Consider the following 57,671-nt stretch of genomic DNA (forward strand, 5'->3'; position numbering starts at 1 on the left):
CACGACTCGACCTGCTCGACCGTCAGCTCATCAGCACACAGTCACAACAACGACGAACAGCGCCACCCGTCACCCCAGATGCGGTTGCAGTACTAGGTGTTCTGTCCCGGGAGGTTGTGGACGGTGATGCAGGTCTCGGCTGAGGGATCTTGAACGGGTGAGGGCCTTCGACGAATGGGCCTACACACGCCCCTACAGCTCAGAAGCCGAACGACGCGACGCCTTCCCGCAATGGCTGCACACCTACCATCACCACCGCGGACACACCGCACTGAAAGGCACACCACCCGCCAGCCGCGTCCCCAACCTCAGGGGGGCCACTGGCTGACTCCACCGAGCAGTTCACCGAGCCACTCGCCTCGGCCACCGAGACGGGGCTGATCCCCGACCCGGATGCCGTCCGCGCCATCTGGGAAGACGCAACCGCCGCACCCGACTGGGCGGGCCCGGCACTGTGGCTCCACGGCGACCTGCATTCGGCCAACATCCTCACCGCGGACGGCTCCTTCTGCGGCGTGATCGACTTCGGCGACCTCTGCGCGGGCGATCCGGCCTGGGACCTTGCCGCCGCCTGGAGCCTGCTGCCGGACGGTGCCGCCGACCGCTTCTATGACGCCTACCAGCCGACCCCGGACGCCGTGACCCTGCGCCGCGCCCGCGGCGTTGCGGTGCAGCGTGCCCTTGTGGGCATCCACATCGGAGAGGCCGGTGTCCATGGCCGCCCCGGCGGCAAGGCAACCTGGGGCCCACCCGCTCACGCCGCACTGCGACGCCTCATCGCAACGGCCGGTGATCGAGAGGCCCGAGCAGACCGCCGGAGCAATACGGGCACCCATGGCCTTCACCGGGCAGCGGCGACCGGCGAAGGCCGGTGCATCGACATTCACGCCCGAGAGATCCTCCGGGGGCTTGCCATAGCGGCGGTAGCGGTTCACTCATTTCGATGTGGTGGTGCGAGAGCCCAGCTCCGCGGCAACATCCGCGACGGGGCGGGTACGGCAGTGCACAAGGCTCCTCGCGACAACCGACGGTTTGGATGCCTGAAACACAACAGCCACGCTGGAGCGTCATTCCACAACCGATCCTTGGCGAGTCACAACGGTTGGTTGGGCGCGCCTAAGGTGAAGCAGTGGACACCGAGGCATTGCGATCGTTCGTCCGGGCAGCCGAGTTCGGACAATTCCAGCATGCGGCCGATGAGCTGGGCGTGACACAGCAGGCAGTCTCCAAGCGGATTGCTTCGCTGGAGCGCGAGCTGGAAGTCCGTCTGTTCGCACGTACCGCCCGAGGGGTTGAGCTGACGCTCGATGGTCAGGCGTTTCTTCCTCACGCGCGGAGCATCGTCGCGGGTGTCGACCGTGCCGTCACCGCAGTGAGGCCGGGCTCCCGGGCCCTGCGGATCGACGTTCTCGGACTGCGAAGCGCGCAGGCCGTTGTTCTGCACGACTATTGGCGGTCGCATCCCGAAACCGATCTCGACGTGGTGACCCTCAGGGTCGACGACCCACGCGTGGCGGTCGCCGCCGTCGAAGCGGGCGATATCGACGCCTCGTTCCGTACCGTCACCGACCCGGCCGCACTGCCGCCCGACGTGCAGATGATCCACGCTTTCGACTCCCCGCTGGAACTTCTCGTCGGCCCGAGACATCCGCTCGCCTCCGCACGAAGACTGACGCCACCGCAGCTGCGCAAGCACCGGATCTGGGTGCCGGGTATCGCCCCCCGAAGCGAATGGGCGGACTTCTACGATCAGCTCGCCGCCGACTTCGACCTGCGCATCGACGCGGCAGGCCCGCACTTCGGGGACGAAGTGCTCCTGGACACCCTCGCGGACTCGTCGGACGTGGCCACCCTCGTCGGCGCACGCGACCGGTACATCTGGCCGACGAACCACGACCTGCGCCGCATCCCTGTCGTGAATCCGACCCTCGCATACCCGCTCTCGCTCATCCTCCCCAGAACGAATCCGCATCCGGAACTCCGTCGGATCATCGCCCACCTCGGAACCCTGCCGAGGCTTGCCGAGGCGGTCTGGCTCCCGTCCTGGGCGACGACGCCACAGCGCGTCGACAGCGAGATCGCGAATTCTCACGGGGTCCAGCCCCGACAGGGGTGACTCGACCGGCTGCCGACGGCAGCCTCCACCAACACCTTGTGAGTCCTGTCCAGTCACGGGTACAGCGAGCAAAGGGGCGTGGCATGTCCAGCGACCGTCTCATGCGCATTCACAGCGCCGAGTTCCAGGCCATGGCCGAGAGGGCGGCGGCTGTACCTCACGGGCGCGCCCATCGACGTGGCGGAGAACGTGTGGATCGGCGCCGGTGCCACGATCCTGCCCGGTGTCGGCATCGGCCGTGATGCCGTGGTCGCCGCCGGTGCGGTCGTGGCCGATGACGTTCCGCCGGCAAGCCTGGTGACCGGCACCAAGGCAACCGTGCACCGACGGTGGTGACGACCTCTCCGGGGACGCACCGCACCCAAGGTCTTCGGCCGAGCCGCCTACCGACCGGCCGACCGGCCCCGGCTCGGGTTCCGGCCGGCCTGCTCATCCCAGCAGTCGGTGGAAACGACCTCCTGGAGGCTTCACCGACTGGATGGTGTGCGGATTCAGGCTGCTTCGGCGGGATGGGCGGCGTTGGTCGGGACGACGTGCGAGAGCCCATGGGAAGCGAGCGGTTTCCGGAACGGCTTCCAGATCGCCGGGTCGGCCAGGTTCGTGAACAGCCCCTGGCAGGTGTTCGTTTCCCCGGTCACCAGTCCGTACACGACAGCCTTGTCGGAGCCGGATGCGTTCGGATCGAACAGCGGCCCGCCGCTGTCGCCGGGCGCGACCCGCGTTGCCGCCGTGCCCGCGCAGATGAACTGCTTGTCCCAAATGCCTCCTTCGGTGTCGAACTCGGTGACGGGAAGCCTCGCTTCGCGCAGGCGTGACGGCTTTTCCGGATCGGCGAGGTCGGTACGCCCCCAGCCGGCGGCGTGCACGAGGCGACCCGGCTGCAGCTTCGTTCGCAAGGGGGCAAGGGCCGCACTCGCCTGGTCGGCGGGCTTGTCGAGCACGATGAGGCCCAGGTCCGTGTTGGTCAGTGTCGAGAATTCGGGGTGGCTGTAGACGGAGAAGTGAGCATCGGTCACCACCGTTCCCCCGGGCGTACTCGAATCGGCCCGCCCCATGACGAGCCGGATCTTGACCTTGCCCTGCACGACGACCTTCGCGCAGTGCGCCGCCGTGGCGACGACCCGGCTGTCGATGAGAGCTCCACCGCAGAAGTGCGACCACGCCCCGTCGTCATCCTGTTGTTCGATCTGCACGACGAAGGGCCGCTTGCCGTCCGCGACCGGATCTCCGCCTACGATCGCCGAGGCGGATGGCGCGGCGGTACCCACGATTCCGAACGCACAGGCGCCCGCGAGGGCAGTGACCGCCTGTCGGCTCATTGACTTGCGCAAGAAGACCCCCACTTTCGTATGCCACCGGGCACCGCCCCGGCGGGCTCGTACGGGACCGGCACCCGGCCGTCCCTTCCGGTCCCGATCCTGGGCCGGAAGCCCTTCCGACGGGTCTCGACACCGTGTCAGACACATCAGGGCATTCACTCAGCTGTGTAACAGCCATGGGCCGCCGGCTCCGGGGCAGGCCCGATGGCGGCGTGTCCCGGCACGCGCACGGGGTCGACAGGCCAGACCGGAATTGTCGTGATCCACACTTGTGACGACTTCCAAGCAGCTCCTGGTCCGGACCGCCGCCCGCAACAAGGCCGAGTGGTGCGCGGCGATGAGCCGGTCGCACGGCGTGGTGGGCGAGTTCGGAGCACAGGCATGGGCGTCCTGTACGACGGGTGACCGCGGTCCCGTACGCCGGGAGGAGCGACGGGGCCCGGAAAGAAACATCAGGGTGCCCGGCGTACGGCGGCGCGCACGCCGGGCACCTCGTTCAGGCTCGTGACCTACGTGCGGGACCCCTGCTCGTCCCACAGCCACTTCATGTCGCCGTCGAAGTGCGGACTGTCGTTGTTGTTGCTGGTGCCGTTGTGGATGTAGCTGGTCACCCCGTTGATGTTCCCCAGGCCGGTCACGGGGTCGTACTTCCGCAGCCAGGGGCCCCCGCTGCCCCCTTCGTTGAATCCGGCCGCCTCCATCATGATCACGGCTGAGTCGACGGTGGAGGTCGTCGTGCGGCCGGCGAACTGGTCCTGGGTGTAACCGGCGCCGTGGTTCAGCGGGTAGCCCACCATGAGGAGGTCCTCGTAGAACGTGTAGTTCCAGGACAGGCCGTTGCCGCCGACCGCGTCGACCACTCGCTGGCCCTGCTGGTTGAGGTTCACGGTGACCAGCGCGAAGTCGTAGGGGCGACCGCCGCCGTCGAGCCAGTAGTCGAAGGCGCGGAAGTACTTGGCGGTGAACTTGCCGTAGGGGGCCTCCTGGCCGCCGGTGTTGTAGGCGGGCATGAAGACCCAGTTCTTCATCCACACCCGGTCCGACGGGTCGCCGCCGTGGCCGCTGCCCCCGATGGCGACGCAGTGGCCCGCGGTCGCCACCATCATCTTCGACGGGCTGTTGATGGAGGCGCCCGAGCACTGGTACGTCTTCTTGGGGTCGAGGGGGTTGGTGTACTCGACCTTGCCCACGGTACGGATCAGCGGGAGGTCGGCCGCCAGCTCCTTCCCGAACTCCTTCTCGACCTCCTTCACCATGGCCTTCGGCAGGCCCTTCGCCCACCCACGCGCCGACGCGGCGGGTGCGGCGGGCGGGACGGAGCCGGGCGGGCCCGTGGGTGCCTGGGCCCGGCTGTGCGCCGACGCGGCCGGATCGGGCCTCGGCAGCCACTTGGCCTGGTCGGCGGCGGTGGCCTTCGGTAACCGGGACATGGCGTGGAATCGCTCCACCTTCCGGGCCTCGTCCGGGGTGTCCACACCGGTCGCGTGCTCGGTCGACGCGAGCCTCGTGCCCGCGCCGGTGCTCGTGCTGGTGTCCGTCCGCGCCGCGCCGTCGAGGGCCTGGGCGGAGGCCGGGACGGCCGTCAGGCCGCCGATCGCCAGGGACGCCGCCGCCAGAACTCCCAGCAGCAGCTTGCTTCTCCTACGCGAAACCGTCCGTGACCTCGTGCGTGTTGTCATGTATCCCCCCTTTGTCGGAAACGGGGGTACGATTCGTCGCCCCCGCTTCGTTGATCGTCGCCGGGCACCCGGGGCGGCGGAAGAGCGCCCGAAGAGATCACGCCGCCGTGCCCGGGGCGGCGGAAGCATGCGGGGGCGCGGGGAGCCGCCCGTGAGCAGCACGGATCACCTGTCAGGCGAAACAGCCGGATGTCTCGTACAGAGGCGGAAAATGGCACGATAAGGCCGTACGTACGGTACGGGCCGGTGTCGAACCGGATGCGGCAAACGCGTCGGGCCGGGGGATTCGGGACCGTCGTCGGCCTGGCCCGGACCACCTGGCGACCTTCCTTCGGTCGGTCGCCTTTGGGCCGCCGTCCTTGGTTGGTTGGACCGGCGGGTCCCCCAGGACCGGCTGCGCGTCCTGCTCGGCGAGGTCCGCCCCACCTATGCGCGCGACCCCTAAGTTCTTCGGAGCGGACATCGACGGGGTACCGCTGTGCGCCGACGACCTGGACTGGTTCTTCGGGCAGGACGAGCCCGTGTGCGGGACCGCCCGGAAGCCGGGTACGTACCCCGTGGCCGACCAGGGCCGTTCGGTATCGGGGGCCGTGCCGCCCGGCGACGCGGAGACCGCGGCTCAGCAGTTGAGTCCGCCCGGGCCACCGAAGAAGAGGTAACTGCCCCACGACGAACCGGAGTGGTTCGTCACTTCGAGGCCGTAGCAGTTCTCGGAGGTGGGCTCAGGCGCCAGGTCGGCCGACTCCGCTCCCGTGGGCAGGGCGGTGATGACGTCGTGCTGGTAGGCGGCGTGGCCGTAGCCCGCGGGCGGCTTCTCCCCCGAGCCCATCGAGGGGAACGCCGTCCCGACCCCGCCCACCTCGCCGCCGAAACCGGCACTGGCCGCCTTGTTCGCCAGCATGCCGGAGCCGAACAGAGTGGCCGGGTAGTAGCCGATCCAGTCGCCGCCGATGCTGAACCACCACGCGCCGCCGGTCAGGAAGAAGCCCATGCGGTACTGCACGGGCGCACCGGGCTGGGAAGCCATGAGCGCCGTACCGAGGACGTGCGAGGCGCCCGTTCGGTACACCCACGTTCCGGGATGCCAGTCGTTGTAGCAGACGGAGGTGTAGCTGTCCGGTGTGTAGAACACGAACAGCCGCGGTTTGTTGTCGAAGGGCGGCCCCAGCCGGTAGCCGCACTCCACGGACTGGAAGGGGCTTGAGCTGGCGCCCGACGTGTACCACTGCTGCGATGCCGAGGACTCGACGCCGAACACCAGCGGAGCCCACACGTTGATCCCGCTGGAGCCGCCCTGGTTGTCGCGTCTGTCATACGCGTTGCCCCAGATCTTCCCGAACGGGTGTGCCGCACCCTCCTCGTCGCGCCGTACTTGCAGGCCGCCGCGCAGGAAGTCGTCCAGTGTGGGGAACCTGACGAGCCGTTCAAGGGTGAGCCGCAGTACGGGGACGGTGCCCTCCGGGCACAGCATCTGATTGCCGTAGCGGTCCCGACGGCCGGGCCTCAACTGCGGTGGCGGCGACTGCGGCGGTTCGGTGACGAAAGCCGGGGGATCCGCGTACTTCTGGGGTTCGGGTGGCGCATCGGGCGTCGGCAGCGGCTTGCCCCCGGTTCTGGCCAAGCCCGGCTGCCGCTCGGCCGGTACGCAGTCGACGATGTCGCCGTCGGATTCCGCGAAGGAGTGCACCGCGTCCAGTCCGGCGTTCCGCTCGATCAGATAGCGGCGCGCTTCTTCGAATGCCTCGGCGTCCCGCATCGCGGTGTCAGGACGGGATCGGTACGTTTCGAATTCGGCGGTGTACAGCGAATCGACGAAGTCGGAGAAAACGGGGAGAGCTGTACGAACAGTCATGGTGGCACGTCCTGTTCGGCGTATCGGCCCGCGCCTCGTGCGGTGCCCATTCCTGCGCCCCGCGCCTGCCGGTTCACCCGTTCGCTGGGCGCACAGTGCCTGTGCGCCCAGCGTACTGCGCGGCCCGATGCCGGGCATCTCGGCGGACCGCCGGGAGGGCCGGGGTGCGTGACACTCGCCGTGTCACCCCGACGTTCGGGGGAACCGCCCTACTGTGCTTCGCGACGAGGCCACCGTTCGTCATCGTCTGATCCCAGCACGTGGCGGACGTCCCGGCGTGTGGCGGACGCCGTCCCGCATCGCGAGCGGACCGATTTGAGGCGTGTCGCTACGTGTATGAGGATGGAACCAGACAGACCCATTCGGAACGGAATCGCCCGACACGTCCGAATAGTTGTCCGGTCACGGGCCCCTGCGGCCGGCACGAAGACCGTTCTCTTCCTTCCCTGTGAGCCGGGCCCGTCCGTCGGCCGATCCCGTGGCCGGGTGACGAGCGCCCGAAAAGCGCAGGGCCGAACCGGGCCCTCAGCCCCGGGAGGCGGAAATGACGAGCGAAACGGTGCAATTGACCTGCCCGACCTGTGGAGAGGTCACGACGCATGTGCTGGAAACGGATGGTGAGGTGCCATCGGCCGGCCTGCGCATGCACATGAATCTGTCCGGTATGAGGCGGCCCAGTGTGGGCTACAAGAACAGTCCACATCGTTCCGGGGGGAGTCCGATGGTCCCCCAGGGCATTGTCGTCCACTACACCGCCGGCAGTTACGACGGAGCCGTCAGCTGGTTCCAGGACCCGGTGTCCCGGGTCTCGGCGCACTTCGTCGTCGCCAGGGACGGGCGCCGGGTCCAGATGGTTCCGCTGCCCGACCCCGACACCGCCGGCCCACGGGACGGCAATTACCAGGCCTGGCACTGCAAGGCCGGGAACGGCGTCTACTTCGGCATCGAGCATGAGTACGGCTACCCCGGCGCCACCGGTCCGGCCGACTGGACCGAGGAGATGCTGGACTCCTCGGCGGAGCTGTCCGCGTATCTGTGCAACGTCTACGACATTCCGATCGAGGTGCCGCTCGCCCCGGGCACCCGCGGCTGGTTCAAGGGGCTCGGCGGTCACTACAACGTGCCGGGGAACAACCACACCGACCCGGGCCCGTACTTCCCGTGGGACCACTACATCAATCGCGTGCGGGACCATTCCCGCCGCCTGCTGGAGGCCCCGCCCTCATTCGCCTTCGCTCCGTCCGGAACACAGGCGACGGGAGCGTCGGCACCCGCGTCGCCTGCGTACCAGACGCTGTAGCGACCGCGTCGGCACGAGGTGACGCCCATGCGAAACGCCACCGTGACGGCACTCGCCGCCTGCTCCCCCGCACCGGGCCGACTCGACGTCTTCGTCGGCGACGACGACGGCGGCGTGTGGCACAAGACCTTCGACGGAGAGTGGGGCGCGTGGCACTCGCTCGGCCGCCCCTGGACGTTCCCCGGTACGCCGACGGGCTCCGGCTGGCTGACCGCGACGCGGTCCGGACCGGGCCGGATCGAGCTCCTCGCCCTCGGCGGCGGGCGCGAGGTGCGGCACAGGAGCCTCGCGGAGGACGGCTGGACGCCGTGGACATCGCGCGGCCCGCTGACGTCGAACTCCGCGGCGTCCGGGTACGCGGTGGCGGCGGCCGGACCCGACGACCTGCACGTGCTCTTCCACGACGGTGACCGGGAGATCACGCACTGGCGGCTGAACGGCGCAAGGACCGTGCTCCGCGCCGGTCCGTACGCCTCCGGCCCGCTCCAGGCCGTCTGCGTCGCGCCCGGTCGGTTCGACCTGCTCGTGGCGGACGCGCAGCGGCGAATCATCATGCGGCGGCGTTTCTCCGACGGCTGGTCGGCCGACTGGGACGAGTTCGCCCTCTTCCCCGAGGACGGGCCGGTGCCGCTCCGCTTCGCCGGGACCGACCACGGCCTCTTCGCGGCCGGCGCCACGGGGCTGTGGCACAGCACGTGGACGGAGCCGTCGGACTGGGAGGACCTGGGCGGGGACCTGTCGACCGGCGCCGACGGTGCCACGCACCTGGCCGCGGTCTCCGAAGAGGCCGGGCGGACCGACGTGTTCGCCGTGTGGGCCGGCACTGCGCTGGTGCACCGTCGGTTCGACCGCGCCTGGTCGGCGTGGGAGCTGATCGACATCTGGGCCGACCCGCAGGGCTACCACGCGCTGCGCCCCCAGGACCTCGTCGCGCTGACCGTCCGGGGCACCGGGCTGCGGGAACGGGCCCGCTCCGACGGTGTGGTGGAGGTCTCCGCCGAACACGCGGGCGCCCGGCTGATCGTGGAGCTCCCGCCGCAGCACATCACCGAGACGGTGGCGGACTCCGGATCGGACAGCCAGGCACGCATCGCGGGGCCGTCATGTCTCGCGTTCGCCCTCGGGCAGGAGGTCGTGCCGCTCACCGTCGACGGCGTACTGAGCGCGATGGCGCGCCTGCCCCTGGACACCGCGCCGGAGACCGCAGGGCAGGAAGGCACCCGGCTCGAACTGCCCTGGCGTCTGCTGCTCGGGCTGCCGAACGGCGCCCGATGCGCACACCACGCCCTGCCCGTCGTCGGCGAGGACGGCACCACCGAACTGTGGCACAGCCGCGTACGGGTCCCCGACAGCGCCGAGCCCCTGCAGGTGAAGCCCGTCAAGGCCCTCGCGGACGAGCCGGGCCTGGCGACCCCGCTGGGACACCACGTGGCGACGATCGCCGCGCTCGGGGTCCAGTACCCGGATCAGTACGTGGCGGTCGACCGGCTGATCCTGAGCGCCTACGGCGCCTGGTTCTCCGCCTCGGCCTCGTGGCCGACGCTGGACTGGGCCCACCAGTCCGCCATGGGACGGGACTACTACGTCCGGGTTCTCACCCGCGGTGCTCTCTTCCCCTTCGGGCACCGCGCCGCGTACGTCGAGATGACGGAGCGACGGTTCGAGTCGTCGCCGTCCGTCGTGGCGGCGCTGCGCAAGAAGCGCGCCCTGATCGTGACCGAGCCGACGCGCCGCTATGGCATCGGCCGGGGCGGCCCGCACGAGCGGGCGTTCCCGTTCCAGGAGATCTCCGTCGAGCCACGGCAGCTGACGGAACTGGACGAGCCGACATGGCTGCCCAGCAAGGCGTTCTGGCCCACCCGGTCCGGGGCGACCGTCGAGTTCACCGTACGGGCGCGGGCGGACCGGGAGGTCGTCGACTTCCAGCTGCCGATGCTGTTCGTGTCGGACACGGCGACCGGCACGTCCAACGCCTCGGCCCTCGACGCGGAGTACGCGCGCGGGCCGCGGTCGGGAATCCAACGCGACACCGGGCGCCCCACGCGGGACGTCGGACGCAGGATCGCCCTCGCCATGGAGTCGGCGACCCGCCCCCTCGAGGGCGCGGTGCAGGAGGTGCGGTCGATGTCCTTCGGCGGCGTCGGCACGGCCCTGGCAGCGAACGGGGTCGGCTTCCACCCCCGGGTGACCCGGATGGAGGTGGCCCTGCCGGCGGTACGCCAGTTGCTCGGGTCCACGCCGACGGTGCCGGCCGAGTTCTCGAAGGCCTTTCTGCAGACCGCCGCGGGTGACCGGCCGCCCGACGTGATGCTCGCCCTGCTGCAGCCGAAGGTGCTCGACTTCGCCGCGGCGGGCGCGCGCACGGGGATGGTGGCGGCCCCGAACATGGCCGTCACCGAGATCGCGCGCATGGCCGGTCCGATCGCCGGCGGCCCCTTCCCGCCCCGGCCGAAGGACCTGTTCACGGAGGACTCCAAGCTCTTCGGGGTGGTCCCGCTCCGCCGCATCGTCTCCGTCATCACCTCGCGCCCGGAGATCACGTGGTCCGACGTGGTCGGCGCGCCGTCCGCGAAGCTGACGTGGCGGGAGAAACTGTCGACGGCCGTGGAGCCGTTCCATCCGAAGACCCCCACGTCCTCGGTGTTCCTGGAAGTGGTCTCGAAACTCGTCGGCAACCGGCCCGATCTGCGGACGACGGGCGAGGTCACGGACTTCACCCTGGAGATCCCCGAACGCGACGCCGCCCTGGTCGTCCTCACCTTCGACAAGGTGCGTTTCACCGCCAACTCCGGCGAGCGTCCCACACTCACCTTCGACCTGGCGGACGCCCGGCTCGCGGGGAAGCTGAACTTCGTCAGGACGCTGGCGGAGAAGATCCCGCAGGCCGGGCGCGGTGGGCCGCGCATCGAGATATCGGCGGTACGGATCAGGGCGACGTACGCGATCGCCGTACCCACGCTCGGCATGGGGGTCTTCACCCTCCAGAACCTCGCCATCGACATCGGCCTCACCCTGTCACTGGAGAACCGGCCCATCGAGATCGACTTCTCCTTCGCCACGCGGGAACGGCCGTTCCTGGTGACGGTCTGCGGGTTCGGCGGCGGCGGATACCTGGAGCTCGGCGTGAGCGCCGGGGAACCCGAGGGAGGGCTGCAACGCTTCGTCGGCGGCATAGAGTTCGGTGCCAGTGTCGCCATGAACTTCGGCGTCGCGGCCGGCGAGGTACACGTCTTCGGCGGTGTCGTCTTCGTCAAGAAGGGCGGCGACATCGAGATCACCGGCTACCTGCGGATCGGTGGCAGCGTGTCGGTGCTGGGGCTGATCAGGGTGTCGGTGGAGCTGATGCTCAGCCTCACCTACAGCGTGGAGCTCAACGAGCTGCACGGCTCCGCCCGGCTCGTCATCAGCGTGGACCTCACCTTCTGGTCCACCTCCGTGACGCTCGAATGCCACAAGAGTTTCAAGGGCCCCAGCCTCGCGCCCGCTCCGGAGCGGGCCCTGTCGGACGCGTCCGCGGCGCCGCAGGCCTCGTCCGTCGAGGCCGCGCTGGGCCCCCGGGGCGAGTCGTTCCCGTGGCAGACGTACTGCCAGGCCTTCGCGTGAGGAGTGACCCATGCCGGTGACCGATGCGCAGCGACAGTTCGTCTGGACCCCGATCCCGGCCGGGCGGGTCGGGCCGGTGTCCGGTCACTCCGCTCCGATGGCGCTGCTGTCCGTGCTGCTGACACCCCGACTGCTCGGGCCGGACGGGAACAGGAAGCTGTCGGACTTCGGGATGCAGACCTGGCCGCAGCGGCTGTCCGCGGTGCGGTTCGACGTCTTCCGCGGCACACAGATCGTCACCTCCTACGGGGTCCCCCATGTCACGCCCGAGCAGAAGGAGGTCACGTTCTCGACGACGCAGCAATTGTCCGCGTGGCAGGCGCTGTTCACGGGCGAAACGCCGGTACGCCCGTACGGGCCGACCTCCTACGCAGGACGCGACGTCCGCGAGTTCCCCGCCTCCGAGGCCGCCACGGAGGTGCGCGACGCGTACACGGCCACGGCCGGCACGCACCTGGAGTACGACGGCAGGGTCCCGGAGGCCGACCCCGAGCTGCGGGAGGCGCTGGGCCGGGTCGCGGCGATGTGGCAGACGGCTCTCGGCCCGCTGGACGGCGCGACGGCGGACCCGTCCGCACACCGGTCGGCGATCGCCGAGGCGTACGCCTTCTACCGCCGTGACGAGGCCTCCTTCACGGTGCCGACACCCACGAAGGAGACCGCGCACGACTTCCACGACATCGTCGCCCGGCTCGCCGACCACCCGATGCTGCTGCGCGCGCTCGGGCTGCTGATCGACCTGGCGGTCCCGGCCGCCCAGCTGGCCGAGGGAGACGTCAAGGAACTGCGGGTCGTCCCGCGATGGCCGGACCCCGACAGCTCCCCGCCGACCGGCTGGACCGGTGCCGCGCAGGACGACCTGTCGCCGAGGACCGCCTACGTCCTGGACGGGAACCGCTTCGTTGCCGCCTCGCTGACGCGACCGGGGGCCACCGAGTACAAGCGGGGCATGCTGCCCCTGGCCGGTGCCGGTGTGGCGCCGTCCGCCAATCCGCGGTACGAGGTGATGCCCTTCGACGTGGACGGGGCCGCCCTGCGGATGGTCGGCGCCGCCCAGTCGGACCGCGCCCGGGCGCCGTCGGAGGACTCGACCGACGTCGGCGCGCTGCCCGCCCTGCACTCGATGGGCTTCGCCCTCGTGGAGCGGGACCGTGAGGCGGAGCATCGCAAGCAGCTGCAGCGGGCGCAGCAACGGGCCACGGCCGACGGCCTCACCACCCTGCCGCTGACAGCGGATTCGTTGCTGGGCGGCTATCGGATGGACATCTACGACGTGACGGCCGAGCAGTGGTACTCGCTGTGCCGCAGGCGGGTGCGTTACACGATCGGCGGGGTGCCGATCGGTCAGGAGTCGTCGGGTGGCGGCCGCCGTGGCCTGCTGGAGGAGGGGTACGTGCGTCCCGATTCCGCGGTCACCGGGGCCGGAGCGCAGGACGCGCTGTACATCCACCAGGCCGTGGCGAGATGGGACGGCTGGAGTCAGGTGACGGAACGGCCGGAGCGGGTCGTCGACACGGGCGACGCGATGGCCGCGCCGACCGACCCTCCGCCCTTCGAGGCGGTCGTCGAGTGCGACCCGGGGTCGTTGCCGCGGCTGCGGTTCGGCCGTGACTACCGGCTACGGGTCCGGCTCGCCGACCTCGCCGGCGGCGGACCACGCTCCGAGGAGGCCGGGCCCGAGGAGGAGCAGTCGGAGCTCTTCACGCACCACCGCTTCGAGCCACTGCTGCCACCGGAGCTGGTGCCGACCCGTGTGCTGGCCGACGGCGAGACCCTGAACCGGATGGTGATCCGCAGCGACCGCGGCGTGTCGGTAGGCGATTACGCGGCCGCGCACGGGCATCGCGCCTTCGATCTGCGCCACCTGCTGGCCCCCAAGTGCTCGCTGGAACTGGCCATCCAGCACGACCGTACGTTCGACGCCGCTCTCGGCCCCGACATGCCGGTCGCGAAGGTGAAGGAGTTCTTCGAGGTCGCCAAACGGGCCGACCGCGAGGTGTCCCAAATCCCTGGGGCAGAAGTCGTGGGAGCCGAAGCCGCTTCCGGTATCGCGGCTCCGTACGTCTTCCTCCCCGAGACGGGCGTCGTCCTGCCGTGGCTGCCCGACCCGGCCGGCTCGCACATCGCCCTGAACCCCCGGCCCCGGCCTGTCGACCCGGACACGGGGAAGGAGGGAACGATCGTCGGGGACAAGAGGACCGCGGTCTGGAAGGGCACCTGGCCGACGTACGATCCGATCGCCCTGCGTCTGGTGGACGCTCCTTCGGGCTGCACCATCACCCGGTCCCCGGACCACCGTGTCTTCACGGTCGCACTCGGGCCCGCCGAAGAGGTGACGTTCGACATCCCGTCGTGTCCGGGGGACCGAAACGTCCAGCTGTTCGGCATCGTCGCCTGGCTGGGCATCGACCCCAGCGATCCGAGCACGCCGGAGTTCCAGCACATCACCCAGGGCCACAATCGCCTCGTCACACCTCCGCGGACCGTCACCCTGGTCCATGCCGTGCAGCGGCCGCGGTCGGACCCCACGGGGTGGCTGACCGCCGACCGGAACGCCGGGGACACCAGCACCGTCCTCCTCACCGGCGATCTGAAGATCCACATCGCCAGTACCGGGCGGCTCGACCTGCGCGCCGAGTGGACCGACCACGAGGATCTTCCGCCGGCGAAGCCGGAGCCACGGAAGCGGACGGCATTCGTCGGCTCGTACGACGTCCAGCGGGCCCCGCAACACGAGGCGTTCCCCACGATCCGCCAGGAGTTCGGCGACACCCGCCGCCGGCGCGTCACGTACGACGTGACCGCGGTCTCGCGCTTCCAGGACTGCTTCGCCCGCGCCACGGCCATGGATCCCGAGGCATGCCTCGCCCACGGAGTCCTGGGCGTCACCGATGTACCGAGCTCGGCCCGTCCACCCGCGCCGAAGCTTCTGTACACCGTGCCGACGTTCCGCTGGACCCAGACGAACGACGGGCAACGGTCTCTCACCCGATGGCGCTACGGCGGCGGGCTGCGCGTCCTCCTCGAACGGCCCTGGTACGCCTCCGGGACCGACGAGGCCCTGGCCGTCCTCACCTGGCCCGGCCCCGCAGCCCCCGCCGACGTACTGAAGTACATCAGCATCGCGGGGCGCGATCCGATCTGGGACACCGGTGCCCCGCCGGCGATCCTGACCGAGGCCCATGTCGACGCCCCGCAGGGCGGCGACCGGGCAGAGCTGCCGGAACTGCAGCGCTCGGTGGACCTGATCGCGTACTCCGCCCAGTTCGACGAGCAGGCAGACCGCTGGTTCGCCGACATCGACCTGTCTCCGCTCGTCACGTCCTCCTACTTCCCGTTCGTGCGCCTGGCACTGGCCCGCTACCAGTCCCACACCGTCGCAGGAGTCCCGTCGCTGTCGCCCTCGGTCCAGACGGAGCCCGTGCAACTCCCGCCCCACCGCCGCCTTGTCGTCACACGGACGCCGGGCCACGGCACCGTGGCCGTCGACGGCCTCGGCCCCTCCGGCCCCCGGCCGAACATCGTCCGCACCGAACTGCAGGTACGGGACGCCGGCGGGCGCGGCAGCGCGGGCTGGACCACGGTCTTCCGCACCTCCGGCGCCCTGGGGCAGGTGTGCGACCTGGACCTTCCCGACACCGGCGACCTGCCCCAGCGCGTCGTCGTCCAGGAATTCGAGACGCATCCCCCTGCCACGAGCGAGGCCGGATCAGCGGTCGAGGGGACAGGACGGCTGGTCTACGCCGACATCGTTCCGCTTGGAGTGTGGTGACAATGGCTGCCCCGGTATTCCAGATGCTGCCGGCGGCGGGCCCGCTCCGGCTCGCCTCCGACGCCACCAGCGACCCGATGGCCTTCCACGTAGGCGTACAGGCGTCGGGCATGTTCCTTCGCCTCATTGCCGTGGGGCCGGACTGCGCGCCGCCCGGCGAGGCGGCCCCCACCATTGAACTGCGCACCGAGTTGGGCGAGTTCGCCGTGGTACCGCGCTCCCCGGAAGAGATATCGATCCACGACGAGACGCTGTTCGAGGTGGGCACCGCAAGCTGCAGCCGCCAACCGCGGGACGTGTTCCTGGTGAAACTGGACATCTTCAAGTCGGCCGACCGACCCTGGCACGTGCGGATCACGAACAACGCGCCGAAGGAGCTCTCCTTCGTGTGGGTGGTGTCGGATCTCGAAGAGGACACCCTTCAGCCGCGGATATCCATGGAACGGTCCCACGAACGGAGGGCTCCGTCGGGAGCGCCGATGGCGGACATCAGGGTCGACATCGGCAATGTCGGCCCCGGCCCCCTGAACCTGACCAACGCGGCGGGCACCGACATGGGGGTCGGCTTCACTCTGGACGAGGTGACGCCGACCATCCCGCCGAACGCATGCGGGCACCTCGTCATCAAGGTCGCTCCCATTACCCACCCGCCGTTCGGTGGGCCGGCGCGCCTCTCCACCGACTTCGTCCTGAAGTGCAACGCCCGCGACGAGGAGGAGAAGACGCTCCACCTCACACGCTCCGAGAAGATCGAGAAGGAGAGCAAGGACGGCAAGGAGACGAAGGACAAGGACGGCAAGGAGGGCAAGGACAAGGAGCACAAGGACACGCCGCACGAGCTCATGATGGTGCCGGGCCCCTTCCCCAGGCCGGTCGGCCCGGTCCCGGCCTGGGCGAGCACGGACTCCTCGCACGTCCACTTCATCCCGCCCGAGCTGCGTCCCGACCTGTCGACCAGCGCCCTGGCCCACGAGGACCAGGAACCCTAGACGGCGGAGGCCGGCATGTGGCTGGTGCTGTGCGACCCCGAGGACCAGGCGGCGCGCTGGGTGCGCACGGGGCTGAGGGAAAACGGTCTGGACCCGGTCGAGCTCGTCGACTCCGAGATGCTGACACGCTCGGTGCGGTCCGCGCACCGCATCGAGGAGGGCCGGGCGAGCTTCGAGACGACGCTTCCCGACGGTCGCACCCTCGCGAGCGACGACGTCGATGGCGTGGTCAACCGGCTCACGTACGCGCCCGTCGAACATCTGGTCTTCGCCTCGGCGGTCGACACCTGCTACGCCATGGCGGAGATGAGCGCGCTCGTGCTGAGCTGGCTCCAGTGCCTCGCTCCCGTCACCGTCAATCGCCCCAGCCCACTGGGCCTGTCCGGCGCCTGGCGGTCCCCCGCCGAGTGGAACGTGCTCGCGGCCGGGGCGGGGCTGCCGGTGGCACCGCTGCGGCTGTCCGGTGAGAGCCCGGCGGCGGCCTCCGGTGAGAGCCCGGCGGCGGCCGGGAAGGCGGCGGCCCGCACCGTGGTGGTGCTCGGCGAGCACGTCTTCGGCGGCGAGGCGGTCCCCGACCTCGTCCCGGCGTGCCGGCGGCTCGCGCGGGCGGCCGGTGCCGACCTCCTGGGCGTCGGCCTGGAGGTCGGCGACCGGCACGGCGCGCGTTTCGCCGGGGCGACGCTCCTGCCCGATCTGCGGATCGCGGGCCCCACTTTCGTCGCCCGCCTGCACGCGTACCTGACCCGGCTACCGGCGAGGCCGTGGTGATCGTCGTCGGCGGCATCGCGAGCGAGCGGCCGATCGCACTGGTCACCGACGCGCTGCGCGGCCAGGGTCTGCCGTACGCCGTGCTGCACCAACGCCGCTTCATGGACACTTCCCTCGACATCGAGGTCGAGGGGACCAAGGTGCTCGGCCGGCTGCGGTGCGACGGCCGGACCGTCCCGTGCTCCACCGTGACCGGCATCTACACGCGGCTGATGGACTGGCGGCTGCTGCCCGGGATGCGCGAGGCCGACCCGGAGACCCTGCGGCACTGCCAGATATGGCACGAGACCCTCGACAGCTGGATCGGGATCGCGCCGGGATGCGTGATGAACCGCTCCTCCGCGACGGCGACGAACGGGTCCAAGCCCTACCAGGCCCAGCTGATCCGCCAGGCCGGCTTCCGGGTCCCGGAGACCCTGGTCACCGACGACCCGGACCTCGCCCTGGCCTTCCGGGCCCGCCACGGCCGGGTGATCTACAAGTCGATCAGTGCGGTGCGGTCGATCGTGCACCTCCTGGACGACGAGGCCGTCGACCGGCTGCCGCTCATCAGGTCGTGCCCCGTGCAGTTCCAGCGCTACGTACCCGGCGTCGACGTCCGGGTACACATGGTGGCCGGCGAGCCGTTCGCCACCCGCATCGACAGCGACCGGGTGGACTACCGCTACGCCGGCCGGTACGGCGGCCGGGTCGAACTCACCCCGTGGGACCTGCCCGAGGACCTGGCACGGCGGTGCACGGACCTCGTCACCCGGCTCGGTCTGGCGCTCGCCGGGATCGACCTGGTCCTCGCCGACGACGGCGACGTCCACTGCTTCGAGGTCAACCCGAGTCCGGCCTTCAGCTACTACGAGGACCACACCGGTCAGCCCATCTCACAGGCGATAGCCCACGCACTCGGGCGCGGGCCGTCCACGCCCGCCCACCCACACATCCCCGAGGAGGTCTCTGATGAGCACCTATCTCAACGCGAAGAGCAACCGGATCGTCGAGTTGATGGACCGTTCCGCCGAACAGCGTGACGCCGACTGGCTGAAGGAGGCGACCCAGCAGGCGATTCTCCTGGAACTCGCCACCCTCCCCCCATATCTGTGCGGCCTGTGGTCGATCGACGACACGGGCGGCGACGAGCGTGTCCCCGACGCCCTGCGTGTCGTCGTCTTCGACGAGATGTCCCACCTGGGACTCGCCTGCAACCTGCTCACCACGATCGGCGGAACTCCCCGCCTGGCCGACGAGACGGTGGTGCCGACGTATCCGGGCCCGCTGCCCGGGGGCGTACGGCCCGGACTCACCGTCACCCTCGGCGGACTGACAAAGGCGTCGCTGGAGATGTACGCGCAGATCGAGGAACCGGACGACCCGGTCGTGAACGCGGGCGTCGCGGCGCACACGTCGATCGGAGCCTTCTACACGGCGATCCTGGACGCCTTCCGCGCCCATCCCGAGCTGATCCGAGGATTCCGACAGCTGACCAGGAACATGGAGCACCACGGTTCGGGCAACAGCGTGGTGCCCCTCACCACGCTCGGCGCCGTCGAGTCGGCGATCGGGGTCATCAAGGAGCAGGGCGAGGGCACTTCGGCATCACCCGAGAACCCCCATCCCGGGGAGCGCGGCGAACTCGCCCATTTCTACGTCTTCCGCGAGATCTACCACGGCCGCGAGCTGGTGAAGGTGTCGGACGACCCGCCGAGGTGGGCCTTCGAGGGACCGGAGATACCGATGCCCCGCACCCTGCCCATGGGCATCGTGCCGCGCGGGGGCTGGCCACGGGAGGGCCCCGCCGCGGCGGACGCCGGGACGACGGAGCTCCTTGACACCTTCAACCACTCCTACAGCGCCATGCTGCGCCTCCTGGAACAGGCTTGGCAGCAGGACGTTCCCGCCCAGGCGAAGGAGTTGCTCAACAACGCGGTGTCCCGCATGTTCACGCTTCAGGAACCCGCACAGAGTCTGATGCGCAGACCGCTTCCCGACGGAAGCGGACAGACCTACGGACCGGAGTTCCGCTACGTCGCCCCATAAGGGCTGCCCCGTCATTCGTGCCAGTCGTATGGCATTTCACCCGGTTGATGCAGCACCCGTTCCGGTCGGGTCGAGAACGCGGTGCGCGAAAGCGGTTCTCGACGAGGGGGCTCTGCGCCTACGGTGGCGCGATGTTCCCGGTGCGAGAGATGAACGAAGCCGATATCGACGCCGTCGCCGCGATACGGGTACGGGGCTGGCAGCACGCGTACGCGGGCATCGTTCCCCGCACCCGTCTGGACGCGATGACGGTGGAGGACGACGCCGAACAGCGGCGGAAGTGGTTCGCCCGCCCGCGGCGGCGGTCGACGGATCTCGTCGCGGTCGACGCCGCCGACGTACCCGTGGGGTGGATCTGCTTCGGTCCGTACCGGGGGCGGTCGTCCGCCGCGGGGCGGGAGGAGGCGAGCGGGTGGGAGGAGGAGGCCGGTGAGATCTACGCCCTCTACGTCCGACCCGATCTGATCGGCCGCGGAGCCGGCCGGGCCCTGCTCGCAGAGGCCCATGCGCTCATGGGGCTCGACGAGCGGGGTCAGGGGTTCCGGACCGTCGTCCTGTGGGTCCTCGAAGCCAACCGACGGGCCCGCCGCTTCTACGAACGATCCGGCTACCGGGCCGACGGCGGGACCCAGGACGACGTGTACGACGACGTCACTCTCACCGAACTCCGTTATCGTCACGCGCTCCGCCGGTGCGACCGGTAGGGCCCGTCGACCTGCCCGTGCCCGTGGAGCGACCCACCGACCGGTACGGTCGTCCACCCCGGTCGGTACGGCCACCGCGGGCACGCCCACGAAGCTGGTCACCGTGCCCCCGCTCACCACGCCGCGCTCTCACCCTGCCTCGCGTTCACCGTGCCGGGCACTCACCGCGCCCCGGGCGGTCACGGCGCCGGGCGCGGTCACCGAGCCGGGCGCAGCCGGAACTCGCGGCCCTGCCAGCGCCTCCGCAGCCAGCGGTCGTGACTGGCCAGGACGATCGCCCCGGGCCCGGTGCCCAGGGCGTCCTCCAACTCGTCGCACAGGCGCGGGGACAGGTGGTTCGTGGGCTCGTCGAGCAGCAGCAGTTCCGGAGGACTCGCCACCAGCAGTGCCAGCGCGAGCCGACGCCGCTGGCCGACCGACAGTTGCCCGACCGGTTTCTCCAGGTCCGGCTCGTGCATCAGCCCCAATGACACCAGCGGGACCTCCTCCGCCCGTTCGGCGCCGAGCGAGAGCGCGTAGGTATCGCGCACGGTGCGGTCGGGCCGCGCGAACACGGTGTCCTGGGACAGCAGCCCCACGGACAGCCCTGGTCGTCGTCGCACCCCGCCCGCGCTCCCGGCCGCGAGCCGTCCGGCGAGTACGGACAGGAGCGTCGACTTCCCCGCCCCGTTGCCGCCGGTGACGAGGAGGCGTTCGGTCGCCGACACGTCCAGCCGAGCGACCTCCAGCCGACCCGGCAGGCGCACGTCGCGCAGGCTCACGAGATCGCTGGGGGTGTCGTCGTCCGTCGGCCCCTGGGCGAGTACGGTGACGTGGAAGCGCAGCGGTCGCGGCGGCTCACCGACCTGCCCGCGCTCCAACTCCTCCAGCCTGCGGGCGGCGTTGCGCACCCGCCGCGAGATCTGGCCCTGCACCCGATCGCCCCGGAGGCCGTACATCATCTTCTCGTTGTCCCGCCGCTCCCGGTTCGGGGCGACGAGGCGGGCGGTCACCCGTGTCGACCGGCGCAGTGCCGCCAGTTCCTCCTGTTCTTCCGCATACCGCCGTTCCCAGCGTTGCCGCTCGGCGTGCTTCTCCGCCTGGAAGGCGCTGTAGTTGCCGCCGTACCGCACAGGGCCGTCCACCGCCGGGTCGAGGTCGATCAGATCCGTGCACACGGCGTCGAGGAAGGCCCGGTCGTGGCTGGCCACCATCACGACCCCGGGCAGTTCGCGCACCCGCGCCTCCAGGAACGCGGCGGCTCCGTCGTCGAGATGGTTGGTCGGCTCGTCGAGCAGCAGCGCGGAGGGACGGCGGACCAGCAGGGCGGCCAGCGCCAGGCGACTGCGCTGCCCGCCCGAGAGGGTGCCGAGGGTCCGGTCGTGATCGAGGGCGGCGAGGCCGAGCCCGTCGAGCGTGATCGTGGCACGCCGGTCGGCGTCCCAGGACTCGCGTTCCCGGGCCTGTTCCAGCCGTCGGCCGTAGGCGTCGAGCAGTTCGTCGTGGCCGGGGGAGTCCTCCGGGACGTGCGCGAGCAGATCGGCGAGGCGGTCGAGCTCGGCCAGGTCTGCGCGGGCCTCGCGCAGGGCGTCGTCCAGCACCTCGGCGACCGTCGACGTGGCGTCGAACGGCATCTCCTGGTGCAGGAAGCCCAGGTCGGCCGGGCGCGTGATGCTCCCGGCGTCGGGCTCGTCGACCCCGGCGAGCAGTCGCAGCAGCGTCGATTTTCCGGCACCGTTCTCCCCGATCAGGCCGATGCGGCGGCCGGGGGAGGCGGTGAGCGACACACCGTCGAGGACGCGCCTGTCCCCGAGCGTACGGACGATGTCGTGTGCGAGCAGGGCGGGTTGGGACACAGTGATCCACCTGACGTGGTTGGTGTTCGGCCCGCCGGGGGACACCCCTCGGACGCGGGCCCGGCCGACACGTCAGCGGTTCACACCTCGGGCGCCCCCGTCTCCCTCAGCTCACCGTCGGCCAGCCGCAGCCAACGGTTCACCCCGATCCGTGCGAGGAAGCGTTCGTCGTGGCTGACCACCATGAACGCTCCCCGGTAGGAGCACAGCGCACTCTCCAGCTGGCCCGCGCTGACCAGGTCGAGGTTGTTTGTCGGCTCGTCCAGGAGCAGCAGTTGCGGGGCCGGTTCGGCGCACAGGACACAGGCCAGGGTGGCCCGCAGCCGCTCGCCGCCGGACAGCACACCCACGGGCAGATGGGCGCGGGAACCCCGGAAGAGGAAGCGCGCGAGCAGGTTCATCCGCTCCGCCTCCGACCGGTGCGGGGCGAACGCGGCGAAGTTCTCGGCGACGCTGCGGTCGAGGTCCAGCAGGTCCAGCCGCTGCGAGAGATACGCGACCCGGCCGTCGGCCCGTTTGATCTGTCCGCCGACCAGCTCTTCGCTCCGTCCGACGGGCCGTCCGTCGTCCGGATCTCCGGCCGTTCCCTCGTTCGCTCCTTCGCCCGCGCCGTCGGTCATTCCTTCGGCCGGCTCCAGATCGCCGTTGACCAGACGCAGCAGTGTGGTCTTGCCGGCGCCGTTGGGACCGGTCAGTGCGATGCGTTCGGGGCCGCGGATGGTCAGGTCGACGCCCGCACCGGCGAACAGGGGACGTTCGCCGTGCTGGACCCGCATCCGTTCGCCCAGGAAGAGGGTGCGTCCGGCGGGCACGTCGGTGTCCGGCAGATCCAGGGTGATCCGCTCCTCGTCGCGCAGGGCGCGCCCCGCCTCGTCCAGCCGGGCCTTGGCCTCGCCGACCCGGGAGGCGTGCATCTGACCCGACCGGCCGGCGGCCTCCTGGGCGCCCCGCTTCAGGTTTCCGGCGACGATGCGCGGCAGACCCGCGTTCTTGAGGTTGCGGGCGGCGTTGCTGGCGCGGCGTTCGGCGCGCTCGCGGGCCTGCTGCATCTCCCGCTTCTCCCGCTTCAGCTCCTGTTCCGCGTTGCGGACGTTCTTCTCGGCGACCTCCTGCTCGGCCTGCACGGCGGCTTCGTACTCGGTGAAGTTGCCTCCGTGGAAGCGCAGTTGACCGCTCTCCAGTTCCGCGATGCGTTCCATGCGGTCGAGCAGTGCCCGGTCGTGGCTGACCACCAGGAGGCAGCCGGACCAGTCGCCCAGCACGTCGTAGAGCTTGTGCCGGGCGTCGAGGTCGAGGTTGTTGGTCGGTTCGTCGAGCAGCAGTACGTCGGGCTGCTTCAGGAGCTGGGCCGCCAGGCCGAGCGAGACGATCTGGCCTCCGCTGAGCGTGCTCAGGCTCCGGTCGAGGGCGAGACCGTCGAGGCCGAGCCGGTCCAGCTGGGCCCGGGTGCGTTCCTCGATGTCCCAGTCGTCACCGATGGTCGCGAAGTGCTCCTCGCTCACGTCCCCGGACTCCACGGCGTCCAGGGCCCGGATCACCGCGGCGACGCCCAGCACCTCGGCCACCGTGAGGTCTCCGGTCAGGGGGAGGGTCTGCGGAAGGTAACCGAGCGTGCCGACCGCGGAGACGGACCCGGAGCCCGGCCGGAGCTCACCGGCGATGAGCTTGAGAAGGGTGCTCTTGCCGGAGCCGTTGGGCGCGACCAGGCCCGTCCGGCCGCCGCCCAGGGCGAAGGACAGGTCCTGGAAGACGGGGGTGCCGTCGGGCCAGGCGAAGGACAGGTGGGAGCAGATGACGGAGGCGTCTGACATGGGGAGACCTCAAAGGGAATACGGGCACGCAGAGAGTGGTGCCCGGGACACGGACAGAGGGAACGACGGAACGGGCCACGACGGTGACGCGATGCCCCTGGGCATCGGCCGGTGGCCTGTCGGAGCGGGATCTCACCCCGAGATGTCGTCGTCCCCTGCCATGTCTGGTCTCCTCGATACACGAACAACGTCGCCAGGAGTTTAACAGCGGCGGCGTCGGGGTGGCTCCTGGTTTTTTCACGGGCCGCCGCGACGGTCGGAACCCGCAGGCCGAGGACCGTGGCCGGGCGGGCCGCGCCGGGCGCACGGACATACGGACACGACGGCGGCCCGACTGTCATGACCCGGGCAGCGGCTGCTGCTCGCGCTCGTGATCGCCGCCGTCGCCGAGGTCTTCCGGCGGGGCGCCCGGCCGCGCGCCGACACGGAGGGGCTGGGGGTCCACGACGACCAGCCGTGCGACACCTCCGCCTTCGAGGAGGCCGTCCGCGTCCCTCGTCGCCCGCCACGCGCCGCTGCGCACCTCCGCCGCCCTCACCGGCTACTCGGCGGCGACCTGTCCGCCCCCGAGACCAGGCCGTGTCGTCGAAGTGCCGCCCGCCATGCGCGGGCCTCGGATCCCCCGCGTCCGGGAAGGCCCTGCGGGCGAAGGCCGGCAGCTCCGGCCCGTTCGCCGTCGGCCCGTGCACGGCGACTTCTGCGCGGGCCGTGACTCCCTTCTTCCTCTTCTCTTCCCGAACTCGCCCGGTGCCGTCCGGCAGGCCGTGCGGGGCGCTGCCGCATGCGCGCGATCGGGCGTTGTCAGTGGTCGCAACTATGTTCAGCAGTGTCCCGCCGACGTGGCGTGGAAAATCCCTTGGTGCATAGGAGATGGTGCGTTGTCAGTTCGGGAGAGGTCGAGCACGGCACGGGTCATACCGCCCGCCCGGCCGCGCAAGCTCGCCAAGGTTCCGTTCGTCGAGCTGGCCGACGGACGCTTGCAGGGCGTGGTGTCCAGCGGCTCGGACATCGCACGGGTCTATGTCTCGTCGGTCGCCGTCGGCACGTTCGCGTTCACCTGCAGCACCAACAACAACCGCCCCTGCGGCGGTGCGCGCGGCTCGTTCTGCAAACACATCGGGTCCCTGATCACCGAGGCGGTGCTCCAGTACGGCGCCGAGCGCGTCGCCCGCTACCTGAAGGCCGAGACGGCGGACGGGGAGCCGAGCGCGCAGACCATCACCGCAGGCATGACCGCGACGCGTCCGCCACAGGGGGACACCGCGGCCGCCGCATCCGTCTTCAGCCGGTTCCTGCGCCACCTGGCGTATCTGGAACTCGCCCCCACCACCGCGCCGTTGCCGGAGATGCAGTGGTTCCCGCCCACCAGGGCGGTGGCGTGATGCGTGCCGACCTGCTCGCCGAGACCATCACCGGGCTCGACGAGGCCCTTGCGGCCGTCGACGCCTTCGACCGGGTCCTCGTCACCGGGCTGCTCCGCCCGCAGCCCGCCCAGGCCACCGGCCTGGCGGAGCTGGCGAACGCCGTCGCGGGGACGCCGCTCGCCGCCCGGACCGCCGAGGCGGCGGAGAAGGCGGCGGCCGGAGCAGCCGGGGAGGACCACTTCATCGCCCTCGCCGCCGCCCGGACCGCACTCCTGGGCTCCGTCCACGACGCACTGATGACCCGCATCGAGGAGGCGACCGGCCGTACCCGCGTCGAGGAGACCGTCGCCCCGGCCGACGGACCGCACGCGGCGAACCTGCTCGCCGCCGCCCGTTCCTGGCTGTCCGACCTGGCGCGTACCGGATGGCAGGGCATCGACCACGAGGTGGTCTCCGGGGCGGCCCAGGTCGTCTCCGCCATGCTTCCGGATCCGGCCCTGCGCCGCCCGGCGACGCTCCTCGACGGCTTCGCCGCCGAACTCGCCGCGTCCTGCCCGGGTGCCGCCCTGGAGCACATCCCGGAACGCCGCTGGGCCGACCTGTGGTCCCGTGCCCTGCTGCTGACGCTGCCCGGCGTGGCCGAGGCACCCGTGAGCGGTACGGCCACGGGCCGCCTGCTGCCCCTCGGCGTCGACCTCCAGGAGCACCCGACCGCCGCGCAGGCCCAGGTCCACGCGGTGTTCGAGCCCGCCGACGGCACCGCACCCCGCCTCGTGCGCGCCGCCGTCGCCGTACCCAAGCCCGACACCGTCGTCGGTGCCGGCGTGTGGCAGCTGCTGCGCCCGCACCTCTCGCTCCTGGCAGCCGCGGGCGAGGGCCGGTCGATGGACCTCACCGACATGCCCGTCACTGCCGAGGGCGACCTGATCTGGAGCGACGAGCACGCCCGCCCGGGCGAGCCCGCCGACGTCTTCGCCACCGCCCGCGTCGCCCTTCCCACCGCCGCCGACCCGGTGACCGCGCCGCTGGACCGGCACCCGGTGCGCATTGCCGTACCCGTCTTCCTGGAGGGCTACACCGCCCGGAAGGACGACGACGGGGCCCTGACGTTCACCGTCGCGGGACACCCCCTCGCCGTCGACACCGACCGCATCCCGGCCGCCGGACCGCTCACCCCGGAGGCCGTGGCGGCGTCCGGCGCGTGCGTCGGACTGCTGCGCTGGGACGACGGATCGTTCAGCGTCCAGCCCCTGGCCGTCGAGACGACCGTGCGGAAGAAGACCGTCGCGCTCCACGCCGGAGGATGGGCCGGGGGCACGGCCGACAAGGCGGGCGCCAAGGCCGAGAAGGCCGCCACCGACGCCACGTCGGTGCTGCGGGAGCGAGCCGGAAGGCTGTTGCGGAAATGACCGGACGGACTCCCGGGACGCGAGAACCCGACGACATCACCGGGGCGGAAGGCGACGAGACCCCCGCGGTGTACACCGACACGCCCCTTGCGACGCGACCGGGCGACGGACCCGAGACGCAGGCCCACGACAGCGCCGCGGCGCGAGCCGGGGACAGCTCTGCGGCGGACCCCGGCGGGACATCCGCGGCGGACCCCGGCGGGGATCCTGTGGCGAACCCGTACGACAACCGTCGCCAAGTCCTGTACTGGCGGCTCCTCGCCCGTCTCTTCGACCACGAGGAGCAGCCGACGCTCGAATCGGCGAGCCTCGCCGTCGTCGAGGACATCGGTCTGCCGTCCGCGCTGCTGGACCCGCAGGCATCCGTCGACTCGGTGGTGCAGCGCCACCCCGGTCTGGCCGACGAGTTCGACGGCCTGATGGCCCCCGCACCGGACGGCGCGGACGACGCCACGGCCGACGACGAGGACGTACGCGACCGGGCCGCCGAAGTGCGGCGCGCGGCACTGGTGTCGAAGGTGCTGCTCAACGTCTTCGCCACCGGTTCCGGCACGGTCACCGCCGGACAACTGGCGCGCTGGCAGTCCGACGCGGGCTGGCTGGAGCGCGCGCTCGGCTGCCGGCCCGGTGAACTGCGCGGTGGACGCGGCGGCGGCCGTACCGGCGGAGGCGCAGCGGGGCCCGGCGTCAGCCCCACCGGTACCGGCGCCCGGGGCACGAACCCCGACCTCGGCCGGCTCATCCCGGCCATCGGCCCGGAGCTGGGCGCACTCGAGGCGGACCTCGTCAAACGCATGCACCTGCGCGAGGTGCTCGCCGACCCCGCGCTCGCCGCCCAGCTCACCCCGAGCATGTCGCTGATCGAGCAATTGCTGCGGGACAAGAACAACCTCTCCGGCGTGGCCCTGGCCAATGCCAAGGCCCTGATCCGCCGCTTCGTCGACGAGGTCGCCGAGGTGCTGCGCACCCAGGTGGAGAAGGCGACGGTCGGAGCCCTGGACCGCTCCGTCCCGCCCAAGCGCGTCTTCCGCAACCTCGACCTCGACCGCACGATCTGGAAGAACCTCACCAACTGGAGCCCCGAGGAGGAACGGCTCTACGTCGACCGTCTCTACTACCGGCACACCGTCCGCAAGACGACACCCCAGCGGCTGATCGTCGTCGTGGACCAGTCCGGCTCCATGGTCGACTCCATGGTCAACTGCACCATCCTGGCGTCCATCTTCGCCGGGCTGCCGAAGGTGGACGTCCACCTGATCGCGTACGACACACAGGCCCTCGACCTCACCCCCTGGGTGCACGACCCGTTCGAGACCCTGCTGCGCACCAACCTCGGCGGCGGCACGGACGGCACGGTCGCCATGGCACTGGCCCAGCCGAAGATCGCCGAGCCCCGCAACACGGTCGTGGTGTGGATCTCGGACTTCTACGAATGGCGGAGCGAGCCGCTGTTCGAGAGCATGACCGCCATTCACCGCTCGGGCGCCAAATTCATCCCGGTCGGCTCGGTGACCAGCTCCGGCCGCGCCAGCGTCAACCCCTGGTTCCGGGAGCGCTTCAAGGACCTCGGCACTCCGGTGATCTCCGGTCACATCCGCAAACTCGTCCACGAGCTCAAGACGTTCCTCACGTAGACCCGCCGAATCGACCGACTCCGCAGACTCCGCCGAATCGACCGATCCGGCCGACTCCCGGAACCGTCGAACGCGCCGGATCCACCGACTGTGCCGGATCCACCGACTGTGCCGGATCCGCAGAACCCGTCAACTTGCCAAGCTGCCAAACGGCCAAGCCTGCCGAATTCATTGAGAAAGGCCCTGACATGTCCGACCTGTTGCGCGCCCCCGCCGAGATCAAGTACGCCGAGGAGCTGGACTGGCTGGAGTCCATCGACGACAACCCCAAGCCGTTCTCCTGGCGCTTGTCCCCGAAGATGGTCCGCCTGTTCATCCTGGGTTCCGAGCGCGCCGACGGCCTGGACCGCGAGATCTCCCAGAAGTGGTTCGGTGACCGCAGCTTCGTCGAGCGCTCCATCGTCACGCTGGCCTCCGACCGCGGCCTGCTGCTCATCGGCGACCCCGGCACCGGCAAGAGCTGGCTGGCCGAGCTGCTGTCCGCAGCGATCAGCCGCAACTCCACCCTGGTCGTGCAGGGCACCGCCGGCACCACCGAGGACCACATCAAGTACTCCTGGAACGTGTCCATGGTCATCGCCAAGGGCCAGTCCCGGGAGTCGATGATCCCCTCACCGATCATGACCGCGATGGAGACCGGCGCGATCGGCCGCTTCGAGGAGCTCACCCGTTCCACCAGCGACGTCCAGGACGCGCTGATCTCGATCCTCTCCGAAAAGTACATCTCGGTCCCCGAACTGGACAGCGACAGCATCGTCTTCGCCAAGCCCGGCTTCTCGGTCATCGCCACCGCCAACAGCCGCGACCGGGGCGTCAACGACCTGTCATCGGCGCTCAAGCGCCGCTTCAACTTCGTACGCATCCCGGTGGTGACGAACAAGAAGAGCGAGGCGGAGATCGTCCGCTTCCGCACCGAGGAACTGCTGCGCCGTCACCAGATAGAGCTGGACGTCCCGCCGACGCTGCTGGACGTGCTGCTGCAGAGCTTCGCGGACCTGCGCGCCTCGTCGGCGGCGGCCGGCAGCGACGACGAGAAGCTGGAGTCCGCGCTGTCCACCGCCGAACAGATCGGTGTGCTGGAGGACGCGATCCTGCACAGCAACTTCTTCGGCGAGCGCTCCCTGACCGCTCGCGCCCTGGCCTCCTCGCTCGTCGGGTCGCTGGCCCGGCGCGAGCCCGAGGACCTCGCCATCCTCAACAAGTACCTGCACGGCGTAGTCGAGCCCCGCAGCAAGGAGGAAGGCGGATCCTGGCCGGAGTTCCTGGAGGGCGGCCGCGACGCGATCGCCACCCTGTCATGAGCGCCGCCCACGAGGGGACCTTCGCGACACTGCGCACGCAGCTCCAGGAAGCCGCCGCGACGTTCGCCGACGGACCCGATGCCCTCGAAGGAATCCTCCTCGGCATCGTCGACGACGTCGACCGCGCGGTGCGCGAGCCGCTGGAGGTCTTCCCCGTCTGCCACCACTCACCCGCCTCGGCGACCGCGATGGCCCGCCGCCTGCGCGAGAAGCAGCCCAAGGTCGTCTACCTGGAGCTGTGCGAGGACATGGCACCGCTGCTGACCGAGCTGCGCAATTGCCGCCTCCCGGTCGCGGTCCAGGCGTTCGCGACCGAGGTCGACGGCTTCCCCGCCGAGTGGTCCCCGCTGTCGGTCGTCGCGCCGATCACCGAGGCGTCGGCCGAGTACCAGGCGATCGCCTACGCCCTGGACACCCCCGATGTCGAGCTCGTCCTCGTCGACCGCTCCTCGGACCACGTCTTCCAGTGGGACCCGCGCGCTACGCGGACCGAGCAGCCGGCGGACGCGGACGCACCACCGCCCGCCGAGGAGGAGGCCGCGCTCCACGGCGACGCGGTCGGCGTGGAACTGGGCGACCTGCGCCCGCGCTTCGCCGAACTGGAGGAACACCTGCTGCGCCACGGCAAGGTGCGGCACTGGTCGGAGTGGTGGCACCAGTACGTCGAACTGCCGCTCGGCGACCGCGGCAGCGACCACGACACCTACCGCCAGGTCATGCTCCTGATCGGCAGCCTCTTCCGGCGCCTGGCACCCGGCGATTCCGACCGGGTGCGCGTGGACGAGGACCGCGAACGCCACATGTGGACCAGGATGCGCGAGCACCTGGCCGCGACCGGCACCGATCCCGCCGACTGCCTCTACGTCTGCGGCGCCTTCCACGCGGTCAGCCGCGTCGCGGAGTTCGGCGTCCATGGCACCGACACCTTCGAGATCGGCCCGCGTACCGCCACCACGTGGCAGTACGGGCTGATCCCGTCCAGCCACGCGGCGATCGAGGCGCAGTTCGGCCTCGCCGCGGGCTCGGTGTCGATCGCGGCGACGGTCTGGGCCAAGAACCTCAAGCGCACCGGCGTCAAGCCGTACCGCCTGGCAGGCCAGAACGGTACGAAGAAGACGAAGCCCAAGAAGACGGCGGCTGCGGCGACTCCCGCACCGACGGCCGCGCCCGTGGCGGCGGTCCCGGCCTCCGACAGGCTGACCGGCTTCCTCCAGCGGCCGCCCGTACTGGACCGCCTGGACGAGGCCGAACTGCTCGGCTGGTCCGTGGAGATCGTGCGCGCCGCCCGCCGCAACGGCTATCTCGCCTCCACCGCCGACGCCATCGCGGTGTTCGAGACGTCGATCCTGCTCGCCGGGATGCGCGACCGGGCCAGGCCCACGCCGTACGACTTCCAGGACGCGGCGGTCACCTGCATCGAGAAGGACACCGTGCCGGGCCGGCGCGACGTGCGCCGCCTCGTCGAGATCATGATGGGCGGCGACCGTGTCGGACAGGTCGGCTACGACGCGCTGCCGCCCCTGGCGCGCGACGTGCACGACCGGCTCGCGCCGCTGAACCTGAAACTCCAGCAACGCGGCGTACAGCGGGCGTTGCTGAACATCGCCGCACAGCCCGAACTGGAGCGGTGCTCCGACGTGCTGTGGATGCTGCGCCGCCTGATGCCGCGGGGTGCCGCACGCCCGATCATGGGTGAGCGCCGACTCGGCGAACGTCCGATCCAGGAGTCGTGGGACCTGGCGCTCGGCACCCACCAGCGGGCCCTCATCGAGCTCGGCTACGAGGGCGTCAGCCTCGAACAGGTCCTGGAACAGCGCCTGCGCCGCACGGCGTACGACCCGCAGGCCACCGCGGCGACCGTCCTCGCGACCGTCGAGGACGCGACCCTGTACCTGCGCAGCCGCCGCCTTGCCGACGAGCTGGGCACCCGCGCCCTGGAGGTGCTCTCCGCCGAACGCAGCGTCGACGACGCACCGGAGGTGCTGCGCCGGGTGCGCGGTCTGCTGGCGTACTACCGCACCAGTGAGCCGGTGCTGCCGCCGTGGATCGAGTCCTTCGTCAAGGCGGGCTACGCGCACTACTGCACCCTGCTGCCCACGGCGTTCACCGACGACGACGCCACCGTCCGTCAGGTGGCGGCGATGCTGGGCTTCCTGTTCAGCATGGAGAGCCTGGCCCTGTCCCTGGGATGCGACCGGGCCCAGCTGGAGCTGGCGGTCGCCCAGTCGCACCCGGAGGACCCGTCGAAGACGGCCCTGCTGTGGGCGGCCCGGAACCACCTCGGGCTCCTCTCCCGCGCCGAGCTGCAGGCACGCTGCGACGAGCTGCTCGCCAACCCCCTGGTGGTGCCCGCCTATCCGCGCTACCTCAGCGGCTTCGTGCACGCCCTGGAGCCCGTCCCGGGCCTCACCGACTTCGTCGTGGAGGCGGTGTCGAACGCGTTCGGGCGGCTGCCGGACCCGGTGCTGCTGCCCTGGCTGCCGACCCTGATCAGCACGTTGCGGGCGAGTGGTACGGAGCTGGCCCCGCTGCTGATCCGCGAGGCCGGACGGATCTTTCCCGGCCGGCTCGCGGCCCTGGACACCTGGGTCCCGCCGTGGCGGGCCCTGCCGGAGCCGGAAGCCGTACGTCCGATACGGGGCACGGCCGCGGCCCGGGGCGTCGCGCTGCTCGCCGCCCATCCCGCGACCTGCGACGCGGTGGCGAGCCTGCTGGGCTGCGACGGGGCATGGGCGACGGGCGAACCCGGCCCGTCAGGTGCGGCACTGGTCGGCCGTCACCCGGACACGGCGGTGGCGTTGGAGGCGCTGCTGGCCGGTTCGTCGTGACGTCGTCATAGGGTCGGCGGGGCGGGACCCGGTGCTCGCGCCAGGCTCGTCCCGCTGCTCGCCCCCGGCCCCGCTCGGCCTCGTCCCGCTGTTCGCTCCGGGGCCGATCACCGGCTCGTGCCGGGCTCACTCCAGGACGTTGACGTCCTTCTCGGCCGTCCGGTCGGCGGTGGGGAGCGGGCGGTGGCCTTCGTCCCAGTGGTTGGACCAGGAGCACAGGCCACAGGCGTACCTCCCGTCGAGCCCGTACACCTGGGCGTCGCAGCCGCGGCAGCGGGTGGTGGTGATCTCGGGGATTATCGCGACGGCCGGGGCGGCCGAGGACCAGCCGCACTGATTGGAACAGGTCCACGACCCGTCGGGCCCCTGAGTCGTCGCCGCGCCGCAGTTTCCGCACGTCATGTATGACCTCCGGGATGTCTGGTCTCCGGGACGGCCCCGCCGACCGGGGCGACCGGATGACAGGGCCGACTCCAGTGTGCCAGCGGGCCGCCCGCCGGAAGAGTCCATCGGGGAGGTCCACGGCGGGGCGGCCCGCTGCCGTTGGGCGGCCCCGGCACGACGAGCGGCCGCCGTCATAGATATCTGATTGATCGTCAGGTGTGCTGGCGCCACAGTGGGATGACGGCGGCCACGCCCGAGAGCACGGGCAGCAGGTCCCACACTCCGTACAGCGTCGGCACGACCGTGTGGTAGCGACCGCCCTCGAGGACGAGGCCGGTCAGCGCCACGCGGGCCCCGGCCGCGAGGGTGAAGCTTTCCAGGCGGTCCAGGTGTTCTGTCCGCGGAGGCTGGTGACAGCGATCCACAACGTTCGTGATCGATGCGGTCAGGGCGTGGGTGGTGTCACGGACGTCAGGTAGGTCGCCGGCTCGTCCGTGTCGTTGGTGTAGCGGTGGGGGCGTGCGGCGTCGAAGGTCAGTGCCTCACCCGCCTGTACGTCGTAACGCTGATCGGCGACGTGCACGGTGACCGTGCCGGTGATGACGTAGGCGCACTCGACCGCGGCATGGCCCCACTCCTCGCCGCTGGAGGCCTGGCCCGGTCCGAGAGTGCCGAGGAGGACTTCGAGCTGGCCGTTGCTCGGGGTCAGGCGTTCGTACTGCACGAGGCCCTTCGGCATGAGCAGGCGGGAGCGTTCGTGCGGGCGGCTGTGGTGGGCCGTGAGCGGGGCCTGGCCGTGGAACATCGAGGCGGTCGACGGGCCGAAGACGGTGCTCAGGGCACGGAGGGTTTTGAGGCTCGGCTCGCGGATGCCCCGCTCGACCTGGCTGAGCAGGGTCGCGGACAGGCCGGTCTGCGCTGCGAGATCGCGCAGGCTGAGTCCCGCTTCCGTCCGCAGGGTGCGTAGCTGGTCTCCCATCACGGTGGTCAGCCTAGCGGAGCCGTGCGCACTCTTGTGTACGCGAGTCATGGGATGCCTAAGGGCTTGCCAGCATGTTTTTACCGGAGAGTCAACGGTTGACAGACGAGAAGCCGTGCATTTGTGTGTACTAGTGTAAACAAGTGCACGCCTGGGTTGTCCTCGGCGTTGTGGAGAGAGGTGCACCGCCCATGAACGCCGACCAGCATCTGGTCTTCCGCGGAGGGAGGGCGATGGCGTTCGTGCCGGTCGCCGTGTTCCTCGCGTTCTGTGTCGTCTTCTTCGTCGTGTTCAAGACGTTCGACATGACCGCGCTCGCCGCGGGGGGTGTCGTCGCGCTGCTCGTCGGCGCGTTGTTCGCCAAGCCGTACGCGGCGTACTGGTCCGCCGTGACGAGGGGGATCGGATCGTCCACCGCGGTGACGATCGTGATGATGCTGTTCTGCGTGGGGCTGATGTCCGCCCTGATCAAGGAGACCAACGTCTCCGGCGGATTCGTGTGGCTCGCCGAACTCCTCGGCGTCAGCGGTGGCACCTTCACCCTGTTCACGTTCGTCGCGGTGTGCATCATCTCGATGTCGACGGCCTCGTCCATCGGGACGATGTTCACGGCGTTTCCGATCTTCTACCCGGCAGGCGTGCTTCTCGGCGCCGAACCGGCGTTCCTCGCCGCCGCGATCATCTCCGGCGCGATCTTCGGAGACAACGTCGCCCCGATCTCCGACACCACCGTCATCTCGTCGTCGACGCAGACGTTCCGCCGGAAGTCCGGCACCGCGGACATCGCCGGAGTCGTGCGGAGCCGCGCCCGCTTCGCCTTCACGGCGGCAGCCGTCTCGGCCGTCGGGTTCTTCGCGCTGGGATCGTCGGGCCGTTCGACCGACTCGGCGCACTCGCAGAAGCTGCTGGAGCAGGCCTCCGACCCGCTCGCGCTGGTGATGCTCGTCCCCGTCGCGCTCATGCTCACCGTGGCACTGCTGACCCGCGACATCTTCAAGGCCGTCACGGTCGGGCTGGCGACCGGGATCGTCACCGGCCTCGCCTCGGGCCTGCTCACCCTTGAGGGCATCATCGGCGTCACCGACGGGGCGCCCACCGGATTCCTGATCTCGGGCGTCAGCAACATGCTCAGCGTGATCGCCCTGGTGGTGACCGTGTTCGGCATCATGGGCGTCCTCACCGCCGCGGGCATCCTCGACTGGCTGGTGACCGCCCTCACCCGCAGCCGCCTGTCCCGCACCCCGCGCGGTGCGGAGTTCGCGATCGGCATCGGTATCTCGGGTACCACGCTGCTGTTCGGCGGCGTGAACTCGGCCGCGATGCTCACTTTCGGCCCGGTTGCCGACGAGATCGGCGCCCGCGTCGACCTGCACCCCTACCGCCGGGCGGTCGTCATGGACTGCTTCGCGATGGGGATCGCCTCCATCGTCCCCGTCCTGAGCGCCTATCTGTTCATCGGCGCACAGCTCACGACCGGGATCAAGGGCGTTCCCGCCCTGGCCACGACGGAGATCTTCGTCGCGATGCTCTACCCGCTCGTCCTCACCGTCGTCATGGTCGTGGCGGCCGCAACCGGCTGGGGCCGCCGTTTCGAGGGCGCGGAAGGCGTCGAACTGAAGCGGCCCGAGCGCACGCCGGCCCTGGTCTGAGCAGCGCACCCCAGCAAACACCGCCCGGCGACCGGTCATTGGAGGACCCATGGATCGCAACACAGTCAACTGGCGCGGCTACATCCCCGCCATCACCACACCGTTCACCCGCGACGGCGCGCTCGACATCGACGCGTTGCACGTGCAGGTGGCCTGGCTCGCCGACGAGGGCATCCAGGGCGCGATCCTGGCCGGCACCAGCGGCGAGTGGTTCTCCATGTCCGTGAAGGAACGCGCGGAACTGTTCGCGGCGGGCGCCGAGCACCGCAGCGACGCCTTCCCCGTCCTCGGCGCCTGCAACGCGTTCACGCCGGGCGAGGCGATCACCCACGCCCGTGCCGCCGAGGCGGCGGGCCTGGACGGCATCCTTCTCACCCCTCCTCCCTACATCGTGCCCAACCGGAAGGAGATCGTCGCGTTCTACCGGGCGGTGAGCGATGCCACCGACATCCCGATGACCGTGTACAACTGGCCGCGCGGCTGCGTCGTGGACATGGACGTGGACCTGCTGGCCGAGCTCGCGCAGATCGAGAATGTCGTCGCGATCAAGAACTCGACGGGAGACTTCGCGAGCTTCCTCGCCGGGATGTACGCGCTGGAGGGCGAGGTGCGCTACTTCGGTCTGCCCACCAACGCGCTCGGCGCCGACCTCGCGATGCTCGGCCACGGCGACGGCCTGATGGGAACGGGCGGCATCCTCGGCCGCGACCAGGCCGACTTCTGGAACGCCGTCGACGCCGGGGACCGGGAGCGCGCGGTCCAGCTGGGCCGGAAGGACCGCGTCTACATGGACGCGTGGTTCCGTCCCGACTACGGCGTACAGTTCGGCAACCAGCAGGCGATCATCAAGACCGCGCTGCGGCTGCGCGGTATCCCCGCGGAATTCGTGCGGGCGCCGCTGCTCGAGCTCACGCCGGGCGAGGTCGCCCGTGTCGAGGCGACCCTGCACGAGCTCGGCATCGAGACGGTCCCCCTCGCCGATGACTGAGCGCTACGACGTCGTCGTCGTCGGCGGTGGCCTGCTCGGCTGCCTCACGGCGTGGATGGCCGCTCGCGACGGTGCGCAGGTGCTCCTGGTCGACAAGGATCAGGTGAACCAGCACGCCTCGGGACAGAACGCCGGGAGCCTGCACTTCCAGCTCGAATACCGGATGGTCGAGGCGGGCGAGGAGGCCGCGCGCGTCGCGGCGGAGGCGATGCCGCTGCACCTGGACGCCGCCGCGATGTGGGCGCGCCTGGAGGACGAGATCGAAGAGCCGATCGGCGTGCGCCAGACGGGCGGGCTCATGGTCGCCGAGAACGCCGACCAGGTCGCCATGCTCGAGTTCAAGGCGGAGCTGGAACGCTCCTGGGGCCTGGACGTGCGCACGCTCGACCGCACCGCACTCGACGATGTCGCACCGTACCTGTCACGGGACATCGTCGCGGCCAACTACAGCCCGCTGGAAGGAAAGGCGGACGCCCGCATCGCCGCTCCAGCGGTCGGCCGTGCGGCCGTCGCGGCCGGGGCGACGGTGCGCGCACGCTGCCGCCTGGCCGGCGTGCACCGCGTCCCGGCCGGGTGGGACATCACCCTCCAGGAGACCGACCGCGCGGGAGACGAACGAGCCCGCACCGTGCGGGCCGCCGCGGTCGTGCTCGCCGCCGGCGTGTGGACGACCGAGCTCGGCAGGGTCTTCGACGCCGACCTGCCCACCGTCCCCCTCGCCCTCACGATGACCGTCACCTCGAAGGTCCCCCGGTTCATCCCCCACCTCGTCCAGCACGCCGGCGCGCGCCTGTCTCTCAAGCAGTCGCTCGACCACACGGTCCTCATCGGTGGCGGTTGGCCGGCCCGGCTGACGAGGGACGCGGACGGCGCCCCGGCGTTCGACCGCAAGCACCAGCTCATCCCGCAGTCGATCGCCGGCAACGCGCGCGCGGCCGTGAACACCGTTCCCGCGCTGGAGCGGGTGCCCGCCGTGCGCAGCTGGGTCGGCGCGACCACGGTGGCACCCGACCAGCTTCCGCTCGTCGGCGCGGTCAAGGGCGCTCCGGGCGTGTTCGTCGCCACCGGCGGATCGGCGTTCACCCTCGGGCCGAGCTTCGCTCGGGTGCTGACCGGCCTCATCGCCGGGCGCTCACCCGATATCGACCTGGCACCCTACGACCCGGCCCGCTTCACGGAAGGGAGCACCTCATGACGACGGGCGATGCCTGGCGCCGCACCGCGCACGAGCGCGGCGACGCTGTGACGATCAGCGTCGACGGCGAGCCGGTCCGCGCCTGTACGGGCGAGACGGTGGCCGCGGCCATGCTCACCGCAGGGGCCGAGTTCGAACGAGACCGCAACCTGGCCCCCCGGGCGCCGCTGTGCAACATGGGCACATGCTTCGAGTGCGCCGCCACCGTCGACGGCAGGCCGCTGACCCGCACCTGCCTCGTGCCGGCGCGCGCGGGCATGATCATCGACACGTCGGGGAGGCTGTGATGTTCGATCTCGCGATCATCGGCGCGGGTCCGGCGGGCATGTCGGCGGCGCTCACCGCGGCCGATCACGGTCTGACGGTCGTCGTCATCGACGAGCAGCAGCGGGCGGGCGGGCAGATCTTCCGCCAGCCGCCCGAGATCTTCCCGGGAAGTGTCCTGCACCCCACCGCAGGCTACGGCTGGGCCACCGATCTCATCCGGCGCTTCGAGGCGGACCCGCGCCTGACGACGGAGTTCGGCTGGTCGGCGATCGGTGTCCTGCGCGACGACGCGACCCCGGACGTTCTGCGCGTGGCGATCAACCACCCGGAACACGGCACTCGTGTGATCGGCGCGCGCCGACTGCTGATCGCCACCGGCGCCTACGACCTTCCCCTCGCCTTCCCCGGCTGGACGCTGCCCGGCGTCATGACCGCCGGCGCCGTTCAGACCCTCGTCAAGGCACAGAAGATCGCACCCGTCGGTGACGTCGTGCTGGCCGGCGCGCACCCGCTGCTGCTGCTCGTGGCCGACCTGCTCGTCCGCGACGGCGTCCCGGTGCGCGAGGTCGCGTTCGCGCAGAGCATCCCGGCACCGGTGGAGATGCTCCACGCCCTGGGCGCCGTACCCGGTCATCTGCGGATGCTCGCGGAGACGGGCGCGATCGTGGCGCGACTGATGCGCAAGGGCGTCCGCGTCTCGCCCCGGACCGTCGTGACGGCCGCCCACGGCACGGAACACGTTTCCCGGATCGAGCTCGCCCGGGTAGACCGGCGGTGGAAGGCGACGGGCGCACCCCGCGAGGTCGCCGCATCCCATCTCGTGCTCGGGTACGGCTTCTCCGCGTCGACGGAACTCGCCCGTCAGATCGGATGCGACCTCGTCTTCGACTCGCCACGGGGCGGCTGGGTGGTCGCACACGACGAACGACTGCAGACATCCGTCCCCGGAGTGTTCGTCGCCGGCGAGCCCACCGGCGTCGCCGGCGCCGACCAGTCCCGCGCCGAGGGCACGCTCGCGGGCCTCGGGATCGCCGCCGACCTCGGACGCGCCGTGCCCCCCGCGGCGTTCGCCGAAGCGGAACGCGGTATCCGGACCGCGACGCGATTCTCCACCGTGGTGCAACGCATGTTCGAGCCGGTCCGCGAGGCACTCGGCGACCTCGCGACACCGGAAACCACTGTCTGCCGATGCGAGATGGTCACCCGCGGCACCCTCGACGACTTTCTCGCATCATCACCGTTCGTCAGCGACATCAATGCCGTCAAGCTCTCCTGCCGCACGGGCATGGGCCCCTGCCAGGGACGCTACTGCGAGAGCAGCGTCGGCACGATCCTCGCCTCGGCACGCGAGCAGCCGATCGGCCTCGGCGGACGCTTCTCCGCACACCTGCCGGTCAAACCCGTGCCCGTCGGAGACCTCCGAGCCCTCGACGCGGCCCCCGAGCAGCCCGTACCGGACGGACCGGACGCCCCTTGTCCATGACCGGCATGCCACGCCCAGGCGGGTGAGCAGGGCCGCGTCCCGGCCGATGGTGCAGCGCGTGCGAGGCTTCCTGGTGGTCACGGCCTTGGCGATCACCCGGGCGGCACCTTCGGCGGACGAACCGCCGGTGGTGCCGGCGGCAGCGCCATGACCGCCTGGACCAACGGGTACGCCGAACCCCGCCTTCCCGGCGTGCCCGTCTCCCGCCTCCCGTCTCCACCGCCGACTACACGGTGTCACCGTCACTCAACTCCCGTAACCCACCATCCGTGTCCACCGTCCCGGGGAAGAGTCGGCACGCCAGGTCCGTCAATGTGCGTCGGCAGACCTTGCCGGTGGGGCCGAGCGGCATCACGGGGACATGGAGGAACCGCTCGGGCAGTTTGCGCTTCCCCAGCCCCCGGCGCAGCAGAAAGACGTTGAGGTCGGCGAGGGCGGGGACGGGGCCGCCCGGTACGGGGCGCACGCAGGCGCAGAGCCGTTCGCCCAGCTCCGGGTCGGGGACCGGGACGCAGACCGCCTCGGCGACGCCCGGGTGGCGGGCGAGCTCGCCCTCGACCTCGGCGGGACTGATGTTGAGACCGCCGCGGATCACCACGTTCTTGATCCGGCCCAGGACGTACAGACGCCCGTCGGGGCCGATCCGGCCGAGGTCGCCCGTGCGCACCCATCCGTCCGGGGTCCGGTAACGGGCGTCGAGTTCGGGGGCGGCCAGGTAACAGAGCGGAGTCATAGGGCCCTTGGCCTGGATCTCCCCCGAAGCGGCCGGCGGCACCGGGCCGCCGTCGGGGCCCGTGATCCGGATGCCGGCGACCGCGGGGTCCGGTCTCCCGACGCACCCGTCCTCGGCGCCGGGCGACCAGACCGTATGGCAATTGACACCGTCCGAGGAGCCGTACACGGTCAGCACCGGCCGGCCGAAACGCTCCGCGCACGCCCGAGCGGTGCCGTGCGGCAGGGCGGCACCGCTGGAGACGAGGGCTCGCAGCCCCGGGAAGTCCCCGGCGTCCGCCGGGCAGTTCTCGGCGATCCGGCGCAGCATCGTAGGCACCCCGAAGACATGGGTGGGGCGGTGGACGGCGAGAGCCCGCAGCGCCTCGGGGACCGAGAACGACGGCGGGACGACGAGCGTGCCGCCGAGCGCGACGAGGGTGACGACACCGCACGACCCGAAGGAGGAGCCGAGCGGTACGAGGACCAGGTGGCGGCGTACGGCCGCGTCCGGGTCGAGCGCCCTCAGATAGGCGGCCCGGCCCCCGGCCATCGCCTGGTGGGAGTAGGCGACCATCTTGGGCGCGGTCTCGGTGCCGGAGGAGACGAGGACACGGGCGGGCGCGGCCGGGTCCACCGGCACGGGACGCCACGGACGCCGGGCCCGCTCGCCCAGCCAACGGGCGTCGGCCGTCCCCCGGTCGGTGCCGAACACCACGTCGAGGAACGGAAGTTGGGTGCACACGGGGACATCGGCGGGGTCGGCGAGCACGGCGGCCCGCGCGCGGGAGCGACCCAGCAGGGCCAGGGTGTCCCGGTCATCCCCACCCGGCGGGTACGGGAGCGCGACCGCGCCGATGGCGTACACGGCGAGTTCGGCGGCGACCGCGTCGGCGCCCCCGGGCAGCCGCAGCGCCACCACATCCCCGGTCCCGAGCCCCGCCTCCGTGAACAGGGCGGCGATACGGCGGACTTCGACGTCCAGCTCCGCGTAGTCGAGACCCCCGCCGGCCGGGTCGCCGCTCTCCACCAGCGCCTGCCGACGGGGGTGGCGGCGTACCCGCTCCCGGAACAGGGCGTAGAGGTCGCGGTCCGGGCACAGCCCCTCCTCGGCCCAGGCGCGGCGCTCGGCGCGCGGAACGAGGTCGGGGACGGCCAGACCGGCCCGGGAGGTCCACACACCGTCGCGGCGGGCCCCGGGAACGGTCACGGGAGCGGTGAGCGTGCGGGCCGCGGCTTCCCGCACCGAGCCCGTCACGAGAACGTCCAGGGGCTGCGCACCGTCGCGTATCCACCGGGCGGGGCCGGGACGACGGCGTCCCGGAAGGCGGGGTCGGCGGGGAGGGCACTCAGATCGGTGCGGACCTCGGTGGCGCCGAGCCCGGCCGAGCGCAGCCGCTCCCGCCACTCCCCGGTCGTGCGCCTGCCGAAGCGCCCGGCGACGGCCCCCGGAGCGGCGTGCGCCGACCCGGTGACCCGGGCGAGCGCGGCCAGGTCGGCGCGGGCCCGTTCGCCCAGGTACAGGTGGCCGTCCGCCGTCCGCAACGGCAGTTCCAACGGCGACCACGCCGCGCGGCGTACGGGCGGACGCGGCACCAGTGCGGCGGCGGAGAGCAGCGAGGTCTCGGCACGGGCGCCGCTCCCGGTCCTCGCCCGCCGGAGGAGCCCGGCCACGACCGCCTGGGCGCAGACGAGACCGCCGAGGACATCGGTCAGCGTCATGAGCGACGGCGCGGGCGGCTCTCCGGCCGGGCGCAGGGCGGCGGCGAGGCCGCTGCGGGCCTGGGCGAGGTAGTCGGTGCCGATCGGGGTGTGCTCGGGCGGGTAGGCGTCCCCGAAACCGGATGCACCCGCGTACACCAGGTCCGGTCGCACTCGCCACAGCTCCTCGGCGTCGAGACCGAGGCGCACATCACGTCCGGGCGCCCAGTTGTGCACGAACGCGTCGGCGTCCGCCACGAGTTCGCGCAGTGCCGCACGGCCCTCGGCGGTACGCAGATCGGCCTCGACGACGGCCTTGCCCGCGTTGAGCGCCGCATAGCGGGCGGAACAGCCGTCGGCCAGCGGCGGCAGCCCCCGCATCGGGTCGCCGCCCGGGGGTTCGACGCGGATGACATCGGCGCCGAGCAGTTCCAGTACGTGCCCGGCGAGCGGGCCCTGGACCCGGCGGGTGGACTCGACGACCCGTATGCCGCTGAGCGGGAGCGCTCCGGGCGACGCGGGCCCGCCGCCCGGCCGGGGGACACACGCGCCGCCCGGCGCCGGTACGAGCCGTACGGGCTCCGGCAGTCCGGGCGGCACCGGGTCGTCCGTCAGTGCGACCAGGCTGACGCCGCACGCACTCGCGGCCGCGCGAAGGGCGTCCAGCGGGGCGGTACGGGCGGCCTCCCGCAGTTCCCCCGGCAGTACGCAGACGGCGGTCGCGAACCGCTGCTGGAACGGCGACCAGCCGCGCCCCGCCACCCGTGCGGTGATCCCGAGCCGCGCCCAGAACTGCCGCCACGCCTCGGGGTCGAGGGTCTCCAGCTCGAAGGCCGCGCCCTCCGCCGACACGAGCGTCGCACCGCCGACGGCCGGACCGGACGCGGTCGCGGTCGCGGCGGACGGAACGGGGATCCGTGGTGCGGCGGCCTCGTCCGGTGGGGCCGTGGCTTCGGCGAGGTACTGACAGAGCGCGAGCAGCGCCCCCTGCGCCGCGGAGGTCCGTACCTCGCGCAGCTCCAGCCCCCGGTGCCGGGCGAGCAGCACGGCGGACACGCCCTGGGCGGTGAGCACCCCGGCCACGGTGGCGGCGTAGTCCACGGGGAGCGGGAGCGGCCCGCCGCCCGCCCTGCCGTGGACGTGCATGATCCCGCAGGCCGCCTGGACGGCGCCCTCCCCGTCGAGATCCTCGGCCACGGGCCCGGCCCAGTCGGCCGTACGGCGCACGGCGCAGGGCCCGGCGACCCCGGTGCCCCGAGTGTCTCCGGTGTCCTGGGTATCTCCTGTGTCCCCGATGGTGCCGCGCAGCAGCCGCGTCGCCACCTCGTCGGCGACCGACGGGGCGGGAGGGGCGACGGGCGCGGGGGAGGGTGCGGAGAAGGCGATGCTCATCGGGATGTTCCTCCGGGCTTCCGGCCCTGCGTCGAGTACAGGACGCTGGACGCCGCGCGGAAGCCCGGATCGGTCATCAGCTCCCGAATACGGTCGAGCTGACGATCAGTCATCCCCTGGGCGAGGAGCCGGTCGCGCAGGTGATGCGTGTGGTGGAGCTGGAGTTGGAGGCTGGCCGATCCGGCGTGCCGCACCTCGACGTACGGGCGGATGTCGATCGCGACGAGCCCGGCCTCCCGCAGTGCCGCGGGGACGCGCCGGCCCCAGTGGGGGTCGCCCCCCGCGGCGCGCAGGGCGGCGGACTTGGCCGCGAGGAAGGCGGTGTAGAGCTGCTCGGACTCGGCGTCGGGGGCGAGCAGCGGGGGCTCGTAGGAGGTGTCGAACTCGTCGATCTGGAGCACCCCGCCGGGCCGCAGCGCACGCACGAGCCGGTCGAGCACCGCGCGCCGCTCCGGAATGTGCTGGAGGACCAGACGGGCCACCACCAGGTCGTAGCGGTTCTCCGGGAGCGGGTCGCGCACGATGTCGTGTGCGCGCACCTCCAGGTGCGGGGCGGGGGAGATGTGGCGCGGGTCGAGGTCGGTGGCGAGCACGCAGCCGCCGGGGCCGACGCGCCCGGCGAGCCAGCGGGCGACGCTGCCGCCGCCCGCGCCGACCTCCAGGCACGTCCAGCCCGGACCGACCCCGGTGGCGGCGAGCCGGGGCAGGGTCACGGGGTCGTAGGCGGCGGCGAGGCAGCGGTGCTGCTCCGTGCTGTGCGGGGTGGCGTTGTCGAAGGCGTACCCGGGGTCGGGCCGGACCTGTTCCGGGGGTGCGGACCGGGCCGGTCCCGGATCGGGCGAGATGTGCTCCGGCCCGGGCTGGGCGTGGCCGGGGGTGGGGGTCGGGCGGGCGGCCGTCGGCTGCGGCACGGTGTTCTCCTCCGATGGGACTGGGGCTCGACGGGACTGGGACTCGGTGTGTCAGGCGGTGTGTCAGGCGGTGGTGGGGCTTGACGCGGTGTGTGGTGAGCGGCGATCCCCCGGCACGGGGGATCACGGACCGGGCCCAGGAGGGACCGGGCCGGTTCCAGAACAGACAGGGCCGGGCCCAGGACAGACGGGCCGAGGCCCCGGACCGGCGGGGTCAGGTCCAGCGGCCGGTGCCGCAGGTGTCGGAGTCGCCCGTGAGCTGCCGCAGCAGAGCGGCGCGCCGCACCTTCCCGGTCCCGGTGCGCGGCACCTCGTCCCAGGTGAGCGCGACGGGCTCGGCGAGAGGCGGGAGCCCGTCCGCTGCGGTCTTCCAGCGCAACGCATCGAGGCACCCGTCCCGGGTGACGACGACGGGCAGCGGATCCTTGCCGTCCGGGCGGCCGAGGACGACGCATTCCAACGCCTCGGGAAGTCGTTCCTCCAGCCGGTCCTCGGTCTCCAGACAACTGAACCGGCCGGGGTTGTCGACCTCGCGGTCGAGCAGAAGGACACTGCCGTCGCGGCGCAGCAGCCCGAGGTCGCCGGTGTTCCACCAGCCCTGGTGCTGCTTGTCGGCCCAGCGGTCCTCCTCGCCGACGTAGCCGAGGGCGAGGGCGGCGGTCCGGGCCTGGAGGAGCCCGGTCCGGCCGCGCGGCAAGGGCAGTTGGGTGCGCGGGTCGACGACGCGCAGCCGGGTCTTGACGGGGATGGGGCGGCCCAGGTCGCGGGCGGTGGCGGTACGCCCGCCGTCCCCCGGGGAACGGCGGGTGTGGAAGCGGAAGGTGAGCGGGCCCGTCTCGGTCTGGCCCCAGCCCTGCATCCACACCGGGTTCCGGCGTCGACTGGCCGCCAGATAGGCGCGGATCGTGGGCGGGTGCACGGCGTCGTAGGTGCTGATGAAGAGGCGTACCCGCCGGAAGGCGTTGTCGAGGCGGCTGGTGAGCTCCTGAAGACGGACGTACGTGCTCGGCAGCGCCTCGGCGATGGTGGGCGGGTGTGCGCGCAGCAGCGGGTCGGTGGCGTCTGGGTCCGCCCCGGACAGCAGGACCATGGCCTCGGGGGCGCGCGAGAAGGCGACGCCCGTCCAGCAGAAGGTGCGCCCGTGTGCGTAGGAACCGGCGTGCAGCAGGGTGTCGTCACGGCGTACGCCGATGCCGGGGTAGGGGACGGCCTCGAAGCGGGCGAGCTTGCGGATGATCGTGCGCGTGGAGTGCACGACGAGCTTCGGCACCCCGGTGGTACCGGAGGTGTGGTTGATGACGAGCGGCTCGTCGTCGTGGCGGCGGCGGTGCACCGCGGGCCCCGGAGCGACATCGGCCAGCGGTACGGCGCGTGGCGCGGCCTCGTCCACGGTGAGCGTGGTGTCGGCGAGGGCGGTGAGGTCGTTCCCGGTGGCGCGGCAGCGCTCCAGCAGGGCGGCGGAGGTGACGAGCACGGCCGGTTCGAGCCGGGCGAGGAGCGTGGCCAGGACCGCCGGTTCGAGCTGTCCGGAGAGCTGGGCGGGTACGGCCCCGGCGCGCACCGCCGCGCAGGCGAGGAGGTCGTAGTCCCAGTGGTTCTCCTTGACGACGGCCACGCGGTCGCCCGGGCGCGCCCCGGCCGCGGCGAGCCGTGCCGCCGTGGTGGCGACCAGGTCCGCGAGGGCGGGGACGGTCCAGCGGGTGCCGTCCTCGGGCGCGAGGTCCAAGGGCCGGTCGAGATGGACGACGGTGGTGTGGCCGCGCTCAGCGGCCTCGTCGAAGAGCACACCCATGTCGTACGGTTTCACCGGGCAGTCTCCAGCTGTGGTTCGGAATGGGTTCGTCGGGCGCCGAGGCGGCTGAGGACGCGGGACGCGGCGAGGCTCCCGGAGCGTACGGCCCCTTCGGAGGCGGGCCGCAGCATCACCCAGTCACCGGCGTACTCCACGGGGCGCGCGGCGCGGCGCATGAAGCGTTCCCGCAGATGCAGCGCGCGAGGGGTGGCCTCCGGCAGAGCGTGCGGGAAGGCGTGCACGAAGCTGTGCCGGGTGGCGCGGCCGAGTCCGGGCACATAGCGCTCGGCGGCGGCGATCAGCCGGGCCTTCGTCTCCTCCTCGGGACACTCGGCCAGTCCCGGTACGGTCCCCGGGGCGGCCATGAGGGTGAGCAGCCCCCGGCCGTGCGGGGCGCGGCCGGGGTGTTTGACGTGGTCGGCGATGACGGCGGTCAGGACGTCCTCCTCGACGGCGGGGGTCAGCAGGAGATAGAGCGGGCGGCCGTCGGCGGTGGGGGCGAGGGGCCGGTCCAGCAGACAGCTGACCTTGAGCGCGGAGCTGAAGGTGCAGGCGCCGAGGAACTCGGCCTCGTCCGGCGGTGCTTCGGGCCGGAGCGCGGCGGCGAGCGGGGCCGGTACGGCGAGAACGGCGGCCCGGGCGGCCACCTCGCCGTCGTCGAGACGCAGCCGGGCCCCGCCCTCGGTCCGGACGACCTCGCGCACGGCGCGGCCGGTCTCGACCTCGACGGTGTCGGCGAGCCGCCGGGCGAGCAGGTCCATGCCGTCGAGGTAGGTGCGCCAGCCGGAGGGCGGGCCGACCTCGGCGAGCAGGCTCAGCATCGGGGCGGCGGCGGAGCGGGCGGTGTCCCAGCCGAAGCAGCAGCCGACGAGCGGCTGGAGCAGGTAGTCGTGCAGATCGGGGTGGTAACGCCCGGCCAGGGCGCGGACGGTGGCGGCACCGACGGGGGTGTCGTGCGGCCGGTCCCCGTCGTAGCGGCGGCGGTCGCGGGCGATCCGGCCGAGCAGCCGGACGAGGTCGAGGCGGGCTGCCGGGCCGAGCCCCGCACCGCCGTCGACGAGGGCGGCGGGCCCGCCGACCCCGGGCCGGGCCCGGCCCTCGCGCCACACCGCGACCTCGCCGCCGATGCGGGGCACCTCGTCGTGGCGGACACCGAGACGGCCGAGGAGTTCCCAGGTGGCGCGGTAGCCCCGGGACGGGACCTGCTCGGCGCCCCGGTCGACGGTCCAGCCCTCGTGGCGGAAGCTGCGCATCCGGCCGCCGACCTCGCGGTGGCTCTCGTAGACGCGCACGCTCAGCCCGGCACGGCTCAGCTCGTGGGCGGCGGTGAGCCCGGCGGGACCCGCGCCGACGACGGCCACGTCCAGGTCGGGGGAGACGGTCCGGCTCATGCGGCCCCCGCCCCGACGAGCAGGTTCGCCACGACGAGGAGGACGACGCCCAGCCGGTGGACGCGGAAGCCGATGCGCCGCGCGGCCATGATGTTGTCGGCACGGAAGCCGGTGAGGTACTGCCGCAGCCGCAGGCAGCCGGCCGGGAGCATGACGAGCGCGAACCACCAGGGGGCGATCCCGGTCGCCGAGGCGGCGACGCTGAGCAGGTACTCGGCAGCGGACAGGGCGCCGATGAAGAGGGCGTTGCCGCGCGGGGAGACGAGGACCGCAACCGTGGGACGGCCCACGGCACGGTCGCCCTCGATGTCGTTGGTGTTGGAATACACCCCGAACATGAGCGGCCCGAAGCCGAAGAGCACGCCCTGCACGAACAGGAATCCGCTGAATTCCCCGGTGAGCAGCCCGTACTGGGCGATGACGAGCACGAGCCCCAGGGCGGCGAGGAACGCCTCCTGGAAGCCGTGGTAACTGATCTTCAGCCCGTAGGAGTACTGGAGGGAGACGATGTAGAGCAGGCCCAGCAGGATCAGGGCCCACGGCGGGCGGTGCGGGGCGAGGGCGACGGTGAGCGCCCACACGACCGCCCCGGCCGACGCACAGACCCAGGCGAACCGGAGGGCCTCGCGCTCGCTGAGGGTCCCGGCGACGAGGGGCTTGCGCAGTTTGTTGCGGAGCGGGTCGTCGGGGCCGTAGTTGGCGATGTCGCTCCCGTCGCGGAAGCCGGTCACGTCGTCCAGCGCGACCATCGCCATGATGACGAGCACCTGCCCGAGCAGGAAGAGGACGAGCGTGGCGGCGGACCGCCGGTCGAGCCCGGGGGAGAGGGGCAGCAGCACGGCGGCGAGGACCACCGGTGTGCTCAGGTAGTAGTCGAAGACGTCGAGCTTGCCCAGCCTGCGGTAACTGCGCAGCTTGCTCTCCGGCCGGGACGCGGCGGGCACTGCCCCGGCGCCGGCCGTGACGCTCTGTGTCATGGGTTCTTCTCGGCCCTTCGTATCGTGTCGTTGTGTCGTGTTGTGTTGCCGTGTTGTGTCGTCCGCCGTCGGCCCGCGGGATGACGGCGGACGAGGGGCGGACGCGTACGGGCGTGTCCGGTGAGGGACCGGGCGGTTCGCCTCGGGCCGGTGTTTGCCGGTTCGGGCCGAGGCGTGGTGCGGCCGGAGCCCGGCCCGGGTCCCGATGCCGGAGGCCCGCGGGTCCCGGCGGTGGTCTCAGCGTCCGGCCGCGAAGGCGCACACGCTGTCGGCGACATGCTCCACCTCGGCGTCGCTCAGCAGGTGGTGCACCGGCAGCGACAGCGCGCGGGCGGCGGCGGCCCGGGCCCGGGGCCACTGTTCGCCGACGGGCGCGTACGGGGCGAAGGCGGCCTGCTCGGGCAGCGGCAACGGGTAGTAGACGTGGGTGGCGACCCCGGCGCGGTCGAGGTGGGCGCGCAACGCGTCCCGTTCCTCGACGAGCAGGGTGTAGACGTAGTAGCAGCGGCCGTCGCGGCCCGCCGGGGGCGGAACGATTCCCTGCCCGGCGAGCGGGGCGAAGCGCTCGGTGTAGTAGTCGGCGATCCGGGCACGCCGTTCGAGGCGCTCGGGGAAAGCGTCGAACCGGTGCAGCTGGAAGGCCGCCTGGACCTCGTCGAAGCGGCTGTTGCGGCCGACGAGGTGGTGCACGAAGCGCTGCCGTCCGTCCTGCCCGTGGTTGCGCAGCATCCGTACCCGCGCGGCCAGCCGGGGATCACGGGTCACCACGGCGCCGCCCTCGCCCGGCATCCCGCAGGACTTCACCTGCACGAAGGAGAAGACTCCGGCGTCGCCCCACAGCCCCGCGGGGGTGGAGCCGAGCACGGCCCCCTGGGCGACGGCCGAGTCCTCCACGAGCCGCAGTCCGTGGCGCCGGGCGAGGGCGGTGAAGCGGGGCATGTCCGCCATGACCGAGAACATGTGGGCCGGCATCAGCGCGGCGGTCCGGGGGCCGATGCGGCGCTCCACGTCGTCGGGGTCGACGACCATGGTGTGCGGGTCGATGTCCGCGAAGACCGGGGTGCCCCCGACGTTGACGACGGCGGCGGCCAGCGGGGCGCACCCGAAGGCGGGAACCACGACCTCGTCCCCGGTGCCCACCTCCATCGCGGTGAGGACGAGTTCGAGCGCGGAGGTGCCGCTGCCGCAGAGCACCACGTCGGGCGCGCCGAGGGAATCGCGCAGCATCCGTTCGAACTCCTCGGTGCGGGAACCGAGGATGAAGCGTTGGGAGGGATCCAGGGCCACCTCGCGGAAAAGACCGATCAGTTCTTTCCGGTCGGCTTCGAAGAGCTTCCGGGGGAAGAACTCGACGCGGACCGGAGGTACATGGGAGGCGCCGACGGACCCGGCCCGGTCGTCCGCGTCCCGGTCATCCGCTGCTGCGTCGTCCGCTTCCGGCGCCGCGGGGAGCGTGTCCGCGGTCTCTGTACGTCCCGCGGCCTCTGTACGTCCCGCGGCCTCTGTACGTCCTGCGGTCCCCATACGTCCCGCCGTCCCCGTACGTTCCGCGGCCGCCACGTCGCCCACCTCGATGCCCACCTCGCCGCGCACCTCTTCGGCCGTCCCGCGCCGGGTGTGCGGGACCTCCGGGGCGCGCGGCGCCCTGGGGGCCTGCCGTACGTAGAAGTCGGCGACCACCTCGCACACCCGGTCGATCTCCGCGGTGCCGAGGTCCGGGTACAGCGGCAGCGCCACGGCCCGTCCGGCGGCGGCCTCCGCGTGCGGGAACCGCCGGTCTCGGCAGCCGAGCCCGGCGAAGGCGGGCTGTCGGGGCAGCGGCACCGGGTAGTAGACCTCGGTTCCGATTCCATGGGCGCCGAGATGGGCGACGAGGTCGTCACGGCGTTCGGCCTCGATCAGATAGACGTAGAAGACGTCACGGTCGCCCCGCTCGGGCCGGGCGGTGGACCGGGGCAGCCGCAGCACGCCGGGGATGTCGCGCAACCGCTCGGTGTAGCGGGCCGCCAGGGCTGCGCGGCGGGCGATGTCCTCCTCCAGTGTGGTCGACTTCGCCAGCAGGACGGCGGCCTGCACGTCGTCCATCTTGCTGTTCGCCCCGGGGCGACTGCTCTGCGTGGCGATCGCCGGGAAGTTGTCGAGGGTGTGCCCGGCCCGTCCGTGGTGACGCAACGCGTCGACCGCGTAGGCCAGTTCGGGGTCGTCGGTGAGGACGGCCCCGGCGTCGCCGAGGGCGCCGAGGGTCTTGCTGGGGAAGAAGGAGAGCACCCCTCCGGCCCCGAGGAGCCCGGCGTGCCGGCCGCCCCGCCGCATCCCGATCGCCTCGGCGCTGTCCTCCACGACCGTGAGCCCATGGGCCCGCGCCACCTCGCCGATCGCCGCCATGTCCGCCATCGTGTGGAAGAGATGCACGGGCATGACGAAACGGCAGGCTGGGGTGACCGCCTCGGCCAGGGCGTCCGGATCCATGGCGTAGGTGGCGGGGTCGATGTCGACGAAGCGGGGGACACCGCCCGCGAGGACCACGGACGAGGCGGTCGCGAAGAACGAGTACGCGGGCACCAGCACCTCGTCGCCGGCGCGCAGCCCGCAGGCGCGCAGCAGCAGCACGAGCGCGTCCGTACCGCTGTTCACGGCGATTGCGTAACGCGCCCCGGTGCAGGCGGACAGTGCCTTTTCCCATTCCGCGACCTGAGCGCCGTGGGAGAATTTCCCACGGTCGAACACGCGCTCAAGATTCTGTTCGACCAGCGGCCACAGTCGTTGGAATCCCTTCGCCTGGGAGAAGAAGGGGATGGATGACGAGGACCCTCCGGGGGCCGGCTCTCCGTCCCGACTCCCTTGTTTCGCAAGGCTGTTGATCTCCAAACCCGCCCCCACCCTGACGCCGTTCCGATCCGCGGTGTACGTGGGATCAGCGTGGCCGAAGGGGAAACCCGACCGGTAGCGGAATCCCTTCCGCTTCACACTTTGCGGTGCTCATTTCCCGCTTGGCTTGACGTCGACGCGATGGTGTCGAAAAGGTCCGTGTAGAAATCCGTGCAGAAACATGCCGGGGACACCGGAAGCACGCGCGTCCGGCTGACGGGAGCCCGTCCCGCTCCCTCGTCACCACCCCGTGCGACGAGCGCAGATCCATGGCACCGCGCCGACACCGACTCCGACATCACACAGAACGACGGGCGGTCGTGCCGCCATGCCCGCCCCCTCCATTCGTTCCTTCCTTCCGTTCTTCCCTCCTCGAAGGAGCCACCTTGTTACAGCCCTTGGTCGTAGGACTCGGCCGCTCGGGAGCCGGACTGCACCTCAAGGCGCTCCGGAACCTGGCACGGTCCGGGCAGATCCGGCTGGGACCGGTGATCGGCTGCGACCCGCGCCCCGACCTCGCGCGCGATCTGTCGGGCGTGGTCCTCACCACCTCACCGGAACAGGCCCTGCGCCACGTGCACGACCCGCGGACGACCGTCGCCCACGTGTGCACCCCGCCGCACGACCGGCTGCCGCTGGTGCGCGAACTGGCGGACCACGGGGTGAGACACCTGCTGATCGAGAAACCGATCGCCAGCACCCGGGACGAGCTCTCCGCCCTGCTCCGGCTGCGCGAGCGAGCGGGCCTCCGCCTGACAGCCGTCACCCACTGGCTGGCCGCCGAACTCACCATCCGGCTGAGGCGACTGGTGACGGAACAGCCCTACGGCCCCCTGCGGCGGCTCACCATCGACCAGGACAAACCGCGCTTCACCCGGTCCCTCGCCTCGGGCTCCCACCGCACCGCCCTGGAAGTGGAGATCCCGCACGCGCTCGCCCTCGCCGTGCACCTCTGCGGTCCGGCCCAGGTCGTACGGGCCTCCTGCGCCGAACTGCGCACCGACCACGAGGCGCGCCCGAACCTCGGCGGGGCACGGGTCGAACTGCACCACACCGACGGAGTCCGCACCACGCTGCGCTCGGACCTGACCTCGCCCGTCCGCCGCCGCAGCGCGGAGCTGGAGTTCCGGGACGCGACCGTCGTCGCGCACTACCCGGTCGGCGAGGACGACGACCACGCCCAGCTCCAACTCCCCGGCCGCGCGCCCCAGATCTTCCGCGACGACGCGCTCCTCGCCTTCTTCCACGCCGCCTACCAGGACTTCGCCACCGAGGATTCCCCCGGTTCCGGACACCGGCACTTCGCCACCACCGCGGAAGCGGCCCGTCTGGTCTGCGAGGCGAAGGCCCTGCTATGACACACTGCCCCGCCACCCCCGACCCTTCGGTCCGTACGGCCTCCGCCCTCTCGGACCGCACGCACCGCACGGCCCCCGACCCTTCGGTCCGTACGGCCTCCGCCCTCTCGGACCGCACGCACCGCACGGCCCCCGAGCCCCCGGAGCGTACGGCCTCCGCCCTCTCGGACCGCACGGCTCGCGAGCCGCACGGACCGGTGGCCCGCCCGGTCCTGGCCGGTCTCACCGACGAGGCCGCCGCGAGCCTGGACGGCCAGCTCGCCGTCGTACGGACACTTGGGTGGACCGCCGTCGAAATCCGCTCCGTCGACGGCGTCCCCCTGGCCGACCTCCCCCGCGACGAGGTCGGCGCCATGGCCCGGCGCCTCGCCGAGTCCGGCACCCGAGTGGTCTGCCTCGCCTCCCGCATCGGCAACTGGGCCCGCCCCATCACCTCCGACTTCGCCCAGGACCTCGACGAACTGCGCGTCCTGGAGGAGTACGCGGACCTCCTCGACTGCCGCCGCGTCAGAGTGATGTCGTACCCCAACGACGGGCTGCCGGACGCGGAATGGGGCCGCAGGGCCGTCGAACGGCTGCGCCGCCTCACGGACCGCGCCGAGGAGGCCGGACTCACTCTGCTCCACGAGAACTGCGCCGGCTGGGCGGGCGACGACGCGGAACGCGCCCTGCGCCTGCTGGAGGAGGTGGACAGCCCCGCCCTGCGCCTGCTCTTCGACATCGGCAACGGAGTCCCGTACGGCTACCGGGCCGCCGGACTGCTGCGCCCGCTCCTGCCGTACGTGGACCACGTCCACGTCAAGGACGCCGTGCGCGACGCCGCCGGAGGGACCGCCTACACACTGCCCGGCGACGGCGAGGCCGAGGTCCGCACCTGTCTGCGGATGCTCGCGGAGGCCGGTTACGACGGCGCGTACTCCATCGAACCCCACCTCGCCGTGCGCCCCCACGAGGGCCTGGCACGGCCGGGCGAGGGCGCGGCGGACCTCTTCGTCCGGGCGGGCCGCCGCCTGGCGGAACTCCTGGACGCCCCGGCGTTCCGCACCCCGACGGACGACGCCCCGGCGGACCACGGCCCCGGCGGAGGCACCCCGTGAACACACCCCTTCCGCCGTCGCCCCTCCTGCACGCGAGCGACCACGAACTCCTCCTGCGTCTGCTGGACCTGCCCACGGCGGGCCCCCTGGAAGGCCCGCTCGGTGGCTCCGTCGAAGGCGGCCCCGGAACCAGCGGCACTGACGGCGAACACCCCCTGCGCATCGCGCAGGAGCTCTACGCCGGGGCCGCCGCGCCCTGCGGGCTGCGCGTCGTGCAACACGCTCCCGCCGATCCGAGCTGGCTGGAACGCCCAGGCGTCCCCGTGGTCGTACGGGAGGCGGCCCGCGCGGAACCCGGCTTCCTCACCGTCCAGCCCAGCCTGTTGCTGCGCCTGGGGCCCCGGCTGTCGCCCGCCCGCACCGTCATGTTCAACGTGCACCTCGACACCGTGGCCGGCGCCGAACCGGTCCGCTTCGACGGCCTCCGATTCCACGGCCGGGGGGCCGCCGACGCCAAGGGGCCCGCGGTGGCCCTGCTCGCCGGGATCCGGGCCGCTGCCGCCGCGCACCCGGCGCTCGGCCGGGACGTGGCCGTCCTCGTGCAGGCCGTGGCGGGCGAGGAGGGAGGGGCGATGGGCACCTACGGCACCCGCCCGCTGATCGCCGCCGGTCACTACGGACGGATCAACGTCTTCTGCGAGCCGACCGGGCTGCGCTCCCTGCCCCGCGCGACCGCCGCCATGACGGCACGCATCACCGTCGAGGGCGAGGACGCCATCGACGACCGGCCCGAGGCCGGGCACAACGCCACCGTCCTGCTCGGCCACCTCGCCCAGCACCTGGCCCACCGCCTCGACGGCGCCGTCCCCGGCACCCGCGTCTGCGTGGCCGGGCTGCACACCGGCGAACGCCACAACCGCGTCTACGGCACCGGCACCCTCCTCCTCAACCTCTCCTACGGCACCGGAGCCGACGGCGCACGGCTCGCCGCCGCCCTCACCGACGCCCTCGGCTCCGGACTGGCCGCGTTCACCGAACGCTTCGGCGCCACCCACGCGTTCGCCCGCACCGCCGAGGACGCCGCCCGGCTCGTCCGGCTGCGCTGGGACAAAAGGGACCTGCCGGCCCTGCGCAACGGCGACCCGTGGGCCGAGGCACTGCTGAGCGCGGCCGGAGCCCTCCCCGCGCCCCCCGACGACCCCGGCTTCACCTGCGACGCGATCTGGGCGAGCGGGCTGCCCGGCACCCACACCACGGTCCTCGGCCCCGGCTCCCTGGACGCCAACCACGCACACGCGCAAGGGGAGTTCATCGACCTCGACGACCTGGAGCACTTCGCCCGGATCGTCGCCCGCCTCCTGGGCGCCTTCGCCGAGGAGCCCGCCCGACCCGATCCCGTCAACGCCCCCGTCCCCACCCAGGGGAACGTTCACCCGAAAGGCAGTACCACCGCGTGATGACCACCACCGTCCGTCAGGCCGGGGCGCCCTCCGTCCTCGTCGCCCACGAACGGCTGCTCGACGCCCTCACCAACCTCTTCACCCGCCACGGCCTCCCCGCCGCCCGCGCCCGCACCGCCGCCGAGGCGCTCTGTCACGGCGAGTTGAGCGGATTCCCCTCGCACGGACTGTTCAACCTCGCCCGGCTCTACCTCCCGCTGCTGGAGTCCGGACGCTGCGACCCGCGCGCCGAACCCACCACCGTGACCGACCTCGGCGCCTGCGCCGTCATCGACCACCGGCGCGCCCTCGGGCTGTGGGCGGCGGCCGAGGCGATGGACGATGCCGTGGCACGGGCCCGGAAGTACGGCATCGGACTGGTCGCCGTACGCGGCGGCACCCACTTCGGATGCGCCGGCTTCCACGCGGGGCGTGCCGCGGCGGCCGGAATGGTGGGCCTCGTGGCGAGCAACTGCGGAGGCCAACGACTCGTCCCGGCTCCCCGCGGGGCGCTGCCGCTGCTCGGCACCAACCCCCTCGCCGTGGCCGCCCCCGCCCTCCCCGGCCACCCCTTCGTCCTCGACATGAGCACCACGGCCGTACCCACCGGCCGGCTCCGCCTCGCGGCACGGCACGAGGAACCGGTGCCGCCGGGATGGCTGGAGGACGAGCACGGCACCCCCGTCACCGACCCCGGAGCCTACGACCGGGGCGAGGCCCGGCTGCGCTGGCTCGGCGGGGACCCGGAGACCGGGGCGTACAAGGGCTTCGGCCTCGCCCTGGCCGTCGAGGTGCTCGCCGCCGGGCTCTCCGGAAGCGCCACCGGGCCCGCCCCGCAGGCCCTGGCGGACGACGAGCAGTCGCGGGGGACCGACGACGGCATCGGCTTCCTGCTGCTCGCCGTCGACCCCGGACGGCTGCGCCCCGGCGACGGCTTCGCGGAGGCGATGCGGGAACTCTTCGGGACCGTCAACGCGAGCCCGCCCGCCCCCGGAACCGACGAGGAGGTCCGCTACCCGGGCTGGCGGGAGGCCGAACGGGCGCTCCACCGACGGCGCGAGGGCGTTCCGCTGCCCGCCTGGCTCCACGAGGAACTCACCGGCCTGGGCCTGTTCGACGCGGGGCAGCCCCTGCCCGATTCCCCCCGCTCCCGGAACGCGGAAGGCGAGCGCCCGTGACGGCCACCCGCGCGGCCCTCGGGGTGATCGGCCTCGGCGCCATCTCCCGCTACTACCTGGCAGCCCTGGAGCATTCCCCGCACTGGCGGCTCGCCGCGGTCTGCGACGCCCGCCCCGAGGTGCTGTGCCGGCACGGCGACGCGGTGCCCGGCTGGACCGATGCGGCCGCGATGCTGCGCGAGACCCCCCTCGACGGTGTGGTGGTCGCCGTCCCGAACGACGCCCACGCCGAGGTGTGCCGAGCGGCACTCATCGCGGGCGTACCGGTCTGCGTCGAGAAACCGCTCGCCCTCACGGTCGCGCAGGGACGCGAACTCGCCTGTCTTTCCGCCGAGTTCGAAACCCCGCTGCTGACCGCCTTCCACCGCCGTCACAACGACGCCTTCCGGGTTCTGCGATCCGCCGTCACGGCCGCGGGCTCGCCCGTGCGCACGGTCCGGGTGCGCTACCTGGAACGCATCGAGGAACACACCGGAGGCGAGTCCTGGTACCTGGAGCCCGAACGGTGCGGTGGCGGCTGCGTCGCCGACAACGGGCCCAACGCCTTCGACCTCGTACGCCAACTGCTCGGCGACGTCGCACTGACGCACTCCTTCGTCGGCCGGGACGCCGCCGGGGTGGACCGCACGGCCCACCTGCGGCTGCGGGCGGCCGACGGAGCGGAGGCGGAGGTGCTGCTGGACTGGTCGTACCCGGGAGAGGCCAAGGACGTCACGGTGACCCTCGCGGACGGGCGTGCCCTCCACGCCGACCTGCTCGCCGGTCATCCGGGCTTCAAGGGTTCGCTGTGGCACGAGTACGAACGGATCCTCGTGGAGTTCGCCGGACTCCGCACCACCACGGACAGGACCGGCACCGCCGATCGCACGGGAGGCGGAGCCGGGGGCGGCCTCGCCTGCCTCGACCTCGTCGCCGCGGCGTACGCGCACGAGGCGGCCCGCCCGGACACATCACTCGCGCCGGAGCCGTCCCGGCGCCCGGACAACAGCGAGGCCCGGGAGGCCAGGGAGGCCCGGACATGAGGAACACCGTCGAGGACGGCCCCAAGAGGGCCGTGCGCGCCACTCTGGTCAAGGTGCTGCTGCACAGCCGTACGGACCGGGGCATGAGTCTGCTGGAGTGGGCCGGCCGCTGTGTGCGCGCCGGCGAGGTGCACGAGCTGGTGGTGACGGACCAGTGGGACCCGGTCGCGGGGGCCAGGATCGACCGCGTCGGCTTCCTCGGCTTCGCCGAGATGGAGTGCGGCGGGGTGGTGGACCGCGGCGACGTGCTGCGGATCGGCGACATCGAGGTGGGGCCGGTACTCGGCTTCGACGGCTGCCACTTCCCGAACCACTACAACATCCTGGTCCACAACCCCGTTCTGATGACCGGGGCTTCGCTCGACCTGCGCCCGGAGTCCCCGGTCGTCTTCGGCGGGCAGCAGACAGCGGGGGAGGGGCCGAAGGACTGAGAGGGGAGGGCCCAGGAGACCCGCGGCGCCCAGGAGAAGCCGCCGGGAAAAGCCGGGGCCGGGAAACGCACCGGGGCCGGTGACCGGACGAGGAGTCCGGCCACCGGCCCCGGCCTGTGGCGGACCGGACTCAGCCCAGCAGCTCGACGTCGAGGCGTCCGTAGTGGTACTCACGCACCACGCGCAGCAGCTCGTCCTCGCTCAGC

Annotated in this window: 43 protein-coding genes and 3 pseudogenes (1 of these 46 running past the window's edge); 29 read left to right on the forward strand and 17 right to left on the reverse strand. The window is 71.9% G+C overall.

The window, feature by feature from the left end; all coding sequences use genetic code 11:
• Positions 1–169 precede the first annotated feature (169 nt).
• The 4 genes and pseudogenes from ACFYXM_RS12055 to ACFYXM_RS12070 all read left to right on the forward strand — a co-directional run.
• A pseudogene (locus ACFYXM_RS12055) lies at positions 170–328 on the forward strand (IS481 family transposase); the annotation flags it as partial.
• A pseudogene (locus tag ACFYXM_RS12060) lies at positions 282–788 on the forward strand (phosphotransferase); the annotation flags it as partial. The pseudogenes ACFYXM_RS12055 and ACFYXM_RS12060, both read left to right, overlap by 47 nt.
• A gap of 341 nt (positions 789–1,129) precedes the next feature.
• Positions 1,130–2,116: a LysR family transcriptional regulator gene (locus ACFYXM_RS12065; RefSeq protein ID WP_389288899.1), complete on the forward strand. Its 987-nt coding sequence runs from the start codon at positions 1,130–1,132 to the stop codon at positions 2,114–2,116.
• A 135-nt stretch (positions 2,117–2,251) separates the two neighbouring features.
• Positions 2,252–2,452, forward strand: a pseudogene (locus ACFYXM_RS12070) (DapH/DapD/GlmU-related protein); the annotation flags it as partial.
• A gap of 155 nt (positions 2,453–2,607) precedes the next feature.
• On the opposite strand, the gene ACFYXM_RS12075 reads toward ACFYXM_RS12070, so the two are convergent.
• Both ACFYXM_RS12075 and ACFYXM_RS12080 read right to left on the reverse strand, forming a co-directional pair.
• The gene (locus ACFYXM_RS12075; protein ID WP_389288900.1) at positions 2,608–3,384 is read right to left on the reverse strand and encodes a S1 family peptidase; all 777 of its coding nucleotides are present in this window, start codon (positions 3,382–3,384) and stop codon (positions 2,608–2,610) included.
• A gap of 560 nt (positions 3,385–3,944) precedes the next feature.
• Positions 3,945–5,114, reverse strand: a complete 1,170-nt coding sequence (locus ACFYXM_RS12080; RefSeq protein WP_389288901.1) for a trypsin-like serine peptidase — start codon at positions 5,112–5,114, stop codon at positions 3,945–3,947.
• A 428-nt stretch (positions 5,115–5,542) separates the two neighbouring features.
• Between ACFYXM_RS12080 and ACFYXM_RS12085 the strand changes: the two genes are divergently transcribed.
• A complete protein-coding gene (locus ACFYXM_RS12085) occupies positions 5,543–5,773 on the forward strand; it encodes a hypothetical protein (RefSeq protein ID WP_389288902.1) in 231 nt (76 codons plus the stop codon).
• On the opposite strand, the gene ACFYXM_RS12090 is transcribed toward ACFYXM_RS12085, so the two are convergent.
• On the reverse strand, positions 5,734–6,966 hold the full coding sequence (locus ACFYXM_RS12090; RefSeq protein ID WP_389288903.1) for a neprosin family prolyl endopeptidase: 1,233 nt from the start codon (positions 6,964–6,966) through the stop codon (positions 5,734–5,736). The two genes, ACFYXM_RS12085 and ACFYXM_RS12090, sit on opposite strands and share 40 nt — an antisense overlap.
• A 721-nt stretch (positions 6,967–7,687) precedes the next feature.
• Between ACFYXM_RS12090 and ACFYXM_RS12095 the strand changes: the two genes are divergently transcribed.
• The 8 genes from ACFYXM_RS12095 to ACFYXM_RS12130 all read left to right on the forward strand — a co-directional run bounded on the left by ACFYXM_RS12095 (position 7,688) and on the right by ACFYXM_RS12130 (position 20,130).
• A complete protein-coding gene (locus ACFYXM_RS12095; RefSeq protein WP_389288904.1) occupies positions 7,688–8,266 on the forward strand; it encodes an N-acetylmuramoyl-L-alanine amidase in 579 nt (192 codons plus the stop codon).
• Positions 8,267–8,293: 27 nt separating this feature from the next.
• Positions 8,294–11,869: a hypothetical protein gene (locus ACFYXM_RS12100; RefSeq protein WP_389288905.1), complete on the forward strand. Its 3,576-nt coding sequence runs from the start codon at positions 8,294–8,296 to the stop codon at positions 11,867–11,869.
• 10 nt (positions 11,870–11,879) lie between these two features.
• Positions 11,880–15,641 carry a hypothetical protein gene (locus tag ACFYXM_RS12105; protein WP_389288906.1) on the forward strand — a complete coding sequence of 1,254 codons (3,762 nt, stop codon included), beginning with the start codon at positions 11,880–11,882 and terminating at the stop codon, positions 15,639–15,641.
• 2 nt (positions 15,642–15,643) lie between these two features.
• Positions 15,644–16,630, forward strand: a complete 987-nt coding sequence (locus ACFYXM_RS12110; RefSeq protein WP_389288907.1) for a hypothetical protein — start codon at positions 15,644–15,646, stop codon at positions 16,628–16,630.
• A gap of 15 nt (positions 16,631–16,645) precedes the next feature.
• Positions 16,646–17,398, forward strand: coding sequence for a hypothetical protein (locus ACFYXM_RS12115; RefSeq protein WP_389288908.1), 753 nt, complete (start codon positions 16,646–16,648; stop codon positions 17,396–17,398).
• Positions 17,392–18,420, forward strand: a complete 1,029-nt coding sequence (locus ACFYXM_RS12120; protein WP_389288909.1) for a RimK family alpha-L-glutamate ligase — start codon at positions 17,392–17,394, stop codon at positions 18,418–18,420. The genes ACFYXM_RS12115 and ACFYXM_RS12120 overlap by 7 nt, the downstream gene beginning before the upstream one ends.
• The gene (locus ACFYXM_RS12125; RefSeq protein WP_389288910.1) at positions 18,350–19,426 is read left to right on the forward strand and encodes a ferritin-like protein; all 1,077 of its coding nucleotides are present in this window, start codon (positions 18,350–18,352) and stop codon (positions 19,424–19,426) included. The genes ACFYXM_RS12120 and ACFYXM_RS12125 overlap by 71 nt, the downstream gene beginning before the upstream one ends.
• Positions 19,427–19,575: 149 nt before the next feature.
• Positions 19,576–20,130: a GNAT family N-acetyltransferase gene (locus ACFYXM_RS12130; RefSeq protein WP_389288911.1), complete on the forward strand. Its 555-nt coding sequence runs from the start codon at positions 19,576–19,578 to the stop codon at positions 20,128–20,130.
• Positions 20,131–20,327: 197 nt separating this feature from the next.
• Here the strand turns inward: ACFYXM_RS12130 and ACFYXM_RS12135 are convergent, their stop codons facing one another.
• The 3 genes from ACFYXM_RS12135 to ACFYXM_RS12145 form a co-directional block, all read right to left on the reverse strand.
• The gene (locus ACFYXM_RS12135; RefSeq protein ID WP_389288912.1) at positions 20,328–21,965 is read right to left on the reverse strand and encodes an ABC-F family ATP-binding cassette domain-containing protein; all 1,638 of its coding nucleotides are present in this window, start codon (positions 21,963–21,965) and stop codon (positions 20,328–20,330) included.
• Between the two features lie 80 nt (positions 21,966–22,045).
• Positions 22,046–23,776 carry an ABC-F family ATP-binding cassette domain-containing protein gene (locus ACFYXM_RS12140; protein ID WP_389288913.1) on the reverse strand — a complete coding sequence of 577 codons (1,731 nt, stop codon included), beginning with the start codon at positions 23,774–23,776 and terminating at the stop codon, positions 22,046–22,048.
• Between the two features lie 337 nt (positions 23,777–24,113).
• Positions 24,114–24,299 carry a hypothetical protein gene (locus ACFYXM_RS12145; protein WP_389288914.1) on the reverse strand — a complete coding sequence of 62 codons (186 nt, stop codon included), beginning with the start codon at positions 24,297–24,299 and terminating at the stop codon, positions 24,114–24,116.
• Positions 24,300–24,654: 355 nt separating this feature from the next.
• On the opposite strand from ACFYXM_RS12145, the gene ACFYXM_RS12150 reads away from it, so the two are divergent.
• The 5 genes from ACFYXM_RS12150 to ACFYXM_RS12170 all read left to right on the forward strand — a co-directional run bounded on the left by ACFYXM_RS12150 (position 24,655) and on the right by ACFYXM_RS12170 (position 32,312).
• The gene (locus tag ACFYXM_RS12150; RefSeq protein ID WP_389288915.1) at positions 24,655–25,158 is read left to right on the forward strand and encodes a hypothetical protein; all 504 of its coding nucleotides are present in this window, start codon (positions 24,655–24,657) and stop codon (positions 25,156–25,158) included.
• Positions 25,158–26,549, forward strand: coding sequence for a hypothetical protein (locus ACFYXM_RS12155; protein ID WP_389289100.1), 1,392 nt, complete (start codon positions 25,158–25,160; stop codon positions 26,547–26,549). The genes ACFYXM_RS12150 and ACFYXM_RS12155 overlap by 1 nt, the downstream gene beginning before the upstream one ends.
• The gene (locus ACFYXM_RS12160; protein WP_389288916.1) at positions 26,546–28,183 is read left to right on the forward strand and encodes a VWA domain-containing protein; all 1,638 of its coding nucleotides are present in this window, start codon (positions 26,546–26,548) and stop codon (positions 28,181–28,183) included. The genes ACFYXM_RS12155 and ACFYXM_RS12160 overlap by 4 nt, the downstream gene beginning before the upstream one ends.
• Before the next feature lie 188 nt (positions 28,184–28,371).
• Positions 28,372–29,484, forward strand: a complete 1,113-nt coding sequence (locus ACFYXM_RS12165) for an AAA family ATPase (protein ID WP_389288917.1) — start codon at positions 28,372–28,374, stop codon at positions 29,482–29,484.
• Positions 29,481–32,312 carry a hypothetical protein gene (locus tag ACFYXM_RS12170; RefSeq protein WP_389288918.1) on the forward strand — a complete coding sequence of 944 codons (2,832 nt, stop codon included), beginning with the start codon at positions 29,481–29,483 and terminating at the stop codon, positions 32,310–32,312. The genes ACFYXM_RS12165 and ACFYXM_RS12170 overlap by 4 nt, the downstream gene beginning before the upstream one ends.
• Before the next feature lie 126 nt (positions 32,313–32,438).
• On the opposite strand, the gene ACFYXM_RS12175 is transcribed toward ACFYXM_RS12170, so the two are convergent.
• The 3 genes from ACFYXM_RS12175 to ACFYXM_RS12185 all read right to left on the reverse strand — a co-directional run bounded on the left by ACFYXM_RS12175 (position 32,439) and on the right by ACFYXM_RS12185 (position 33,675).
• The gene (locus ACFYXM_RS12175; protein ID WP_389288919.1) at positions 32,439–32,714 is read right to left on the reverse strand and encodes a hypothetical protein; all 276 of its coding nucleotides are present in this window, start codon (positions 32,712–32,714) and stop codon (positions 32,439–32,441) included.
• 194 nt (positions 32,715–32,908) lie between these two features.
• Positions 32,909–33,121 carry a hypothetical protein gene (locus ACFYXM_RS12180; protein WP_389288920.1) on the reverse strand — a complete coding sequence of 71 codons (213 nt, stop codon included), beginning with the start codon at positions 33,119–33,121 and terminating at the stop codon, positions 32,909–32,911.
• Between the two features lie 20 nt (positions 33,122–33,141).
• Positions 33,142–33,675 carry a helix-turn-helix domain-containing protein gene (locus ACFYXM_RS12185; RefSeq protein ID WP_389288921.1) on the reverse strand — a complete coding sequence of 178 codons (534 nt, stop codon included), beginning with the start codon at positions 33,673–33,675 and terminating at the stop codon, positions 33,142–33,144.
• Positions 33,676–33,866: 191 nt separating this feature from the next.
• Here ACFYXM_RS12185 and ACFYXM_RS12190 point away from each other — a divergent pair, with 191 nt between their 5' ends.
• From ACFYXM_RS12190 to ACFYXM_RS12210, 5 genes are read left to right on the forward strand one after another with little or no spacing between them, the layout of a single operon-like run.
• Positions 33,867–35,324, forward strand: coding sequence for a Na+/H+ antiporter NhaC family protein (locus ACFYXM_RS12190; protein ID WP_389288922.1), 1,458 nt, complete (start codon positions 33,867–33,869; stop codon positions 35,322–35,324).
• A 49-nt stretch (positions 35,325–35,373) separates the two neighbouring features.
• On the forward strand, positions 35,374–36,312 hold the full coding sequence (locus tag ACFYXM_RS12195) for a dihydrodipicolinate synthase family protein (RefSeq protein ID WP_389288923.1): 939 nt from the start codon (positions 35,374–35,376) through the stop codon (positions 36,310–36,312).
• Complete coding sequence (locus tag ACFYXM_RS12200; RefSeq protein WP_389288924.1) at positions 36,305–37,507, forward strand: NAD(P)/FAD-dependent oxidoreductase; 1,203 nt, start codon at positions 36,305–36,307, stop codon at positions 37,505–37,507. Before ACFYXM_RS12195 ends, ACFYXM_RS12200 begins: the two co-directional genes overlap by 8 nt.
• Entirely contained in the window at positions 37,504–37,794 is a 291-nt protein-coding gene (locus ACFYXM_RS12205; RefSeq protein WP_389288925.1) for a (2Fe-2S)-binding protein, read from the forward strand. The genes ACFYXM_RS12200 and ACFYXM_RS12205 overlap by 4 nt, the downstream gene beginning before the upstream one ends.
• Entirely contained in the window at positions 37,794–39,257 is a 1,464-nt protein-coding gene (locus tag ACFYXM_RS12210) for an FAD-dependent oxidoreductase (RefSeq protein ID WP_389288926.1), read from the forward strand. Before ACFYXM_RS12205 ends, ACFYXM_RS12210 begins: the two co-directional genes overlap by 1 nt.
• Positions 39,258–39,483: 226 nt before the next feature.
• On the opposite strand, the gene ACFYXM_RS12215 is transcribed toward ACFYXM_RS12210, so the two are convergent.
• The 7 genes from ACFYXM_RS12215 to ACFYXM_RS12245 form a co-directional block, all read right to left on the reverse strand.
• A complete protein-coding gene (locus tag ACFYXM_RS12215; RefSeq protein ID WP_389288927.1) occupies positions 39,484–41,178 on the reverse strand; it encodes a class I adenylate-forming enzyme family protein in 1,695 nt (564 codons plus the stop codon).
• Positions 41,179–41,222: 44 nt separating this feature from the next.
• On the reverse strand, positions 41,223–43,061 hold the full coding sequence (locus tag ACFYXM_RS12220) for a CoA transferase (RefSeq protein WP_389288928.1): 1,839 nt from the start codon (positions 43,059–43,061) through the stop codon (positions 41,223–41,225).
• Positions 43,058–43,972 (reverse strand): class I SAM-dependent methyltransferase, encoded by a 915-nt coding sequence (locus tag ACFYXM_RS12225; protein ID WP_389288929.1) that lies wholly within the window; start codon positions 43,970–43,972, stop codon positions 43,058–43,060. The genes ACFYXM_RS12220 and ACFYXM_RS12225 overlap by 4 nt, the downstream gene beginning before the upstream one ends.
• Before the next feature lie 214 nt (positions 43,973–44,186).
• Entirely contained in the window at positions 44,187–45,779 is a 1,593-nt protein-coding gene (locus ACFYXM_RS12230) for an AMP-binding protein (RefSeq protein ID WP_389288930.1), read from the reverse strand.
• Positions 45,776–47,155, reverse strand: coding sequence for a protoporphyrinogen/coproporphyrinogen oxidase (locus tag ACFYXM_RS12235; protein WP_389288931.1), 1,380 nt, complete (start codon positions 47,153–47,155; stop codon positions 45,776–45,778). Before ACFYXM_RS12235 ends, ACFYXM_RS12230 begins: the two co-directional genes overlap by 4 nt.
• Positions 47,152–48,132: a UbiA family prenyltransferase gene (locus ACFYXM_RS12240; protein WP_389288932.1), complete on the reverse strand. Its 981-nt coding sequence runs from the start codon at positions 48,130–48,132 to the stop codon at positions 47,152–47,154. Before ACFYXM_RS12240 ends, ACFYXM_RS12235 begins: the two co-directional genes overlap by 4 nt.
• A 237-nt stretch (positions 48,133–48,369) precedes the next feature.
• Entirely contained in the window at positions 48,370–51,099 is a 2,730-nt protein-coding gene (locus ACFYXM_RS12245; RefSeq protein WP_389288933.1) for a DegT/DnrJ/EryC1/StrS family aminotransferase, read from the reverse strand.
• 287 nt (positions 51,100–51,386) lie between these two features.
• Here ACFYXM_RS12245 and ACFYXM_RS12250 point away from each other — a divergent pair, with 287 nt between their 5' ends.
• Genes ACFYXM_RS12250 through ACFYXM_RS12275 form a run of 6 tightly spaced genes read left to right on the forward strand, consistent with a single transcriptional unit; the run spans position 51,387 to position 57,465 of the window.
• Positions 51,387–52,358 carry a Gfo/Idh/MocA family protein gene (locus ACFYXM_RS12250; RefSeq protein WP_389288934.1) on the forward strand — a complete coding sequence of 324 codons (972 nt, stop codon included), beginning with the start codon at positions 51,387–51,389 and terminating at the stop codon, positions 52,356–52,358.
• On the forward strand, positions 52,355–53,455 hold the full coding sequence (locus tag ACFYXM_RS12255; protein ID WP_389288935.1) for a sugar phosphate isomerase/epimerase family protein: 1,101 nt from the start codon (positions 52,355–52,357) through the stop codon (positions 53,453–53,455). The genes ACFYXM_RS12250 and ACFYXM_RS12255 overlap by 4 nt, the downstream gene beginning before the upstream one ends.
• Positions 53,452–54,852, forward strand: coding sequence for a M20/M25/M40 family metallo-hydrolase (locus ACFYXM_RS12260; protein WP_389288937.1), 1,401 nt, complete (start codon positions 53,452–53,454; stop codon positions 54,850–54,852). The genes ACFYXM_RS12255 and ACFYXM_RS12260 overlap by 4 nt, the downstream gene beginning before the upstream one ends.
• Positions 54,852–56,012, forward strand: a complete 1,161-nt coding sequence (locus tag ACFYXM_RS12265; RefSeq protein WP_389288938.1) for an Ldh family oxidoreductase — start codon at positions 54,852–54,854, stop codon at positions 56,010–56,012. Before ACFYXM_RS12260 ends, ACFYXM_RS12265 begins: the two co-directional genes overlap by 1 nt.
• Positions 56,009–57,034, forward strand: a complete 1,026-nt coding sequence (locus tag ACFYXM_RS12270; protein WP_389288939.1) for a Gfo/Idh/MocA family protein — start codon at positions 56,009–56,011, stop codon at positions 57,032–57,034. Before ACFYXM_RS12265 ends, ACFYXM_RS12270 begins: the two co-directional genes overlap by 4 nt.
• On the forward strand, positions 57,031–57,465 hold the full coding sequence (locus ACFYXM_RS12275) for a DUF6917 domain-containing protein (protein WP_389288940.1): 435 nt from the start codon (positions 57,031–57,033) through the stop codon (positions 57,463–57,465). The genes ACFYXM_RS12270 and ACFYXM_RS12275 overlap by 4 nt, the downstream gene beginning before the upstream one ends.
• Positions 57,466–57,595: 130 nt before the next feature.
• Here the strand turns inward: ACFYXM_RS12275 and ACFYXM_RS12280 are convergent, their stop codons facing one another.
• On the reverse strand, positions 57,596–57,671 hold the end of the coding sequence (locus ACFYXM_RS12280) for an EF-hand domain-containing protein (RefSeq protein ID WP_389288941.1). Its footprint extends 458 nt past the window's final position; only the last 76 of its 534 coding nucleotides appear in the window; its start codon lies beyond the right edge, outside the window; the stop codon is at positions 57,596–57,598.

Source organism: Streptomyces sp. NPDC002476 (assembly GCF_042889785.1).
Classification (GTDB): Bacteria; Actinomycetota; Actinomycetes; order Streptomycetales; family Streptomycetaceae; genus Streptomyces.

Bases quoted from the DNA above. Each gene is read 5' to 3' on its own strand.
- ACFYXM_RS12080 (WP_389288901.1), bottom strand. From the start codon at position 5,114: ATGACAACACGCACGAGGTCACGGACGGTTTCGCGTAGGAGAAGCAAG.
- ACFYXM_RS12085 (WP_389288902.1), top strand. From the start codon at position 5,543: ATGCGCGCGACCCCTAAGTTCTTCGGAGCGGACATCGACGGGGTACCG.
- ACFYXM_RS12090 (WP_389288903.1), bottom strand. From the start codon at position 6,966: ATGACTGTTCGTACAGCTCTCCCCGTTTTCTCCGACTTCGTCGATTCG.
- ACFYXM_RS12095 (WP_389288904.1), top strand. From the start codon at position 7,688: ATGGTCCCCCAGGGCATTGTCGTCCACTACACCGCCGGCAGTTACGAC.
- ACFYXM_RS12100 (WP_389288905.1), top strand. From the start codon at position 8,294: ATGCGAAACGCCACCGTGACGGCACTCGCCGCCTGCTCCCCCGCACCG.
- ACFYXM_RS12105 (WP_389288906.1), top strand. From the start codon at position 11,880: ATGCCGGTGACCGATGCGCAGCGACAGTTCGTCTGGACCCCGATCCCG.
- ACFYXM_RS12110 (WP_389288907.1), top strand. From the start codon at position 15,644: ATGGCTGCCCCGGTATTCCAGATGCTGCCGGCGGCGGGCCCGCTCCGG.
- ACFYXM_RS12115 (WP_389288908.1), top strand. From the start codon at position 16,646: ATGTGGCTGGTGCTGTGCGACCCCGAGGACCAGGCGGCGCGCTGGGTG.
- ACFYXM_RS12125 (WP_389288910.1), top strand. From the start codon at position 18,350: ATGAGCACCTATCTCAACGCGAAGAGCAACCGGATCGTCGAGTTGATG.
- ACFYXM_RS12130 (WP_389288911.1), top strand. From the start codon at position 19,576: ATGAACGAAGCCGATATCGACGCCGTCGCCGCGATACGGGTACGGGGC.
- ACFYXM_RS12140 (WP_389288913.1), bottom strand. From the start codon at position 23,776: ATGTCAGACGCCTCCGTCATCTGCTCCCACCTGTCCTTCGCCTGGCCC.
- ACFYXM_RS12155 (WP_389289100.1), top strand. From the start codon at position 25,158: ATGCGTGCCGACCTGCTCGCCGAGACCATCACCGGGCTCGACGAGGCC.
- ACFYXM_RS12160 (WP_389288916.1), top strand. From the start codon at position 26,546: ATGACCGGACGGACTCCCGGGACGCGAGAACCCGACGACATCACCGGG.
- ACFYXM_RS12165 (WP_389288917.1), top strand. From the start codon at position 28,372: ATGTCCGACCTGTTGCGCGCCCCCGCCGAGATCAAGTACGCCGAGGAG.
- ACFYXM_RS12170 (WP_389288918.1), top strand. From the start codon at position 29,481: ATGAGCGCCGCCCACGAGGGGACCTTCGCGACACTGCGCACGCAGCTC.
- ACFYXM_RS12175 (WP_389288919.1), bottom strand. From the start codon at position 32,714: ATGACGTGCGGAAACTGCGGCGCGGCGACGACTCAGGGGCCCGACGGG.
- ACFYXM_RS12185 (WP_389288921.1), bottom strand. From the start codon at position 33,675: ATGGGAGACCAGCTACGCACCCTGCGGACGGAAGCGGGACTCAGCCTG.
- ACFYXM_RS12190 (WP_389288922.1), top strand. From the start codon at position 33,867: ATGAACGCCGACCAGCATCTGGTCTTCCGCGGAGGGAGGGCGATGGCG.
- ACFYXM_RS12195 (WP_389288923.1), top strand. From the start codon at position 35,374: ATGGATCGCAACACAGTCAACTGGCGCGGCTACATCCCCGCCATCACC.
- ACFYXM_RS12200 (WP_389288924.1), top strand. From the start codon at position 36,305: ATGACTGAGCGCTACGACGTCGTCGTCGTCGGCGGTGGCCTGCTCGGC.
- ACFYXM_RS12205 (WP_389288925.1), top strand. From the start codon at position 37,504: ATGACGACGGGCGATGCCTGGCGCCGCACCGCGCACGAGCGCGGCGAC.
- ACFYXM_RS12210 (WP_389288926.1), top strand. From the start codon at position 37,794: ATGTTCGATCTCGCGATCATCGGCGCGGGTCCGGCGGGCATGTCGGCG.
- ACFYXM_RS12220 (WP_389288928.1), bottom strand. From the start codon at position 43,061: ATGAGCATCGCCTTCTCCGCACCCTCCCCCGCGCCCGTCGCCCCTCCC.
- ACFYXM_RS12235 (WP_389288931.1), bottom strand. From the start codon at position 47,155: ATGAGCCGGACCGTCTCCCCCGACCTGGACGTGGCCGTCGTCGGCGCG.
- ACFYXM_RS12240 (WP_389288932.1), bottom strand. From the start codon at position 48,132: ATGACACAGAGCGTCACGGCCGGCGCCGGGGCAGTGCCCGCCGCGTCC.
- ACFYXM_RS12255 (WP_389288935.1), top strand. From the start codon at position 52,355: ATGACACACTGCCCCGCCACCCCCGACCCTTCGGTCCGTACGGCCTCC.
- ACFYXM_RS12265 (WP_389288938.1), top strand. From the start codon at position 54,852: ATGACCACCACCGTCCGTCAGGCCGGGGCGCCCTCCGTCCTCGTCGCC.
- ACFYXM_RS12275 (WP_389288940.1), top strand. From the start codon at position 57,031: ATGAGGAACACCGTCGAGGACGGCCCCAAGAGGGCCGTGCGCGCCACT.